Source organism: Xenorhabdus sp. KK7.4, from assembly GCF_963876465.1.
Lineage (GTDB): Bacteria > Pseudomonadota > Gammaproteobacteria > Enterobacterales > Enterobacteriaceae > Xenorhabdus > Xenorhabdus stockiae.
This window is the reverse complement of sequence record NZ_CAWNQF010000089.1, coordinates 104,274-161,944: the sequence shown is the minus strand read 5'-3', so window position 1 is coordinate 161,944 and position 57,671 is coordinate 104,274. Positions and strand designations below refer to the sequence as shown.

49 protein-coding genes (1 of these 49 only partly in view) are annotated in these 57,671 nt (G+C 40.6%); 26 read left to right on the top strand and 23 right to left on the bottom strand.

Going from position 1 to position 57,671, the window contains the following annotated elements; genetic code table 11:
- The 3 genes from sbcD to AACS90_RS16175 all read left to right on the top strand — a co-directional run.
- Positions 1 to 372: the 3' end of an exonuclease subunit SbcD gene (sbcD, locus tag AACS90_RS16185; protein ID WP_099120748.1), read on the top strand. Its footprint begins 855 nt before the window's first position; only the last 372 of its 1,227 coding nucleotides appear in the window; the start codon falls outside the window, past its left edge; it ends in the stop codon at positions 370 to 372.
- 28 nt (positions 373 to 400) lie between these two features.
- The gene (locus AACS90_RS16180; protein ID WP_099120746.1) at positions 401 to 4,096 is read left to right on the top strand and encodes an SbcC/MukB-like Walker B domain-containing protein; all 3,696 of its coding nucleotides are present in this window, start codon (positions 401 to 403) and stop codon (positions 4,094 to 4,096) included.
- 66 nt (positions 4,097 to 4,162) lie between these two features.
- Positions 4,163 to 4,657, top strand: a complete 495-nt coding sequence (locus tag AACS90_RS16175) for a TIGR00645 family protein (RefSeq protein WP_099108879.1) — start codon at positions 4,163 to 4,165, stop codon at positions 4,655 to 4,657.
- 35 nt (positions 4,658 to 4,692) lie between these two features.
- On the opposite strand, the gene AACS90_RS16170 is transcribed toward AACS90_RS16175, so the two are convergent.
- The 5 genes from AACS90_RS16170 to AACS90_RS16150 all read right to left on the bottom strand — a co-directional run bounded on the left by AACS90_RS16170 (position 4,693) and on the right by AACS90_RS16150 (position 9,282).
- A complete protein-coding gene (locus tag AACS90_RS16170; protein WP_099120744.1) occupies positions 4,693 to 5,193 on the bottom strand; it encodes a tellurium resistance protein TerW in 501 nt (166 codons plus the stop codon).
- An 88-nt stretch (positions 5,194 to 5,281) separates the two neighbouring features.
- Complete coding sequence (locus AACS90_RS16165; protein ID WP_099120742.1) at positions 5,282 to 6,232, bottom strand: HpcH/HpaI aldolase/citrate lyase family protein; 951 nt, start codon at positions 6,230 to 6,232, stop codon at positions 5,282 to 5,284.
- A 13-nt stretch (positions 6,233 to 6,245) separates the two neighbouring features.
- Positions 6,246 to 7,325, bottom strand: a complete 1,080-nt coding sequence (locus AACS90_RS16160) for a cysteine protease StiP family protein (protein ID WP_099120740.1) — start codon at positions 7,323 to 7,325, stop codon at positions 6,246 to 6,248.
- Positions 7,326 to 8,120, bottom strand: coding sequence for a hypothetical protein (locus AACS90_RS16155; RefSeq protein WP_099120738.1), 795 nt, complete (start codon positions 8,118 to 8,120; stop codon positions 7,326 to 7,328).
- Positions 8,113 to 9,282 (bottom strand): phosphoribosyltransferase domain-containing protein, encoded by a 1,170-nt coding sequence (locus tag AACS90_RS16150; RefSeq protein ID WP_099120824.1) that lies wholly within the window; start codon positions 9,280 to 9,282, stop codon positions 8,113 to 8,115. Before AACS90_RS16150 ends, AACS90_RS16155 begins: the two co-directional genes overlap by 8 nt.
- 486 nt (positions 9,283 to 9,768) lie before the next feature.
- Between AACS90_RS16150 and AACS90_RS16145 the strand changes: the two genes are divergently transcribed.
- The 6 genes from AACS90_RS16145 (at position 9,769) to AACS90_RS16120 (ending at position 14,195) form a co-directional block, all read left to right on the top strand.
- Complete coding sequence (locus tag AACS90_RS16145) at positions 9,769 to 10,356, top strand: TerD family protein (protein ID WP_099120737.1); 588 nt, start codon at positions 9,769 to 9,771, stop codon at positions 10,354 to 10,356.
- Entirely contained in the window at positions 10,356 to 11,504 is a 1,149-nt protein-coding gene (locus tag AACS90_RS16140) for a TerD family protein (RefSeq protein ID WP_099120735.1), read from the top strand. Before AACS90_RS16145 ends, AACS90_RS16140 begins: the two co-directional genes overlap by 1 nt.
- Before the next feature lie 43 nt (positions 11,505 to 11,547).
- Positions 11,548 to 12,003 (top strand): tellurite resistance TerB family protein, encoded by a 456-nt coding sequence (locus AACS90_RS16135; protein WP_099120733.1) that lies wholly within the window; start codon positions 11,548 to 11,550, stop codon positions 12,001 to 12,003.
- A gap of 26 nt (positions 12,004 to 12,029) precedes the next feature.
- Positions 12,030 to 13,100 carry a TerC/Alx family metal homeostasis membrane protein gene (locus AACS90_RS16130; protein WP_099120731.1) on the top strand — a complete coding sequence of 357 codons (1,071 nt, stop codon included), beginning with the start codon at positions 12,030 to 12,032 and terminating at the stop codon, positions 13,098 to 13,100.
- A 26-nt stretch (positions 13,101 to 13,126) separates the two neighbouring features.
- Entirely contained in the window at positions 13,127 to 13,705 is a 579-nt protein-coding gene (locus AACS90_RS16125) for a TerD family protein (protein ID WP_099120730.1), read from the top strand.
- A gap of 160 nt (positions 13,706 to 13,865) precedes the next feature.
- Positions 13,866 to 14,195 carry a SymE family type I addiction module toxin gene (locus tag AACS90_RS16120; RefSeq protein ID WP_099120728.1) on the top strand — a complete coding sequence of 110 codons (330 nt, stop codon included), beginning with the start codon at positions 13,866 to 13,868 and terminating at the stop codon, positions 14,193 to 14,195.
- Positions 14,196 to 14,288: 93 nt separating this feature from the next.
- Here AACS90_RS16120 and AACS90_RS16115 read toward each other — a convergent pair whose 3' ends face one another.
- The 13 genes from AACS90_RS16115 to mak all read right to left on the bottom strand — a co-directional run bounded on the left by AACS90_RS16115 (position 14,289) and on the right by mak (position 33,561).
- Positions 14,289 to 15,035 (bottom strand): SDR family oxidoreductase, encoded by a 747-nt coding sequence (locus tag AACS90_RS16115; protein WP_099120726.1) that lies wholly within the window; start codon positions 15,033 to 15,035, stop codon positions 14,289 to 14,291.
- Between the two features lie 34 nt (positions 15,036 to 15,069).
- On the bottom strand, positions 15,070 to 16,692 hold the full coding sequence (locus AACS90_RS16110; RefSeq protein WP_099120725.1) for an ABC transporter substrate-binding protein: 1,623 nt from the start codon (positions 16,690 to 16,692) through the stop codon (positions 15,070 to 15,072).
- A 222-nt stretch (positions 16,693 to 16,914) separates the two neighbouring features.
- Positions 16,915 to 18,555, bottom strand: a complete 1,641-nt coding sequence (locus tag AACS90_RS16105) for an ABC transporter substrate-binding protein (RefSeq protein ID WP_241538186.1) — start codon at positions 18,553 to 18,555, stop codon at positions 16,915 to 16,917.
- Positions 18,556 to 18,661: 106 nt separating this feature from the next.
- Complete coding sequence (locus AACS90_RS16100) at positions 18,662 to 19,438, bottom strand: ABC-2 family transporter protein (protein WP_241538185.1); 777 nt, start codon at positions 19,436 to 19,438, stop codon at positions 18,662 to 18,664.
- Positions 19,425 to 20,177: an ABC-2 family transporter protein gene (locus AACS90_RS16095; RefSeq protein ID WP_099120721.1), complete on the bottom strand. Its 753-nt coding sequence runs from the start codon at positions 20,175 to 20,177 to the stop codon at positions 19,425 to 19,427. The genes AACS90_RS16100 and AACS90_RS16095 overlap by 14 nt, the downstream gene beginning before the upstream one ends.
- Entirely contained in the window at positions 20,174 to 20,932 is a 759-nt protein-coding gene (locus AACS90_RS16090) for an ATP-binding cassette domain-containing protein (RefSeq protein WP_099120719.1), read from the bottom strand. The genes AACS90_RS16095 and AACS90_RS16090 overlap by 4 nt, the downstream gene beginning before the upstream one ends.
- Positions 20,933 to 21,536: 604 nt before the next feature.
- Complete coding sequence (locus AACS90_RS16085; protein WP_099120718.1) at positions 21,537 to 23,165, bottom strand: ABC transporter substrate-binding protein; 1,629 nt, start codon at positions 23,163 to 23,165, stop codon at positions 21,537 to 21,539.
- A gap of 53 nt (positions 23,166 to 23,218) precedes the next feature.
- The gene (locus AACS90_RS16080) at positions 23,219 to 24,856 is read right to left on the bottom strand and encodes an ABC transporter substrate-binding protein (RefSeq protein ID WP_099120717.1); all 1,638 of its coding nucleotides are present in this window, start codon (positions 24,854 to 24,856) and stop codon (positions 23,219 to 23,221) included.
- A gap of 108 nt (positions 24,857 to 24,964) precedes the next feature.
- The gene (locus AACS90_RS16075; protein ID WP_241538184.1) at positions 24,965 to 26,599 is read right to left on the bottom strand and encodes an ABC transporter substrate-binding protein; all 1,635 of its coding nucleotides are present in this window, start codon (positions 26,597 to 26,599) and stop codon (positions 24,965 to 24,967) included.
- Between the two features lie 252 nt (positions 26,600 to 26,851).
- The gene (locus AACS90_RS16070) at positions 26,852 to 28,486 is read right to left on the bottom strand and encodes a bifunctional metallophosphatase/5'-nucleotidase (protein WP_099120713.1); all 1,635 of its coding nucleotides are present in this window, start codon (positions 28,484 to 28,486) and stop codon (positions 26,852 to 26,854) included.
- A gap of 100 nt (positions 28,487 to 28,586) precedes the next feature.
- Positions 28,587 to 30,542, bottom strand: a complete 1,956-nt coding sequence (locus AACS90_RS16065) for a bifunctional 2',3'-cyclic-nucleotide 2'-phosphodiesterase/3'-nucleotidase (protein WP_099120712.1) — start codon at positions 30,540 to 30,542, stop codon at positions 28,587 to 28,589.
- A 74-nt stretch (positions 30,543 to 30,616) separates the two neighbouring features.
- Positions 30,617 to 31,792 carry a porin gene (locus tag AACS90_RS16060; protein ID WP_099120711.1) on the bottom strand — a complete coding sequence of 392 codons (1,176 nt, stop codon included), beginning with the start codon at positions 31,790 to 31,792 and terminating at the stop codon, positions 30,617 to 30,619.
- 854 nt (positions 31,793 to 32,646) lie between these two features.
- Positions 32,647 to 33,561 (bottom strand): fructokinase, encoded by a 915-nt coding sequence (mak, locus tag AACS90_RS16055; protein ID WP_099120709.1) that lies wholly within the window; start codon positions 33,559 to 33,561, stop codon positions 32,647 to 32,649.
- Positions 33,562 to 33,856: 295 nt separating this feature from the next.
- On the opposite strand from mak, the gene rdgC reads away from it, so the two are divergent.
- Positions 33,857 to 34,768 (top strand): recombination-associated protein RdgC, encoded by a 912-nt coding sequence (gene rdgC, locus AACS90_RS16050; RefSeq protein ID WP_099120707.1) that lies wholly within the window; start codon positions 33,857 to 33,859, stop codon positions 34,766 to 34,768.
- Positions 34,769 to 34,978: 210 nt separating this feature from the next.
- Here rdgC and AACS90_RS16045 read toward each other — a convergent pair whose 3' ends face one another.
- Complete coding sequence (locus AACS90_RS16045; protein WP_099120705.1) at positions 34,979 to 36,142, bottom strand: porin; 1,164 nt, start codon at positions 36,140 to 36,142, stop codon at positions 34,979 to 34,981.
- 543 nt (positions 36,143 to 36,685) lie between these two features.
- On the opposite strand from AACS90_RS16045, the gene AACS90_RS16040 reads away from it, so the two are divergent.
- Positions 36,686 to 37,324, top strand: coding sequence for a TetR/AcrR family transcriptional regulator (locus tag AACS90_RS16040; RefSeq protein WP_099120704.1), 639 nt, complete (start codon positions 36,686 to 36,688; stop codon positions 37,322 to 37,324).
- A 93-nt stretch (positions 37,325 to 37,417) separates the two neighbouring features.
- On the opposite strand, the gene AACS90_RS16035 is transcribed toward AACS90_RS16040, so the two are convergent.
- On the bottom strand, positions 37,418 to 39,337 hold the full coding sequence (locus AACS90_RS16035) for a BglG family transcription antiterminator (protein ID WP_099120702.1): 1,920 nt from the start codon (positions 39,335 to 39,337) through the stop codon (positions 37,418 to 37,420).
- Positions 39,338 to 39,518: 181 nt separating this feature from the next.
- Here AACS90_RS16035 and AACS90_RS16030 point away from each other — a divergent pair, with 181 nt between their 5' ends.
- From AACS90_RS16030 to AACS90_RS16005, 6 genes are all read left to right on the top strand, one after another.
- Positions 39,519 to 39,833: a PTS sugar transporter subunit IIB gene (locus AACS90_RS16030; protein WP_099120700.1), complete on the top strand. Its 315-nt coding sequence runs from the start codon at positions 39,519 to 39,521 to the stop codon at positions 39,831 to 39,833.
- Positions 39,834 to 39,922: 89 nt separating this feature from the next.
- On the top strand, positions 39,923 to 41,158 hold the full coding sequence (locus AACS90_RS16025; RefSeq protein WP_099120698.1) for a PTS transporter subunit EIIC: 1,236 nt from the start codon (positions 39,923 to 39,925) through the stop codon (positions 41,156 to 41,158).
- 27 nt (positions 41,159 to 41,185) lie between these two features.
- Positions 41,186 to 41,548, top strand: coding sequence for a PTS lactose/cellobiose transporter subunit IIA (locus AACS90_RS16020; protein ID WP_206601831.1), 363 nt, complete (start codon positions 41,186 to 41,188; stop codon positions 41,546 to 41,548).
- Entirely contained in the window at positions 41,535 to 42,971 is a 1,437-nt protein-coding gene (locus AACS90_RS16015) for a glycoside hydrolase family 1 protein (RefSeq protein ID WP_099120697.1), read from the top strand. The genes AACS90_RS16020 and AACS90_RS16015 overlap by 14 nt, the downstream gene beginning before the upstream one ends.
- Before the next feature lie 19 nt (positions 42,972 to 42,990).
- Positions 42,991 to 43,251, top strand: a complete 261-nt coding sequence (locus AACS90_RS16010; protein ID WP_099120696.1) for an HPr family phosphocarrier protein — start codon at positions 42,991 to 42,993, stop codon at positions 43,249 to 43,251.
- A gap of 30 nt (positions 43,252 to 43,281) precedes the next feature.
- Complete coding sequence (locus AACS90_RS16005; protein WP_193757138.1) at positions 43,282 to 43,668, top strand: cytidine deaminase family protein; 387 nt, start codon at positions 43,282 to 43,284, stop codon at positions 43,666 to 43,668.
- 99 nt (positions 43,669 to 43,767) lie between these two features.
- Here AACS90_RS16005 and exbD read toward each other — a convergent pair whose 3' ends face one another.
- Together exbD and exbB are read right to left on the bottom strand one after the other, a co-directional pair.
- Positions 43,768 to 44,193, bottom strand: a complete 426-nt coding sequence (gene exbD, locus AACS90_RS16000) for a TonB system transport protein ExbD (protein WP_099108776.1) — start codon at positions 44,191 to 44,193, stop codon at positions 43,768 to 43,770.
- Between the two features lie 6 nt (positions 44,194 to 44,199).
- Positions 44,200 to 45,246, bottom strand: a complete 1,047-nt coding sequence (gene exbB, locus AACS90_RS15995; protein ID WP_099120694.1) for a tonB-system energizer ExbB — start codon at positions 45,244 to 45,246, stop codon at positions 44,200 to 44,202.
- Between the two features lie 418 nt (positions 45,247 to 45,664).
- Between exbB and metC the strand changes: the two genes are divergently transcribed.
- The 5 genes from metC to AACS90_RS15970 all read left to right on the top strand — a co-directional run bounded on the left by metC (position 45,665) and on the right by AACS90_RS15970 (position 50,606).
- Complete coding sequence (gene metC, locus AACS90_RS15990; protein WP_099120692.1) at positions 45,665 to 46,858, top strand: cystathionine beta-lyase; 1,194 nt, start codon at positions 45,665 to 45,667, stop codon at positions 46,856 to 46,858.
- Positions 46,859 to 47,090: 232 nt separating this feature from the next.
- A complete protein-coding gene (locus tag AACS90_RS15985; protein ID WP_099108779.1) occupies positions 47,091 to 47,762 on the top strand; it encodes a DedA family protein in 672 nt (223 codons plus the stop codon).
- A gap of 244 nt (positions 47,763 to 48,006) precedes the next feature.
- The gene (yqhD, locus tag AACS90_RS15980; RefSeq protein ID WP_099120690.1) at positions 48,007 to 49,167 is read left to right on the top strand and encodes an alcohol dehydrogenase; all 1,161 of its coding nucleotides are present in this window, start codon (positions 48,007 to 48,009) and stop codon (positions 49,165 to 49,167) included.
- 25 nt (positions 49,168 to 49,192) lie between these two features.
- Complete coding sequence (dkgA, locus tag AACS90_RS15975; protein WP_099120688.1) at positions 49,193 to 50,038, top strand: 2,5-didehydrogluconate reductase DkgA; 846 nt, start codon at positions 49,193 to 49,195, stop codon at positions 50,036 to 50,038.
- 208 nt (positions 50,039 to 50,246) lie between these two features.
- Positions 50,247 to 50,606: a DUF2007 domain-containing protein gene (locus tag AACS90_RS15970; protein WP_241538183.1), complete on the top strand. Its 360-nt coding sequence runs from the start codon at positions 50,247 to 50,249 to the stop codon at positions 50,604 to 50,606.
- Positions 50,607 to 51,442: 836 nt separating this feature from the next.
- Here AACS90_RS15970 and AACS90_RS15965 read toward each other — a convergent pair.
- Entirely contained in the window at positions 51,443 to 52,099 is a 657-nt protein-coding gene (locus AACS90_RS15965; protein WP_099120684.1) for a YtjB family periplasmic protein, read from the bottom strand.
- A 119-nt stretch (positions 52,100 to 52,218) separates the two neighbouring features.
- Between AACS90_RS15965 and serB the strand changes: the two genes are divergently transcribed.
- From serB to AACS90_RS15945, 4 genes are all read left to right on the top strand, one after another.
- The gene (gene serB, locus AACS90_RS15960; protein ID WP_099120683.1) at positions 52,219 to 53,196 is read left to right on the top strand and encodes a phosphoserine phosphatase; all 978 of its coding nucleotides are present in this window, start codon (positions 52,219 to 52,221) and stop codon (positions 53,194 to 53,196) included.
- A gap of 32 nt (positions 53,197 to 53,228) precedes the next feature.
- Positions 53,229 to 54,614, top strand: coding sequence for a DNA repair protein RadA (radA, locus tag AACS90_RS15955; RefSeq protein WP_099120682.1), 1,386 nt, complete (start codon positions 53,229 to 53,231; stop codon positions 54,612 to 54,614).
- Positions 54,615 to 54,825: 211 nt separating this feature from the next.
- Positions 54,826 to 56,052 (top strand): multifunctional transcriptional regulator/nicotinamide-nucleotide adenylyltransferase/ribosylnicotinamide kinase NadR, encoded by a 1,227-nt coding sequence (gene nadR, locus AACS90_RS15950; RefSeq protein ID WP_099120681.1) that lies wholly within the window; start codon positions 54,826 to 54,828, stop codon positions 56,050 to 56,052.
- 753 nt (positions 56,053 to 56,805) lie between these two features.
- Positions 56,806 to 57,534, top strand: a complete 729-nt coding sequence (locus AACS90_RS15945) for an ATP-binding cassette domain-containing protein (protein ID WP_099108788.1) — start codon at positions 56,806 to 56,808, stop codon at positions 57,532 to 57,534.
- Positions 57,535 to 57,671: the final 137 nt, after the last annotated feature.

The following is a 57,671-nucleotide window of genomic DNA, read 5'->3' as shown; positions in this document are numbered from 1 at the left end:
CAACTCATTCGGGGTAGCCTGCAACAAATAGAAGCACAATTACAGACTTTCAGTGATTATCAGGGAGAGCGCCCTGTCTGGCTGGATATTGAAGTAGCCACGCAAGATTATCTGCATGACATCCAGAAACGTATTCAAACTATGGCTGCGGATTTGCCTGTAGAAATTATTCTGTTACGACGCAGCAAAACCGCTCGTCAAAACTCATTATCAGAGAAAAATAAAGAGACACTGACTGAATTAAGCGTGTCCGAAGTTTTCGAACGACGACTGGCGATGGCGGAAATTGACGATCAGCCACAAAAACAGCGCCTGACGACTCTGTTCAGGCAAACACTGGATGACATTACTCAGCAACGTACACAGAAATAATAATCAGAAATAACGGTCAGGATGCAGTATGAAAATTCTTAGCTTACGGTTGAAAAATATTAATTCTCTACAGGGTGAATGGAAAATTGATTTCACAGCAGAGCCTTTTGCCAGCAATGGATTATTCGCCATTACCGGCCCAACCGGAGCGGGAAAAACTACGCTGCTGGATGCTATCTGCCTTGCCTTATATCACAGGACTCCCCGGCTGAAAACTATTTCAGAAAATCAGAACGAATTAATGACCCGTCATACCGCAGAATGTCTGTCAGAAGTCGAATTTGAAGTAAAAGGGGTTGCTTATCGGGCATTCTGGAGCCAGCGGCGTGCCCGTAATCAGGCTGATGGAAAACTCCAGCAACCGAAAGGAGAGTTAGCAGATAAAAAAACAGGCAAAATTCTGGCTGACAAAATTCCTGATAAAAAAGAAAAGATTGCTGAAATAACCGGACTTGATTTTGAACGGTTTACTAAGTCCATACTCCTGTCGCAGGGGGATTTTGCCGCATTTTTAAATGCCACCGATAAAGATCGAGCCGATTTATTGGAGGAACTTACCGGTACAGAAATTTATGGCATTCTGTCACAGGAGATTTATCAGCGCCATAAAGAAGCCCAGTCCGAATTGAATATTCAGCAGGCAAAAGCATCTTCAATTGAATTATTAACGCCGGAACAACTGGAAGAGTATCGCAATCAACAGCAACAGCTGATTGCCGCAGAGATTCAGCTTGGTCAGCAGCTAAAAGATTTACAAATTACTGAGCAATGGATTGTACGGCAGCATGAGCTGGAACAGTCACTAACGAACCATAAGTTATCACTGCAACAAACTGAACAGGCGATACAGGATGCTTCCCCACAGTTACAACAATTAACTGCCAGTGAACCGGCTGAAAAAATCCGGTCATTGTGGGATGCGTACAATCGGGCTTTAAGCGAGCAACAGCGCCTTGATGAGCAAAGCAGAAAAATCCAATTCGAACTGCAACGACAGGTTGCTTTACTGCAACCCGCCCAACAAAAACAGATTAATTTGGAAAAGGCTCAAAAAGAATATCAACAGCATCATATACAGCAGGAGAAATTGATCTCAGAGCAGGTTACGCCACTCGATCATAAGATTGCTATTCAGTCTAAGGATCTGCTCACGCTGGAAAAAGAAGCCTCTGTGCAGAATCAGGAACTAGCTGAAATATCATCCCAGTATCAACTGGCTGAAAGCCAGCACACCTTGATGAATAAAGAACAGAAAGTGTTGGAGATATACGATGAAGAACATCCTCATTTCCGCACTCTCGACAAACAGTTACCGAAATGGCAGCAACTCTTTTCCCGTCAGAAAGAAAAACAGGAACAGGTAACCAAGCTCAGACAAAAACAACAACAAATGGCGACTGAGCTTGCCCGTACAGCTGAAAATCTGAATAGTTTAAATACAGTTCTGGAAAAACAGGCAGCACAATGCCAGCCATTACAGGATTCACTTGAATTTGCAGAAAAAAAACTGTTGAGCTTACAAACCCAATATTCATCCGATCAACTACAAAAACAGTTATCAGATTACCAATCACAGCTTAATTCACAAAACCAGCTGGAAATTTTTCTGCCTCAGATCGAGCAAATACAGGCAACGATCTCAACCAATCAGGCGCAATTTGCACAAATCCAATCATTCCTGAAACCTTTACCTGATCAGTTAAATACCCTTGAGATACAGCTGACAGAAACACAACAACACCATCAGGATTTAACCGCCCGAATTCGTCTGGAACAACATATTATCAGCCTGGAACAGGAGCGTAATCAACTCAAAGAGGGGGAAGCCTGCCCGCTTTGTGGGTCGAATAACCACCCTTTGATTAGTGAATATCAGAACATCGTCCTGCCAAAATCAGAAGAACGGCTGAAAGTTCTTAGCCAAAAAATAGAACAGCTACAGGGAGAGCGTTCTGCTTTACAGCAAAAACAGCAATTCCAGCAACAACAGGGTGAACAATTACAGCAATCCATAGAACATTTCACATCTCAGCTGGCAGAAATTACTACACAATGGCAGCACCACTGCCAACAACTGCAAGCACCCGAATTACCAATGGAAGCTGAACCTGTCAGACACTTTATTAACCTGCGCCAGTCAGCCTATACCCAATCTCAGAAACAATATGAAATACTGACGCAGGCTGAAAAACAGTACCAAATTGCAGAAAAAACACTCTTGGCTCATCGTGAACAATCCAAATCAGATGAACAAAAATCAGCATTGGAAAAAGTCAGGCAAGAGTCATATCAGAAGCAATTGAAGGAAAATACGGCTGAACTCCATCAGGCAGAAACAGAATATGCCACAACAACAGAGCAATTAATCAATACATTGCACGATACGCCGTTTACACTGCCAGAATGGCAGGAAGTAGAAAATTGGTTACAACAACGTGAAACTGAATTGAAAAACTATCACAGTTCCCGCGAAAAATGGCAGCAATTGCAGCAGGAACAGGCCGTCTTGCAAAGCAAACTGAATGAACTGGAAAAACAAAAAAGCAGAATAATCAATAAACAACAAATACTGACTGAACAGCAACAACAGCAGAATCAGGTATTGCAGCAAACCCAGCAGGAACGTTACCAATTATTTGGCGAACAATCCGTCAACACTGTACGTCAGGAATTGCAGCAAAAAGCGAGCGAACTGGGTAATGCCTGTACACAAGCCACTGCTGATCTACAACAGTTACAGAATCAGGTAAATCAATTAACGGGTGCTGCGGGTGAAATCACACGAAGCTGCCATATTGCCGAAGCCGCATACAAACAGGCATCCGACACCTTCCAGCAAGGTCTGCAACAACAAGGGTTTCCTAATCAAGCCTCTTTTGAACAGGCTTTACTGATGCCGGAACAACGAGAAAATCTTCAACGGCTGCAAGAACAACTTGCCAAACAGAATCTGCAAGCTAAAACACGGTGCCACGAATCTGAAACTCTGTTACAGCGCCACAGGGAAAAATCACCGTTACTGTTGGAACAGTTTGAACCATCACAACTAGCTGAGTTGTTAAGTAATACCGCCAATGAATTAAAACAAAATAACCAGCAGCAAGGTGAAGTCAAAAACCGGCTCACCAGTGATGCCAACAGTAGAAATCATCAGCAAGAATTGTTAGATCAAATAGCTCTCTCACAACAGAATTATGATGACTGGAGCTATCTCAATAACCTGCTCGGCTCTGCGGATGGTGCTAAATTCCGGCGTTTTGCTCAGGGTCTGACACTGGATCATTTGATGCATCTGGCGAATAGCCGGTTAGAAAAATTACATGGCCGTTACTACCTGCAACGCAAACGACAAAACAAGGATGATGTCGGCCTTGAGTTACAAGTGGTTGATATGTGGCAAGCCGACGCTATTCGGGATACCAAAACGCTTTCCGGCGGTGAAAGCTTTCTTGTCAGTCTGGCACTGGCATTAGCATTATCTGATCTGGTGAGCAACAAAACCCAGATAGAATCCCTGTTTCTTGATGAAGGATTTGGCACACTGGATTCTGAAACTCTCGATATCGCACTGGATGCACTTGATCACCTTAATGCAACCGGGAAAACCATCGGTGTTATCAGCCATGTTGAAGCCATGAAAGAGCGTATCCCTGTACAGATCAAAGTGGAAAAGATGAATGGATTAGGGGTCAGTAAACTAGAATCAGAATTCAGGGTTCGTTGATATGTATTAGCTCACGCACGATCTTGATCTATAATGCAGCTCCTTTTGCAACATATTCAGAACAACATGGAAAGATTTATTGAAAACACAATGTATGCCTCCCGTTGGCTACTTGCACCTGTTTATTTTGGTTTATCACTGGCTTTATTTGCACTGGCTATAAAATTCTTTCAGGAAATCATTCACGTCCTGCCACATATTTTTTCCATTGCTGAATCAGAGCTGATCCTGACTTTGCTTTCTCTGATTGATATGGCTCTGGTTGGCGGGTTGTTAGTGATGGTCATGTTCTCCGGTTATGAAAACTTTGTTTCAACATTAGATATCGAAGAGCACAAAGAGAAATTAAACTGGTTAGGAAAAATGGACGCCACTTCGCTTAAAAACAAAGTTGCGGCTTCCATTGTTGCCATTTCATCCATTCATCTACTGCGTGTTTTTATGGATGCCCGGAATGTGCCGGACAGTAAATTAATGTGGTATGTAATTATCCATCTCACTTTTGTGGTATCAGCATTTGTGATGGGATATCTGGATAAACTCACACGCCATCATCATTAGAAAGAAATCTTACCCGCCCTAATGCCAGCTCAATATTACTTGCTGGCATTAAGGGACTCCGTTCTTTTTCGTGAGTTACCATTAACGGTTTCTTTCTGTAATTCGTCGATAAACCTATCTACGAACATTTCAACTATCTCACTTCTGCTCGTTCCAAGCCGATTGGATAGCCCATCTATTTTTCGGATGACAGACATCCGCAATGACAGGGAAACCGGTTTCTTCTTTTCCTTATCAAGGAAAACGTGGCTGGTAGCTTCCTTTAATTCAAAGTTATTATGCTGAGTGAGCAGCTCTTCAATCCTGCGCACCTCTTTTCTGGTCAATAACCCCTTATCTACTAGTTGGTAAGTATTTCCAATTTTGCTAAACCGGATATCAGCACGATAGTGATCCCTTAGTTCCCTTAAAGTACGAGTCAATGTTGGACCAGAACAACTAAGTGCCTCGATCACTTTTACCTTGCTGACAGGTCTTTCATGAGAAAGCAGCAAAGTTAATTTAAAATTTCTGAGTTGTTTGGGGCTAAGTAACATCGTTTTCAATTACCAAGTCAGGAATACGGTAACTTCCTAATATATAAACACAGCATCCAGCATAGCTTCTCATGCTGGTAAATCAATATTAAAGCGAGTTAAAAACCCCATAATTTTCAGTTTCACTTCCTGAACAGACGCCATTATATTTCGCCCGTTCCAGAATATTTACAGCCCAGCGCCAGTGTGTAGCCGGTTCACACATTGCGCCCTGAAACTTAAATACCGCCTGCTTTGTATTAAGGATTTTTAAGGCATCAGCATAATCATGGTTGTTCACCATCAATGCCTTATGGATATGCTCTATTTGCCGTGGATGAATAGCTGTTTTCCCGACAAACCCATGAGCAATATCCAATACAAGCTCTTTCTCAAGTAACTCCAGATTATCAATATGCTCACAAACGGGAGCCGTTAAATAAAAACCACGTGAACCAAAAACAGCCACCAGCATTTTTATCACATACCCCATTGGGCCATCATATAACGTGAGTTCACGCGAACGACGTATCGAAATAAGATTCATCAGATCATTACCACCAACACGTAGCGCGATGACCCGCTCGCAGAAAGGATGAGATTTTAGCTTATCGGCCAAATAATTCATTTGCTGCACATCAAAAACATCTTCAGTTTCCAGTGTCGGCATCACGCCAAGATGCGTTGAAGCAATAATATCCCACCATTCAGGTAATAATGATTGCGTGAATTTAGGTAATACCAGACCCGTGACAAGGCTAAGATCAATAGTATTGACCAGATATCGTCCCATGGATTCATTCCGTGGACGGATAAAAATCAATGGATAATGATCAGTATTAGCGGCTGAACCCTTAGCCGCAGCCAGTATCTGTAATACAGATACGAGGTTTTCGATAGCGACGGGAATATCCTCTTCAACGACTGAGTCCTCCAGACAAATCACCAAAGAACGTAATCCCACAACTTTATTACACAGGATAATTTCCGGAATATCTGGGCGGGTCGCTGGTATATAAAGTGTCGCGCCAAGCTGGTTTGCGAAAGGGTTCTGTTTCATCGGACCACCTTTTTTATGCTACTTTTTTGATAATCGTGACTGCCCGATATTGGCCAATCAAATTACCTACTTCTGTGATGGCAACATTTTTCTGCTGTGCCAGATAAACCAGCAAAGCCACGTCAGGATCATTTTTAGAACGGACAAGTACCTGTTCAGGAACACGCCTCAGCACAGCACGCGTTGCTTCCGCAATTCCCGGTTTGATACGATTAATGCTATTGACCTCATATAAATCAGCAAGAGTGGAAATAACTTTCTTACTTAATTCCAGCAAAACCATTTTTTCCTGAGGTTGCCAGTCAGCCGCGGGTATGGTCGTCAAATCCAGACGTTCCCGGCATTCAGCAACAGTATCAACCAGCATTCCACTGCATTCAAACTGACTCAGATGATCACATTTCACACATCCATGCAATCCATTTTCACTCCAGATTGAACGCGATATTAACCCTGATACCGGTGCTCCCATGATCCCAAAGGGAATTAACCAATCATCATCACTGGCCGCCAGCCATGAACATCCACACGGATCGGCCAGTACGACCAAACGGGGAATGCCTGAATAGCCCGGCCGTCCCGCTAATGAACGGGATAATTCTGCTGTAATCGCACCTTTACCTGTCCAGCCATCCACAAATACCAGACCAGCCGTCCCATGCTGCTGTTCTATATACGAGAGCGCCGTATCATCAATGCCACGATCCCGTATGATACTGATCCCATAGTGATACGAACGTTGCCCCATATCCCGTAAAACCTGATGTAACATCACACCCAGAGGAACTCCCGCTCTGACTAAGCTCACTAGCACAATAGGTGTGTCGCCAAAGCGTGATATCAGAGCTTTGGCAAGCATAACAACTTCAGTTGCCAGTCTGGTTGCTCCTATTTCTAGCGCTTTATCAAACAATTCAATGTGATAAGAGGTCGGTTCTGGCTCCTGACTCAACATCTCCGAATAATGACGGGCACCAGACTGAATTAACTGTTCTTTAACCTCAACCGGTGTCATTTCAATCTGAACCGGCTTTAGTAAGAAATGAACATCACCGCTGGCGTAAGAGCCAGAAAAAGGAGTAAAACTATTCATTTATGTAGGATTCCGCATACCGAATAAAGAGGCCGTTAATGTGTCAGCAAATTGACTGCGTTGAGGGATCGCAAGCCAGTCACACCATTTCATAAACCGATGATCACTTAAGCTATCCCCCATGCCAATAACAGGAAAAACACCTCTCTCATCGTGAAGCCTTTGCAGAAGATGCTGAGTTGCCAATCCCTTATCGACACATTTAGGTAGAAAAGCGAGATTATTATTGTTGTAGTGAAAATAAAAATCGTCGGCATCAAAAATATCACTCATCACCTGAGTCACTGCTGTAAGCAGCATCTTAAGCTCTTCTGCCCGATTATGCTCATTACACTTAACCGAAATATAAACAGGGACATCACCATATTCATAGTTAATGCGTGACCATACAGAAAAACCACCGGATGCTATCAGTCGATTCCCCAGACATTCCAATTCCAGCAATTTATCCCGGTAAGACCGAAGTTCAGCCAGCATATGTGATTGCCATACCTGATCCGCCTGCCCTTCCGGTGTCAGAAGCACCGCACCGTGAGTGGCAATACGCCATGAAGTGAACGGAAGTTGTACCCGGCTAAGCTGCTCTGTATTTCTGGCTGTCACAGGAATCACTTCCGCATTCGCCAGTAACCAGTCAACCAGCATAGCCTGCTGTTCTGTCATATAACCATGAGGAGCCTGCTGCCTGTCTACAGTAGCTACGCGAAGCGAAGTAATATCCGACAGCTCATTTATTTTCCGGCGGGTTTGAAATAACGTATCGTCCAGATCAGTAAAAAATACGGGCTTAATCATAAGTCACAATCTCTATCACTGGTGCAACCAGAGATAATTGCTCTATCAAATTTGGATCAACTGCGGCTTTAGGTGTTTCAAGGCAGAGTAGGACGCGATCAAACTGCTGGTGCGCTACGTTATAAAGAAAATTGGGGATCCCCAGACCATAATTATCGGTAAATGCCATCACAGACTGAATAGCGTGCCCGCAGGAAATAGGAGAACGGGTTGTCGAACCAAATTTCACGGCAGCCCCTTCTTGTTCAAGGCGTTCTGCCAGCAAAAATGGTTGCCAGACAAACTCGCTGGAGCCTAGCACCAAGACCTTTTCACCAACATTAGCCGGGATCTCAGCACCCAGATCATATTGAATATCGTCCAGCCCCAAGCGCCCCCAGTTCTGTGTGCCGATAATATCGACTTTTCCCCGTGCCGTGACATTCACCGCAGGCATAACGGGCACAGGCGCTGAACTATCCGCATCCCATTGCCACTCACCTTCTATCAGGGAAATAACTGAGACAGGAAGCGGACAGCGTTTTATGATGCTTTGCCCACTCCAGTCCGTCAGAGTCACTGTAATGATATGTTCAATATGTTCCAGCCCGGCACAACGCAATGCCTCAAACAGATTGAGAAAAGTATTGCCAGTCGTTGCTTCATCATCAATCAGAACCAGTGTACGGGCATGGCTGACCCGCTGGCGCAAATGTTCTTCTTGCGGCCAGTAGATCAGGTGGTCTGTTGCATGACTATGATTTTCCTTAAACTCACACAACAACTCACCTTCAACCGGATGGCGTGTTGATGTCAGAAATATCGGAGAAGTGACTTTATGCCGAGTTTCCTGAAAAACCCCCGCCGCCAGCCCAACCGCCGTTTCTGCCATCCCGATATAGAGCACCGGCCCGGGAAGATCAACTGGGAATTTATCTGACAGCTGCTGATAAACTGTACGCATAATAGACGGACTGACCGGAATATGACGCCCTAACACTTTACTGACAAATAAGAATGCCCTTTTCGGATTACGACGTTCAGCAATATCAAACAATGCTTCCAGAGACGTTTCACCACACTCAGCCGTCACAGTTAAGGTTCCGCTGTTTAACTGTTTTTGATAGCTTTGTTTTTTATTAACCGGGAATGAGTGACGCTGAAGATGATTACATGCGGTCATACAGAAGCCTTTTAAAAGAATTTCAGTAATTTCAGGAAGTGAGGCAAAGGCAGTAGTGATTCTTTCATAAAACAAATTTCCCTTTCATAAACCAAATTTTTTTATCCGAACAACGCCTATTGCTAAATAGGCATTAGTCAAATTTGTTACGTCCGTTTTCTAGTTCAAATTCGGTGAAATATGCACCGAAGTCTAGAGCTTAGCCACACTCAATGTCAATCATATTATGATTTTTTAAATAAGAATTTGTTTGACTTTTCTCCATGGAAAAGAAATGATAAAACACGAAGCCAGATTGCTCTCTATCATAAATTTAACAGATAGTTGCAATTTGTGAGGATCATAATATGACAGGATTTCAGCCATATATCTGGTCATATTATGATTTTCTACATAAGTGAAATTATCGCAATTCACTGATAGCGATTCACGATAAAAAACAAATCACTTATAAAACAATTCACCGATAAATAAGAGGTGTTATTAATGGTTTCATTGAGTAAAAATCAGTCCGTTTCGCTGACCAAGCAGAGTACTTCGCTGGCTAAAATTGATTTTGGTCTGGGATGGGATCCAGTAGCTCAAAAAAAAGGCTTCCTGTCACGTTTGTTCGGCGGAGACAGTAATGAAATTGATCTGGATGCCAGCTGCATTCTGCTCGATGCATCCGGCAATTCCATTGACATTGTCTGGTTCGGACAGCTTAAATCCGAATGTGGTTCGGTAAGGCACAGTGGCGACAATCTGACAGGAGAAGGCGACGGGGATGATGAAGTCATCAGCGTCGATTTGGTTAAACTGCCTGCCAATGTTGAATACCTTGCCTTTACCGTTAATAGTTTCCGCGGTCAAACCTTCAACGATGTTGAAAATGCGTTCTGCCGGGTTGTTGATCAAAACGGCAAAGAGCTGGCGCGCTACCAGTTAAACGAACAGGGTGCTCATACCGGCATTATTATCTCTTCCCTGCGCCGTAATAACGGTATGTGGGATTTCACCGCACATGGGGTTCCCTGCCGTGGGCGTACCATTGATGATATGTATCCACAAATCGTTGAAACGGTGGTGCGCTGATGAATCTGACTCCGGGGGGAAATGCCCCCGTTTCCAATCAAATGCTGACCATCAGGGTACTTTCAGGTTCAGCAGTCGATGTCTCCGCTTTCCGTCTGTATGCTGATGGTAAGGTGCAAGGCGATCCGGATATGGTCTTTTATGGGCAGCCGGATAATGACGATAACACCATTCGCCTGTCCGGCGGTAATACCAATACCGCGTTTTCCGTTAACCTGCCGGCTCTTCGGCAAGACGTCCAAAAAGTTGCATTCACCGCGACCTGCGATGGCAGCCAGACTATCTCCAGCCTTCACAGCCTTTCTATTCAGGTCGAACTGAATGGGAATGTGATTTTACAGGGGCAGGTTGAAGTTCAGGGGCGTACAGAAGCCGCGTTGATCCTCGGTGAGCTTTATCGCCGTAACGGTGAATGGAAGTTTCGCTTTATTGCTCAGGGTTTTAATGGTGGTCTGAAGCCTCTGGCAGAACATTTTGGTGTCGATATTGTCGATGATGCGCCAGCACCGCCACCAACTCCTGAACCGAAAAGCGTCAATCTTAGCAAGGTTTCTCTGACGAAAGAAAAACCCGCTATCAGCCTGAGTAAACGTGACAACTTCGGTGAGATCCGCGTCAATCTTAACTGGAATCAGGGAGCAGCTCCTGCCAGCCGTGGAATGTTTCAGAACCTGTTTAATACCAGTAAAGGGGTAGATCTGGATCTCGGTGCTTTCGTCCGGCTCCGCGATGGCACCCGTGACGTTATACAGGCATTAGGGAACGGTTTCGGTGCTTATCATAGCGAGCCTTATGTCCAGCTACAGGGGGATGATCGCACAGGCAGTGTTACTGATGGTGAATGGCTCCATATCAATGGTCTTGAATGGAAAAATATCCGTGAAGTTCTGATCTATGCCTTTATCTACGAAGGTGTACCGAGCTGGAACAATACGGATGGTATTGTCACGATTTACGTCAATGGCCAGCCTCCGATTGAAACCCGTCTGACAGAAGGGCATAACCGCAAAAATATGTGTGCCATTGCCCGTCTTGTTAATGACAACGGTGACATTCAGGTAGAGCGTATCAACCAGTATTTTAGTGGTCATAAAGAGATGGATCAGGCTTTTGGCTGGGGCTTTCGCTGGACATCAGGCAGTAAATAATACGTTTAATACATACTCGTTATACAAACTAACGGAGGGACTTATGTCCTTTTTAAACAAAATCAAATCGGCATTCAGTGCAGGCCGCGAAGAGCTTACCAATCAGGTTGGCCGTTTCAAAAACAAAAAATTCATGGAAGGAACTGTTGCTGTGTGCGCGCATGTCGCAATGGCAAGTAACGGTGTCAGTTCTGAAGAAAAACAGAAAATGGTGGGATTCATCAAAAGTTCCCCTGAACTGAAAGTATTCGATACGACTGAAATTATCAACTTCTTCAACAAGCTGGTCAGCAGCTATGAATTTGATGCTGATATCGGCAAAGGCGAAGCGATGAAATACATTATGGCGCTGAAGCAACAGCCGGAAGCAGCACAGCTCGCTTTACGTGTCGGGATTGCTGTTGCCAAAAGTGATGGCGACTTTGATAACGATGAAAAAAATGCTGCCAGAGAAATATGCACAGCCTTAGGCTTTGTACCGGCAGATTTCGATCTGTAATCGCGGATAATTAAGAGGCTTACTTCATGGTATCCACGCACATTGGTTTTCCGATGGAAACCGTTGCTGTATTTATTATTCTGTCGGTTGGTGCGCTCTTTATCGACCTCTTTATGCATCGTCATGATAAGCCGATTTCGCTGCGCAGTGCCGCTCTTTGGTCTGTCTTCTGGGTTGCTGTTGCTTTTGTTTTCGCGGGATTCCTGTTTGTCCATCACGGTGCTGAAGTCGCAAGCCTGTTTATCACCGGTTATGCACTGGAAAAGGTGCTTTCCGTCGATAACCTGTTTGTCATTATGGCAATTTTTTCCTGGTTCGCTGTCCCGGATCGTTATCGCCACCGCGTTCTTTACTGGGGCATAATCGGTGCCATTGTCTTCCGTGGTATTTTTGTTGCTATCGGGGCAAGCCTACTGACACTGGGGCCGTGGGTTGAAATGGTTTTTGCCGCCATCGTCGGCTGGACAGCAGTTATGATGCTGAAAAGTGGTGACAATGATGATGAAATCGAAGATTACTCACAACACCTAGCCTACCGTTTGGTGAAGCGTTTCTTCCCAATCTGGCCAAAACTGCGCGGTCATGATTTCATGCTTACCCAGAAAGAAGTCGATGCAGAACTGGCAAAACCAGAAAATGCTGATGTAACTATTGGTCGTAGAACCAGCAGTAATAAAACTAATAGTGAAAAAGCAGGGCGTGTCGGTAAAGCAGCTCTTTATGCCACGCCACTGATGCTGTGTCTGGCTGTGGTTGAACTTTCTGACGTCATGTTTGCTTTTGACTCTGTTCCTGCGGTTATTGCTGTCAGCCGTGAGCCATTGATCGTTTACAGTGCCATGATGTTCGCTATTTTAGGTCTGCGTACACTCTACTTTGTACTGGAGGCACTGAAAAAGTATCTCGTTCATCTGGAAAAAGCCGTTATTGTCCTGCTGTTCTTTATTGCTATCAAATTGGGACTTAACGCATCTGAACATATGTTCCACCACGGTTATTCCATTTCGGCGACAGCCAGTCTGTTTGTCGTACTCGGGGTACTGGCGGCCGGTATTATTGCCAGCTTGCTGTTTCCCGAAAAAGAAAAAACAAGCTAAATCCATAAATAAATGAGGAAAAAATAATGGGTGTATCTCTTTCTAAAGGCGGTAACGTTTCTCTGACCAAAGAAGCGCCAACAATGAAAAATGTTCTGATCGGTCTCGGCTGGGATGCCCGCGCGACTGACGGACAGGACTTTGACCTTGATGCTTCAGCGTTCCTGCTGGCAGCAAATGGCAAAGTACGCGGTGATGCTGATTTCATTTTCTACAACAATCTGAAATCTTCCGAAGGCTCTATTATGCACACTGGCGATAACCGCACCGGTGAAGGGGATGGTGATGATGAATCACTGAAAATCAAACTGGATCAGATCCCTGCTGATGTGGATAAAATCGTTTTTGTTGTCACTATTCATGATGCTCAGACTCGTCGTCAGAGTTTCGGACAGGTTTCAGGTGCGTTCATTCGTCTGGTTAACGATGACACACAAGCTGAAGTTGCTCGTTATGACCTGACTGAAGATGCTTCAACTGAAACTGCGATGCTGTTCGGTGAACTGTACCGCCACAATAGTGAGTGGAAATTCCGTGCAGTCGGTCAGGGCTATGCGGGTGGTCTGGCATCTGTTTGTGCTCAGTATGGCATTAACGCAGCCTAATTCGCTTTAATTAAGTGATTTAATGCAAAACCCTGCCTGATAATATCGGCAGGGTTTTTATTTCCTGAATAAGATTAACACTTCTCACAACATAATTTTCTCACCACTTAAAGTACTGCTAAAGTATTACGAAATCTCCAAATGACACAAGGAACGTCAAATGAGTCTTCATGTTTTATTTCGCCACACTGATATCCCCGAGTTAACCCTCAGTGGCAGCAAACTCAGTGATGCCGGGTTTATTTCTGATTCACTCTTTCATATATCCCAGCACTCAGATGGGATAATTCTTTCTTTGCTTGCCCCCGAGACTGATCTTACTAATCTGATCCACCAAATTGAAAACAAGCCAGAACAGGGAATAGATAATATTCGTGAAAATGGAGAACTCTATCTTGCCGGCGACTGGCTAACTGACAGCCAATTGATAGAGCAACCCATTAATATTGAAATAACGTTCGGGAAAATAATTCTTAAACCTAAGCAATAATGTCAAACTTTTTGTCGCAACCTGCCAGATAACTCAACCGGAAAAATACGCCATTTTCTCCGGTTGAGTTCTTAGTTCTAAAAAAGCGAAAGTCTATTTCCCCCCCGCCAAATCCATAAAATTACCCGTTACATACGATGCATCATCAGATAGCAACCATGCAATCGCTGCTGCGACTTCTTCAGGCTGCCCGCCTCTTTTCATCGGCAGGGAATCTTTAATTCTGTCAACCCTGTTCGGTTCACCGCCATCAGCATGGATTTCGGTATAAATTAATCCGGGTCGAACGGTATTTACCCTTATTCCCTGTGCCGCAACTTCCAGAGATAACCCCGTGGTCAATGTATCTACAGCCCCTTTTGAAGCAGCATAATCGATATATTCATAGGGAGCCCCCAACCTTGCCGCTGCTGATGAAACATTAACAATCGCCCCACCCTGCCCCCCATGCCGGAAAGCCATTCTTTTGACAGCCTCTCTGGCACACAGAAAATATCCCGTGATATTGGTAGCAAACATCTCATTCAAACGCTCAGCAGTTAGCTGCTCAATGGTAGTCTGAGCCTTTAAAATGCCCGCATTATTCACCAGCCCGGTAATATACCCCAGTTCCTTTTCCGCCTTCTGAAACAGAGCCATAACCTGTTGTTCATCGGTTACATCCATCTGAACAGCCAGTGCCGATTGCCCCAGGCTTTGGATCATGTCCACAACTTCCTGTGCGCGTTCTCTACGAGAACGATAACTAATGCAAACATGATGCCCTTTCTTTGCCAGATCAAGCGCTGTTGCTTTACCAATACCACGGGAACCACCCGTAATAATAGTGACTTTCTGCATAGGGCTATCTTCCTCATTATTTATGTTGAGTTTATTAATGCTTAATGACAAAAAGATCTTTCGTGGCTGTAAATCCGGATATATTGGCATAATACCCCCCAATATAAGGTTTTACTAATACCGCAGTCACAGCGTAATAAACTGGTGCAATAGGAGCATCTTTTATCAAAATATCAACAGACCTCTGAAAGTCAGCCTGATTATTGGTTTCTCCCGCTTTTTCCACCGAATTATCAAACTCTTTATTTGAATAAAATGAAGTATTATTACTCTGGTTAGTACTGAATATATTTAAAAAGGATACAGGATTATTATAATCTCCAACCCATCCTCCCCTGACAACATCAAACTTACCCTGATGTTCATTATCCAGCATGACTTTCCATTCTTCGGCTTGTAATTTAGCAATAACACCAAGATTCTTTTTCCACATAGAAGCAGCAGCAATTGCAATTTTTTTATGTTGCTCTGAGGTATTATAAACTAGGTTAAATTTAAGCGGATTATTCTTATTAAAACCTGCTTCAGCTAATAATTCCCGTGCTTTTTTATTTCGTTGTTCCTGTGTCCACGCAGCATACTCCGGTAAGTTAAATTTAAACCCGCCAATCCCCGGTGGCAATATGGTATAAGCAGGTAACTGGCCCTGAGCAACAACCCGATTAGCAATAATATCCCGATCCAAAGATAAATTTAACGCCTGTCTGACTCTGGCATCATTAAACGGATATTTTTTATTATTAAAATCATAATAATATGTACTCAGAAGCGATGTAATATGAATCTGTCCTCCTATTGTTCGTTTTAATGAAGCAAAGTCTTCTAACGGGATAGTAAATGTTATATCAATCCCTCCGGCTAAATAACGGTTTAATTCTGATTTATTTGACGAGATGGGTAGATACGTGACTTTATTAATTACTGTATTTTTATCATCCCAATAATAGTGATTTCTGACTCCAACAACCTTTTCATTAACATGCCATTCAGATAGCTTAAATGGCCCACTAGAGACAAAATATTCAGGTTTTACCCATTTATCACCATATTTTATCACTACTTTTTCACTAATCGGGTACAGAATCGGAAAGGCTAACATTTGTAGAAAATAACCAACCGGTTTCTCCAATTTAACCTCAACCGTCCCATCGTCCAGCGCTTTGACACCCAATTCTTCCGCTTTCTTCTGGCCATTAAGAATAGCTTGCGCATTGACAACAAAAGCATCAGCAAGATAGCTACCATAAGGAGAAACTGTAGCTGGCTCAACCAATCGCCGCCAGCTGAAAACAACATCATGGGCGGTTATAGGTGTGCCATCAGACCATTTGATACCTTTTCTTAAATGAAACACCCACGTTTTATTATCTTTTGTTTCCCAGCTTTCAGCCAATCTGGGTTCAATTTTATTGTTTTTATCCGTTCCGACTAATCCTTCAAAAAAATCATTGATAATATTCAGTGAAACATTATCTTCGGCTTTATCAACATCAAGTGATGCAGGTTCTGCACCATTATTACGAATAACCTCCTGTTTTTCATTCAGTTGTATACCGGGTGGAATAACGGCGGCATAGGATGAAGTAACACTAAAAAATATCATAGTCATAGAATAAACTAATATTTCCATTTCTCTATTAATTATTTTATTTAACATGTCATTTTCCTCTATTGCTGTAATATAATTTTTATTATTAATTAGAAATATTGGCGTGTGTTTTAAATAAGGCGTACACATCTATTATTTAATAATAGCACTTAATGAAAATAACAATTTAAAAAATCCAATTAATGATTTCGATGATGAATAGCACAGTAAAAAAAGCCGCAACTGAGACAGATGCAGCTTGAATTCTGATAAGGATAATTTTCTTATACTTTAATGTTCTATAATATAGAGATCTTTAGTAAAGTATTCCCCCCTTGAGTTGATATCAAAACCACCAACATAAGGTTTAACCATATTATGATTAACGTAATAATAAATAGGGATAGAAGGTAAGTCCTTTGTTAATATATCCGATGCCTGCTGATAATAATCTTTAGAGTTAGTCTCACCTGCTTTTTTCACCAAATTATCAAAGATACTATTTTCATACAGAGATGTATTTTTTACTTGATTAGATAAAAATAAAGCTAAAAATGTCATCGGGCTATCATAATCAGCAACCCATGCCCTGCGGATAACATCGAACTTCCCTTGATGCATGTTATCCAACATAACCTTCCATTCTTGGTTTTCCAAAACAGCATTTACACCAAGATTTTTTTTCCACATTGAGGAGACAGCAATAGCAATTTTTTTATGTCCTTCCTGCGTATTATAGAGCAAGTTGAATTTAAGTGGATTGTCTTTATTAAATCCAGCTTCATTTAATAATTTCTTGGCTTTGGCAACGCGCTTCTCCTGAGTCCAGGAAGCATATTCAGGCTGGTCAAAATTAAATTTTCCAATATTAGGAGTAAGCATTGTATAAGCTGGCAACTGCCCTTGCCCTAATATTTTATCAACAATAACATCGCGATCTATGGCTAAACTCAGTGCTTGTCTTACTCTGATATCATTAAAAGGTATTTTTTTATTATTAAAATCATAGAAATATACGGTTGCTTTGGGAGAAATATGTACCTCGTTAGGAAGTGATTTCTTTAATGATGGATAAGAGTCTGCCGGAATAGTAAAGGTAATATCAATTTCTCCCGCCAAATAGCGGTTCAAATCTGCTTTCTCTGAGGACAGAGGAAGGTACGTCACTTTATTAATAACTGTATTTTTATTATCCCAGTATTGGGTATTTCTGACGCCAACTAATTTCTCATTTACAACCCATTCAGAGAGTTTATATGCCCCACTCCCAACAAAAGCTTCCGGTCTAGTCCACTTATCGCCATGTTTTTTTACTGCCCTCTCACTAATAGGAAACATAACCGGATGAATTAACATCTGCAGGAAATCCCCGATAGGTTTCTCTAATTTGACTTCCAGAGTAAAATCATCCAAAGCCTTTACGCCAAGTTCTTCTGCTTTTTTCTTTCCTATCAACACTGCATTTGCATTCACAATAAAAGCATTTTCAAGATAACTGCCATAAGGTGAAACAATATCAGGGTCAATCAAACGTCGCCAACTGAATACCACATCATGAGCGGTAATAGGAGAACCATCTGACCATTTAATATCTTTTTTCAAATGAAAAACCCATGTTTTATTATCACTAGTTTCCCAACGCTCAGCTAATCTTGGTTCAATATTACCCTGTTTATTAATATGAATAAGTCCGTCAAAGAAATCACTGATAATATTAAACTCAACATCACTTGAAACTTTATGGATATCCAGTGAGGCCGGTTCTGAACCATTATTACGTACAATTTCCTGCTTCGAGGCCAGTTTTGTTCCTTCCGGCACAACAGCGGCGTAAGATAATGAAACATTTCCAAATATTGCTGCAATAACACAAGAGAGTATGCTGATTTTTTTCTTTACTGCTAAATTAGTCATCATTTTTTGTATAGCCATAATAAAGCTCTCCATAATTATATTATCACTTAAACATTCATCATTATATTTCTCTATAAAAAACTTGACTTACCTGCCATCTAAAAAAACACTTCAATACTTGTTATTACGTTACATATTTGGCATATCTTCTAACGCCAATATCAAAAAACACTTTCGCTAAAATAATTAAAATTAATGTAATGGCTGACTGAATAAAAAACCATTTCACACTCATTATTCCATTGGCAACTGAAGCCGGAACACCAGTTATAAATAAACAGGGAAGCACAAACATCAGAATAATACGTATCAAGCCGTGAAAAGACTGCTCAGGCCTGACTAACACCTTAAAACAAGGGTTAGAATATTTAATACTCACTAAAGCAGACGTCCAGAATATGCTTGTTCTTATAATCCATGTGATCGCTGTCAGAACTAAAACCCCCTCAAAGACCATGATTAAATGTAAAAACATGTACAAAATATCAGTATTTAAATAAATATGAACAGCAAAAAACAAGATTAAAGATAAAAATGACAATAAAAAGTGTTCAAATGCAATGCCTGTTGCAACATAAAGAAATTGAGTATTTATCGGCAATATCAAATGTGGATCTAACCTCAATGATTTAACTTTATTTGTCAGTAAAAAACTTCCTCTTCCGAATAAAAAAAGATAAAAGTTATCTACCAGACATACAGTAGTAAAAAAGATAAGAACGAAGTCATTAGACAAAATATAATTAGAAGACTTTGAGCCTAAAATGGCATACCAGAAAAAACCCTGCGCCACATAGAAATTAAAATTAATAAAAGCCGCCATCCAAAAATTAAAAGGGCTTTTTTTAGCTTCTGATAAACTATTTTTAAACCCTATAAATATAATATTAAGCATTGCCATTATACCCTTGATTATATTTTATCATATAACGCCAGATGACACTGAAAGTTATCATCAGGAAGAACATTACCAATAAACCACTCAGTATAAAGTAAAGAGAGATTGAATTTGTTGCAATTTTAACAGGGACGTAAGTAATGTATTGAAAAGGAATATAATTAAAAAACATTTTTATGGTGTCATTAAATACATCTAATGGTATTACGGCACCTGATAATGCCCATGATAACGTATCCTTTACCATAATAAAGGAGTAAGCCCCTCTGAACTTAAAAGCCATACAAGATAATATCATTGTTAAATATAAATTTATAAATAAGCCTATACATAATGCAACCAATAACCATAAAAGGTTTGGCAAATTACCCTGATACCAGATGATAAAAATAACTAATGGAGACATAACAAACATTCTGGCTAACATCTGCCCAAAAGCATACTCAGAATAATACAGCAATATTGACTTTGGCATGATGATTAATCTATCAACACTACCATCTTCAATATTGAATGCTAACCTCTCCGGAAATCCTGAAATACTTGTTAACTGAAAAATCATCACTGACCATAATATATAAGTGATTATCTCATTACGTGTGTAATGAGCAAAATCACTTGAACTTGTCATTGTACTCCAAAAAGATAATTCAACAGCATACAGTGTTATTATAAGAAAGTAGTAGCCTAATATAATATTCTTAGCTCTGATAGTTTCTATAAAAGAGAATTTAGCAATCACAAGAATAACCTCTCTAAATATATCGCATTCTTTTCCTTGGAATCACACTCATTCAGGTTTACTCTTGATACTTCACCCTCTTTCAGAAAGATAATATCCTTACAAATATCAGCTATATCTATCATATTATGTGAAGTAATAAGTATTTTACTCTCATTATTATCAGCATAATCTTTTAAAATATTACGTAATAAAATCTGTGATTCGATATCAAGGCCAATTGTTGGCTCATCCAAAATAAGAAGTTTTGGCTTATTCAACATATGTATTAATAAATTAGACTTGACAGACTGGCCTAAAGAACACGTTTTTGCTGGTTTCCTTGCAATATTTCTAAGGTTCATCATCTCTATCATGCTCTCAACATGATCTTTATCATAAATACGTTTATATATTTTTGAAAAAAGTTCTATATTCTCATAAAGAGATAACTCCTCCCAGAGCATTGACCTATTTCCAAAAAGGACACCAAGGTTAGATAAAAGCTTTGCAGGACGCCCATGTGGAGAAGTGCCAAACACGGTAATATCACCAGAGTTTGGTGTTAAAATTCCCGTAATTAACTTTATTAATGTTGTTTTACCTGCTCCATTTTTCCCCAACAATCCAATAATTTTCTCATCATTAAATATTTCAATACTTAGGCTTTCAAATAATTTCACCTCAGTTTCATTTGATTTAAATAAATTCTTAAAAAATCCATTCTGGATTTCCCTGTTTCGATAGCTAAAATATAAATTATTTATTTTTATCATATCAATTTACTAATTGTAGTCAGAAATATACATGCCCACTAAATACGTGTGCTCTCTACCCTTCATAACTCAGTAAAAACTTATAAAAATTTCAGCCCTGCTGGTTGTTTTATAATTCTTGCTAACATCTGATGTCAATGTTTATTTCTTATTGCTATCTGGCCTCATTACATACGTGTGATACTATTCATTACAATATTTTATCGTGACCATTATCACCATAATCACCTGATTTAATAAAGTATTTATTTTATTGATTGAGAGGGAAATAATTCTCCATTGAATAATAATCAACAACATTAATTCATGATAAAAAATAAAATATGACCTTGCAATGAACAAATAAAAATAAATAACACATCTAAAATACAACAAAACAAATCTAAAAAAACATAATATCTGGTATCATACATATAAATTAATGTTAAAATTCAAAACAAAGTTATAATTAAATTCAAAAATAATAATTTCATATAGAGATTATTTTATTAACAAAATTACAACATTAGTTTTCAAAAACACAACACACATCACAATTATCATGTAGTATTAGCTCATATCTCCGTGATCAGAGATATGAGCAATCATTTTATTAGATCCGTATTTAGTGTTTAATCACATACATATCTTTTGTCAGATAATAGCCTCGTGGATCAACATAAACACCACCAAGATAAGGTTTAATCATTTTATGATTTACAGCCGAATAAATAGGGATAATTGGGGTATCCTCAGTAATAATATTTAGTGCCTTTTGATAACCCGATTTATCATTTGTTTTCCCTGATTCCATAACTAATTGATCAAATTGTTTATTTGAATAATATGATGAATTTTGTGTGTGGTCTGTAGTGAATATATTGAAATATGTCATCGGGCTATCATAGTCTGCAATCCAGCCATATCTGACAAGATCATATTTACCCTGATATTTATTATCGAGCACTACTTTCCATTCTTGATTTTGTAGGGTTGCCTCAATGCCCAGATTTTTTTTCCACATTGAGCTGAGGGCAATAGCCACTTTCTTATGAGCTTCAAGCGTGTTATACAACAGAGTAAATTTAAGTGGATTGTTCTGGTTAAATCCGGCTTCCTTTAATAATGCTCTGGCTTTTTCAACCCGCTGTTCCTGCGTCCAATCAGCAAAATCCGGTTGTTTAAAATCAAAACCGCCAATACCGGGAGGTAGGAAAGTATAAATAGGCTTTTGCCCCTGCCCTAACACTTTATCAGCGATAACATCTCTGTCTATTGCCAGATTTAATGCCTGCCTGACCCGAATATCAGTAAACGGTGCTTTTCCGTTATTAATTTCATAATAATAGGCTCCCAGTCTGGGAGAAACATGCACTTGTTCCGGATATTTTTGCTTTAATGATGCAAACGAATCCTGGGGAATTGTCAGAGTAATATCAATTTCACCTGCCAAATAACGGTTCAAATCAGATTTAGCTGATTCTAAAGCAAGATAAGTGACTTTATTAATAACAACATTTTTATTATCCCAATAATAGGGGTTTCTAATACCCACTATTTTTTCATTAACTATCCACTCAGATAATCTAAATGCGCCGCTACTAACAAAGTGTTCAGGCTGTATCCATTTATCACCATATTTTCTGACCACTTTTTCGCTGACAGGAACCATGACAGGGTGAGCCAGTCTCTGTATAAAATCCCCGATAGGTTTATCTAACTTCACTTCGAACGTATAATTATCCAATGCTTTTATGCCTAATTCATTGGCACTCTTTGTGCCTTTAAGCACATCTTTAGCATTCATTACCGCAGCATCAATAAGATAGTTTCCATAAGGTGAGCCGACTGCCGGATCAAGTAAACGCTGCCAGCTAAAAACCACATCATGGGCAGTGATAGAAGAACCATCAGACCATCTAGCATCCTGTCTTAAACGAAAGACCCAGTTTTGATTATCCTGAGTTTCCCAGCTAGTTGCTAATAAGGGAGCAATATTACCTTGTTTGTCGGTATACACCAGATTATCGAAAAAATCATAGATAATATTAAAATCGGTATCACTTTCAACTTTATGTACATCCAATGAAACGGGTTCACCACCATTATTACGTACCACTTCCTGCTTTTCCGCTAATTGTGTTCCGGGGGGAATAATGGCTGCATGGGATACAGTGACTACACCGGCCAATATTATTGCAGACAGACAGGATAATTGTTTTATGGCTCTATTTTTAATATTTTTTATTTTCATTGTTTTAATCCTGCAAATGGGATGAGAGCCTATTAAGACCCTCTATCTATTTATTAATGTTTTATGACATAAAGATCTTTCGTTGAAATATATTCCATGGGAGTAGGATGAAAACCACCAATATAAGGTTTTACCATCTTATTACTCACGTAGTAATAAATAGGAATAACAGGTGTGTCATTGGTTATGATATCCATTGCATTTTGATAATGTTTTATGTCGTTAGTTTCCCCTGATTTAAGAACCATTTGATCAAAATTACTATTTTCATAGAGCTGGATATTATTACTATTGCCTGTTACGAAAATATCCAGAAATGACATCGGGCTATTATAATCTGCTATCCATGCATACCTGACTATATCAAATTTACCCTGATGCATATTATCCAGCATGACTTTCCATTCCTGATTTTGCAATACAGCATTCACATCAAGATTTTTTTTCCACATTGAACTGACTGCTATAGCTATTTTTTTATGAGTTTCTCTTGTGTTATAAAGCAAATCAATTTTTAGTGGATTATTTTTATTGAATCCGGCTTCATTTAATAATTCTCTGGCTTTTTTAATCCGCTGTTCTTGTGTCCACCCTGCATATTCAGGCGGAGTTAAATTTACCCCACCAATATTAGGTGGAAGGACATTATAAGCCGGTAATTGCCCCTGCCCCAAAACCTTATCGGCAATAACATCTCTGTCAATGGCTAAACTTAATGCTAACCTGACCCTAACATCATTGAATGGCGGTTTCTTGTTATTAAAAGCATAATAATAAGTGGATAGCATAGGCGTAATATGCATCTGATCGGGAATTTCTTTTTTTAATGATGCAAAGGCATCTAATGCGATTGTTTTAGTTATATCAATTTCACCCGCCAGATAACGGTTCAGATCGGCTTTTTCAGATACGATGGTGACATAAGTCACTTTATTAATGACTGTGTTTTTATCATCCCAATATTGAGGATTTCTGACCCCAACGACCTTCTCATTCACTGTCCACTCAGACAGTTTAAAAGCACCACTACCAACGAATGTTTCAGGCTGCGTCCACCTATCACCATATTTATTGACTGTTTTTTCACTGATAGGAACCATAACCGGATGAGTTAACATTTGTAAGAAATACGCGACTGGCTTATCCAATTTCACTTCCAATGTAGAATCATCCAGCGCTTTTACCCCAAGCTCTTCGCCTTTTTTCTTACCCAGTAATACATCATTCGCATTTGTCACATGAGCGGTTGCAAGATAACTACCATAAGGCGAACCCATTGTCGGCTCAAGTAAACGCCGCCAGCTGAATACGACATCATGAGCGGTAATTGGTGTACCATCTGACCATTTAATACCTTTTCTTAAATGGAAAACCCATGTCTGGTTATCCTTGGTTTCCCAACGCTCTGCCAGTCTGGGTTCGATATTACCTTTCTTGTCGGTGTAAACCAGACCATCAAACAAATCATGAATGATATCTAACTCAGTATTACTTTCTACTTTATGTACATCTAATGAAGCAGGAAATGAGCCATTATTACGCACGATTTCCTGTTTTTCTGCCAACTCTGTGCCGGGTGGCACAACAGCCGCCTGAGCAGAAAAACTAATACTGCCTAATGCAATGGCTATTGAACAGGTTAATACTTTCGATGTTGTGTTTTTTATCATTCCAGCAATTATTTTCTGCATCGTTTGTTTACCCCTATTATTATATTTTTACTTTCTTTACGTTAACGATTTTAATTAGATCTTTAATTTAGAAATAGCCTGTCATAAGCAGGCTATCTCCATTTAAAATCAATGTTTAATAATATAAAGATCTTTTGTCATAATATGTCCCAATGGACTGATAAACAGGCCACCGACATAGGGCTTAACTAGCTTAACACGAACATAATAATAAACTGGGATGGCTGGTGAATCATGAGTAAGAATATCAAGTGCTTTTTGATAAATCGCTTGATCATTAGATTCATCTGCCTTTAGTACTAACTCATCAAATTTCGGATTATTGTATTTCGTTATATTATTTGTATTTCCTGTCATGAATATTTCCAGAAAGGTAAATGGACTATTATAATCTGCCTGCCAGCCATACCTGCCAACTTCAAAGTTTCCCTGATACAACGATTCAGTCTGTGATTTCGTTTCCTGATTTTCCAAAATAGCATCAACTCCGAGGTTCTTTTTCCACATCGAACTGGCAGCAATAGCAATTCTCTTATGACCATCAGAGGTATTATATAAAAGTTTAAATTTCAGTGGATTAACTTCATTAAAACCCGCTTCATTTAATAACGCTTTGGCTTTTTCAACGCGTTGTTCCTGAGTCCAAGAAGCATAATCAGGTTGTTTTAAATCCATTCCTCCACTACCCTCAGACACAACATAGTAAGCGGGCCTTTGTCCTTGTCCTAATACCTTTCCAGCAATTACATCCCTATCTAGGGCTAAGGTCAATGCCTGCCTGACCCGCACATCATTAAATGGCGGCTTTTGCGTATTGAAAAGATAATAATAAACACTCATTATCGGTTTAATATGGAATTGATCACCCAATTCTTTTTGTAATTTAGAAAAGAAATCTGCTGGTCCACCATTTGATATATCAATTTCCCCTGCCATATAACGATTAAGATCCGCCTTATGATCAGATATTGGCAAGTAAGTGACTTTGTTAATTATAGTATTTTTATTATCCCAATAATGAGGGTTTCTGACACCAACAATTTTCTCATTCACAACCCACTCAGAAAGTGTAAAAGGCCCGTTACTGACAAAGAATTGTGGTTGTGTCCATTTGTTACCATATTTTGTAACAACCTTTTCATTAAGTGGAGACATAACCGCATGTGCCAACATTTGCAAAAGGCCTGCTTTTGGCTTTTCCAGTGTGACTTCTAAGGTTGTATCATTCAGAGCCTTAATGCCAAGCTCTTCCGGTTTTTTCTTACCGGATAATACAGCCTGTGCATTGATAACATTAGCCTGAACCAGATAACTACCATAAGGAGAAACAGTATCCGGTGTCACCAACCGCCGCCAAGTGAACACCACATCATGGGCAGTTACCGGCGAACCATCTGACCACTTAGCCTCTTTTCTTAAATAAAAAAACCACGTTTTATTATCTTTAGTTTCCCAACGTTCGGCTAAAGCCGGGATAATTTTCTCTTCTTTGTCGGTATCCACTAAACGTTCAAAAAGATCCACTAAAATATCAAATTCACTACTCCCATCAGATTTATGTGGATCCAAAGAAGCGGGTTCGGAAAAATTATTGCGGGTGATTTCTTGCTTTTCGGCTAATTGGGTTCCGGCAGGGACTACAGCAGCGTAAGAATATGTGGCACTTCCCAGTATAAGACTTATAGAACAGGTTAATACTCTGGCAATTTTATTTTTTATTAGCCTCGCCATCATTTTTTGCATATTAGCGCTCTCCATAACTGTTTTTATTATTTATTCAATATCTCATTTATTATTACTACCTTAATTATTATTACGTTATAAATATTACGATTATAAGTAATATATTCACTTAATTTGAAAAGATTAAAAATATAAGTGCAATGCATAACAATTAGCATTGCACTTATTATTTAAAACAGCCGAAAGATTACAGTACCTGTTTGCTGGTGATTTTATCTACAGTAATTTTTTGTATTTATAATCACCATCACATTATTGGCTACTTATATCCGTGATCCTGTCTTTTTTCGGGTAAGCAATCGGTGATTTCTCGGCAAAATATTTCACCACCGCGTCCACATCAGGAACACTGTATACCGGATCGGTGCCTTCTTTAAATACGGAGAAATTACTGCCTCCGGTTGCCAGATATTCGTTAGCCGCTACACGGTATTTGGCTTTCATATCAACTGGCTTGCCATTAATCTTCATAGAGCTGGCGATCACACGCTGGCCTGCCGGTTTTGAACTATCCCACGAATATTCAAGGGTATAGGATACCGCCATCACACTTGGGCGCGTGCGATCCCACTGTTGTTCCAACGCACGCTTGATCTGTTCACCGGTCAGCGTCTTAGTCACCATCACATTAGAGAAAGGCTGCACGGTGTAAATCGCGTTATAAGTGACATCCCCTGCATCCATTGGCGCACGGATACCGCCATTATTTACAAAAGCAATCACGGCACCGCCACTCTCTTTTGCCGTAGTGGCATACAGGTGTGCATCTGCGATCACTTTACCCAACGCAGATTCACCACCGGATGTCGGTTTCTTATTCAGATCACTTTCCAGTTTCCCGATCACGCGATTTGCCAGAGGCGTCGCTATTTTTTCGTAAGAAGATAATAGTTCCGTCACTTTCGGGTCTTTGCCATATTTATAGTTATCAACCCAAATATTTTTCGCTTTGAAATCGACAACGTCTCTGGTGGTTTTATCCAGTTTCAGATCCAGCTTAGTGATCAAGGCACCATTAGCCTGAGCAGAAGTGACCGATTTACCATTAATCACGCAGTTATAAGCCTGATGAGTATGGCCGCTGATCACGAAATCCACTTCTTGATCCAACTGATTGACGATATCGATGATTTTTCCGGTTATACCATTGCAGGCATTAACATCAACACCACCAGCGTCACGTCTTTGCATTGCACCTTCGTGGATCAATACCCCAATGGCTTTTACACCCTTTTTCTGCAATTCTGGCACCAGCGCATTGATGGTTTTAACTTCATTGGAAAAGCTCAGACCTGCCGTTCCCTGAGGCGTTACAATTGCCGGTGTGCCTTCCAGTGTCAGGCCAATAAAGGCCACAGGAATCCCTTCAAATTCTTTAATGACATATTCCGGGAATAAGGTTTTACCTGTTTCATCAACTGTGACGTTAGCCGACAGATACTGAAACCCAGCGCCTTTAAATGGTGCTGGCCCCTGACAACCTGTTACCGGATGACAGCCACCATTCTGTTTACGCAACAGCTCAGTTTTACCTTTATCAAATTCGTGATTCCCCACCGAAGTGGCTTCCAGACCAGCAAGGGTCAGAGCTTCAATACTGGGTTCATCGTGGAACATTGAGGAGAGCAACGGACTGGCACCAATTAAATCACCTGCGGCAACCACGATATTATTCGGGTTATCCTGTTTCAGCTCTTTAATCAGCGTTGCCATATGTTCAATACCGCCGGACTGATTTTTAGGTGCCTTCAACGCGCCATGAAAATCATTCAGACCCAGAACTCGTACATCCACGATATTTGATGATTCATTAGCTGGCTTGGTTGCACACCCTGCCAGCAATGCTGCGCCAATCACAATCGGAAGTAATTTATATTTATAATTCATCTCATTATCTCTTTAAATCAGCTATCAAAATGTAATCGTCATCCTTCAGATTGCAGCTCTTGGGCTGCAATCTGAAATTTATAGGAAGTACAATTAAGCGTTATTTTTTATCGGTCAGATCAATTTGATAAATGGCAAACCCAACATCATCATTTTTCAAGTATTTCACCGGATATTGGGCATGTTCTTTAATAAATTTCGCTGCTTTTTCTGATGGAGATGTTTCAAAACGGATATCCAGTTGCTTATCTGTTTTGATTGGCAGGAATGACCAGTTATTTTCTGCCTGTGTCGATACCACACCCTGCTCTTTGGTTGTTCTGGAAATATAAGCTGCCAGAACGGAGCGGTTTTCATCCGGTGAAGCAAATGCGATATGAGCTTCTCCGGTTCCGGCAAATTTACCGCCGTAACCACGGTAGTTATTGGTGGCAATCAGGAAGGTGGCTTTTGGATCGATAGGTTTACCCTGATAAGTAACATCCTTGATACGGTTCGCATCTTTATTGATCAGCTGGCAATCCGTATCGTATTTCGCGGGTTGAGTCAGCTCTACCTTATAATTGACGCCACTAATAGTATCGAAATTATAAGTACGGAAACCATCCCAGTTCAGTAATTCCTGTGGCTGAGTCGAGTTCGGATCGATTTGGTTATACATACCCACTGAGCATTCCAGCCATTCAGTAACATCAGCACCACTCGCTTTGACTACAACTAACGTGTTCGGGTAGAGATACAAGTCTGCGGCATTACGGAATGTCAGATCGCCTTTTTCTACTTCAACGAAATCAGCAGGAGCATTTTTACGTCCACCCGCTTTGAATGGTGCAGCAGCCCCCAGAACCGGTAAATCAGCCAGATCAGGATCGCCTTTGATAAAGCGTTTGGTGTAATCAACCTGCGCATCATTGACGATCTGAACCGTCGGATCACTCTGGATCAGGGCAAGGTAACTGTACATATTGGCAGAGGCTTTACCGATGTGCTTACCGACAAAATCACGGGTTCCCTGATTAGCTTTATCGATAATAGCCGCCAGCTTGTCATCACGCTCAACCAGTGCTTTCTTATGGGCTTTATCGTAGATAGGACGCGCTTCTGCTTTGGCAGATTCCACTTTCCACTCACCACCGTCGTTATTGATAACCATATCAACAACGCCCAGATGATCTCCCCATTGGCCCGGCATTACAGCAGGAATACCATTAACTGTGCCGTCAGCAACATCGACACCTTTAATTCCGGCATATTCTTTATTTGGGAAAACGCCGTGAGAATGACCGAACATAATGGCATTAATGCCGGGAACTTCGCTCAGGTAGTAAACCGAGTTTTCCGCCATCGCTTTATAGGGTTCCTGCGAGAAGCCGGAGTGCGGAATGGCAATAATCAGATCTGCACCTGCTTTTTTCATTTCAGGTACGAATTTCTTCGCCGTTTCGGTGATATCGTTGACAACAACTTTGCCATCCAGATTCGCTTTATCCCAGATACTGATCTGTGGCGGCACAAAACCGATATAACCGATCTTAATCGTGTGCTCTTTACCTTCCCGATCTTTAACCGGAGTATCGACAATAATATAAGGGGTAAAGTAGTTTTTACCGGTTTTGGCATCCATAATATTGGCGTTGACATAAGGGAACTCAGCTCCCGCTATCGCCTGTTTCAGGTAATCCAGACCAAAGTTGAACTCATGGTTACCGAAGTTACCTACGGTATAACCCATGGTGTTCATAAGCTGGTGAGCCGGGTGAACTTCACCCTGTTTCAGCCCTTTCGCCGCCATATAATCTGCCATCGGGCTACCCTGAATCAGGTCACCGTTATCAACCAGAATGGCATTGGTCACTTCAGATTTGGCTGCTTTAATCAGGCTGGCAGTACGAACCAGACCAAACTGCTCGGTCGGTTTATCCTTAAAGTAATCGAAATCCATCAGGTTGCTATGAACATCTGATGTTTCCATAACCCGTAAATCAACGGTCGCTGCATTGACATTAAATGCCACCAACATTGCCAGTGCTGAAATTTTCAACCCATGCTTCAACATGTTATACCCCTTTGTAGAGAGGAGAACCGGTAAAAGTTCTCCCATAACATTTTTCTTAGAAAGAATTTATTCACTTAAAAAAACAAACGTGCGCCGGTTTCCAGAATGGTCTGTTTTTTATCTCTGTAAACCGGGTTGTCACTGCGGGCATCATCGTAAGCCGCTTCAACAAACAGACGTATGCTATTGTACTGAGAAACTGAAAAACGTTTATCTAAACCAACGGTGTAAGTCTGTTTTTTATAGTTGAATGTGTTGGAATCACCGTCACGCAGGTAATAACCGGCATACATGCCACTTTCAATTTTATCCCAGTGCCATTTCGCACCCAGACCATACAGATTTGCCTTCCAGTTTCCTTTGACGGAATTGGAACTGAGTTTATTATTTCTGCCTTCCTGATAAATCATGCCTGAATTGCGGGAACGTGCCTGACCGTAATCCACACCAACAGAGAATTGACGTCCGGGGAAGTAATATTCCATACCAAAAGCCAGTAAACTGTCTTGCGGAGAGACGTCAGAAACTTTACGCTCGCCACCCGCTATTTTTCGGTGTGCTTCTCCCGTTGCCGCGGAGTAACCAGCATCAAATTTCAGGCCAAACTTTGATTCATAGAAACCAACAACAGAATAGGCGTGGCGCAAATCACCATGCTGGCGATCTTTATCTGAACCGGATTTACCACTGTAAGTAGCAGCAAGCTTAAAACCTTCATAACTGTTGGTCTGAATAAAAATTGTTTGCGGTAGGCGGGTCACGAAATTGTTTTTACCCACCCCGTCATTACTGTAGCCTGTTGCACGGCTGAGAACATCACTGAAATAAAATACGCCTGTGTTGCCATAGCCGTAGCTGGATTTTTTTACCCAATCAATAGGAATATAAGTCCGGCCTAATTGAATCTGGCCATAATCACGATGGGATGCGCCGATATAACCAAGGCGATTGTACATTTCAAAACTGGTTTTAGAATTATCGCTATTTGATCTTTGAGTATCTGAACCCCATTCCATTTTACCAAATACGCGAATATCTCTGGTTAATTGATGACTACCACCAATACCAATGCGGCTGCCATCATCGCGAATATTGATATCACGATCCTGACTGGTGGTTTTTGCCTTCAGACGAAACTGCCCAATCAAATCGACTTTAGTTCCCTTGTCATTGTAAACCGTAACGGCACCAGCGCTGCCAGAAATAACCAATAATCCAATTAATGCAGCCAATGGCTTCATGCTTTTCATAATAAGACACCCACAAAGATTAATTTTTAGGTAATACGTCCCGCTATCACGAACTGTGCGCAATATATTCAGGGCAATAAAAACCCGTCACTATTTTCGTGAAAATAAAAGACGCGTTTAAAAAATGACAGAACCAGTATTATTGATTATTATTTCTAATGAAATTTCCTCGTTAGAATATTTATAACATGCCATATTGAACCAGCAATAAGATTAAAAAATGAAAGTGAAAAATAAAAAAACAGGAGAATTAAATCTCCAATATCATGTTGTGCTACATTGATGTATTACGTTCGTGTGCTGTATTCATCCCATTACACGTATTTATAATAACTAAAGAAAACAATGTTTTTCGTGAAGAGGTGCACACTAATTAAAATAGGCTAGAAAAAATTTACACTAATGTGTGAAATGAATCATAAAAAAACCTTTTATCGTTTAAATATCATCATCACAGACTATTTTTGCTGCAGCACAAAAAATATATTCTTTATATTAATTTTTATTATTCACAATTTAATAAATCGATTTTTTTATAATCTATAAAAACTCATTAAATTAAAGTCAATGAATATATTTAATCAACATCAGGCGAAATATATTCCTATTATTATAAAAAACATATGATTAATAATACGCATTGATTGCACTTTTATTTTTGTTATTACCCGTAACATAGAAATACAACTCATGCATTAAATTGAAAATTTAACTTAAGTCAGGTTAAGGTAAAATTTATTTTTCAAGACGCAGGCAGCCAAAGACAAAAAAGAAATGTCTTATACATTATGTTTATTCATCGGTCTAAATGGTATGCCCTTCATCTTTCAGAAAAAATAAAGGGCAATATGCAGTTACTTATGAGAATGAGGCCATAGCCACGCAGCTCCGCGCACTCCACTGGAATCACCATGCAGCGCTTTTTTGATAGGTGTTGCACACTCGCCACCAAACACCCACTCGCTGACTAAGCCGGGCAGAGTCTGATAAAGACGATCAACGTTACTCATACCACCGCCCAAGACAATAACATCGGGATCAAGTAAGTTAACGACCTGTGCCAGTGCCCTCGCCAGACGTCTTTCATAACGCTGGATAGCCAGTTCTGCGATTTTATCCCCTTGTGCCACGGCCTCCATGATTTCATGGCCTTTTTTATGTATACCACTGGCGCGGAAATAATCTCTCATAAAGCCGGTTCCCGATACAAACATCTCAGTACAACCGGGTTTACCACAGAAACAGCGCACCTCTTCCTGATATGCACGGTCTTCATCGTTCATCCACGGCAATGGGTTATGACCCCACTCTCCAGCCAGACCATTGCCACCTGCATGAACTCTGCCATCAAATGCCAGACCCGAGCCACAACCCGTCCCGACAATAACCGCAAATACCATTTGCTTACCTGCCGCCGCCCCATCAGTCGCTTCTGATACAGCCAGACAGTTCGCATCATTGGCAACCCGGACTTCACGACCCAACAGGGCAGAAATATCTCTGTCCAGTACCTGATCATTCAGCCAGACAGAATTGGCATTTTTAACTTTTCCGGTAAAAGGTGAAATTGCACCCGGAATACCAATACCAATTGTTCCTCTCTGGCCAGTTGCCTGTTCTGCGTCTGCTATCAAACCAGCAATCGCAGCCAAAGTCTGCGGGTAGTCATTGCGGGGAGTATCTACCCGCTTACGAAACAGCTCTTGTCCCTGATCGCCCAATGCGATCACTTCAATCTTGGTTCCACCAAGATCAATACCTATACGCATAGCTTACCTTTTTCTCTGTGGTTAACCGTTAGCTGAATTTTTCAGCCTAACTGGATCGTGTTGTTACAGGATCATTGCCTGAGCAGCATTAACAATCAAGAACTATAACGTCACTTTGTTTTAGGAATTGGACGTTTGTTTTCAGAATTGTGCATAACCAACAAAAAGAAAACCTACAAAACGACGAGTATGAATTTCTAGGGCTTCACCACATGATTCGTTATCATGCACAGCTACGCTTTTCAAATAACGTTTATATGACGTTCGTCACAATGCATAAATATGGGGTAACCGCATGTTATGGTTCAAAAATTTAATGATTTACCGTTTAAACCGAGAAATATCGCTTTCTGCGGATGAACTGGAAAAACAATTAAGCCCATTGGCATTCACCCCATGTGGCAGTCAGGATATGATGAAAACAGGCTGGGTTCCGCCAATGGGTGCTCATGGTGAAGCACTAACGCATGCAGCAGGTAATCAGATCCTGATCTGTGCACGCAAAGAAGAAAAAATGTTGCCTTCTCCGGTCATTAAACAGGAACTTCAGGCCAAAATTGCCCGTCTGGAAGGAGAGCAACACCGGAAATTAAAAAAAACCGAGAAAGACTCACTGAAAGATGAAGTGATTCATACTTTATTACCAAGGGCATTCAGCCGTTTCAGCCAGACTTATATCTGGATAGATACTGTTAACCATCTGATTATTGTCGACTCCGCCAGTGCCAAACGCGCTGAAGATAATCTGGCATTACTCAGAAAAACGCTGGGTTCATTGCCTGTCGTTCCTCTGACGTTTGCTGATCCGATTGAGTTAACATTAACTGAATGGGTTCGTTCAGGAGACCTGCCTGCGGGTTATGCTCTGATGGATGAAGCAGAATTGAAAGCCATTCTGGAAGAAGGCGGAGTTATCCGTTGTAAAAAACAGGAGTTGGTATCTGACGAAATAGCAACGCACATTGAATCCGGGAAATATGTCACCAAACTGGCGCTGGACTGGGAAGAGCGGATTCAGTTCATGCTGTCAGATGATGGCTCTTACAAGCGTATAAAGTTCAGCGAAACATTACGTGACCAGAATGACGATATTGATCGTGAAGATATCGCCCAGCGATTTGATGCCGATTTTACGCTGATGACGGGTGAGTTAAGTGCACTGATAAAAAATACGATTGATGCTCTGGGTGGTGAAGCAGAAAGATAATATACACTTCGTCTTTCAAGCTGCCTCTTTGTTGGCCACACTCGCTCACCCCAGTCGCATAGTTATCTATGCTCAGGGGATTTGCTCCTTTGCCGCCGCGATGCATCTTAAAATCCATTGTGTATAGACGGATCTAACTGATTAAAGTCTAATTAATATTGGGTAGAGCCTCAATGACAGCACCATTGAGGCTCATTACTTCAGCTATTATCAGAAACGATATACTAGGCCAACACCCATTACGTTATCAGTATTAAGCTTAGTTGCTTTTGTGAAAGCATTATCTTTCAGAAGATTAATCTGATATTCAGCATAGGTACCCAGATTTTTGTTGAAATTATAAGATGCACCGACAGAAATATACTTCACCAAATCTTCAGAATTTTTGTTTGTTAACAAATTATTCTCACCCAGATCCTTACCTAAATCCTTACCTTTGGAGTAAACATAAGCAATCCCCGGGCGCAGACCAAAATCAAATTGATACTGAGCGGTTAACTCAATGTTTTCAGTTTTGTTTGCGAACATCACGCGGTTATCCACTGAGCTGCCGAATCGGGTCAGGTTACGAGCTTCTCCATACATAGCGGCCAGATAAACGTTATTTTTATCGTATTTTGCTGATACCAGCCAGGCTTCTGCTTTGTTCCCTTTTGCCAGCACCTTAGCTGATGCAGTACCGTTTTTCTGATCTGTAGTACGGTTAGAATTGCCATAAGAAGCCGCTACAGTAAAACCATGTCCCAAATTATAGGAGCTGGAAAGACCAACACCATCACCATTTTGCCGCGCAATATCATTACGGGTATTTAGGGTTCCGCCATCATTCTTAGCCTGATATTGCAGGGCGAAATTCAAACCGTTTACTAACCCGAAAAAGTCAGTATTACGATAAGTTAACAGCCCTGTTGCACGACCCATCATGAAGTTCTCAGTGGCGGCCATACTATCCCCACCAAACACAGACATCATATCTGTCAGAGCGTTAGCATCATAGACAACACCAAAGTTACGCCCATAATCCAGTGTGCCGTACTCACCCAGTTTAAAACCGACAAAAGCCAGACGCGTTCTTGCAAATTGGCTGCTTTCAACTTCAGTTCTACTGGCACCCATATTGAATTCCCAGCGCCCGTACCCGGAAATAGAATCTGTAAGCTGGGTAGTTCCTCTAATACCAATACGACCAAAGGAATTATCCCCTGCTTCTTTGCTTTTTGATTTAGCAAAATAACGTTGAACTTCAGCTTTGCCATATAAATCTATTTTATTACCATCCTTATTATAAATTTCAGCCGCATTTGCAGTCCCAGTTATAAAACCAGCCGGAATTGCCATTGCTATTGCCATTGCTATTACGTTGTGTTTTGTCATTATTATGGTCCTCACTTGTATTGTTATTTTACCTTTTGCCACCGCCATGAAATACACTTTCTAAGAAACACTTATTCAATAAAGAAATTTCCCAAAAGATTAATTAGGCGGATTAACATTTAGCAATCTTTGTTACTTTATGGTTAATTTTGTAATTAGCAATAGCGATACTAAGATCCAATTTAACCTTTTGCTAACAAAATTTATCCAAAAGTGCTATCCTGTGAAGCAGGTCACGTAATGAGCAGAGATTCAAGACTCTAATAGCATCAATTATGTCAATTAATTATTAAAAACAGTAAGTTATAAAAAATCAGACCAGTGATGAAAAAGAGACGATATAACCCTAAACAGCATTTTTCACTGTTAAGTATTATGGGCCACATGATAATCACTTATTGTAAATATTGACAACTGCCGGAGAGTTCTGTATTTCGTGGAAATTAGGATATTTCTTTTTATTTCGAGGGAGCATTCCTTATATTTTTAAATGAACAACGCCAATCCAGTACAATAAATATTAACAACCTATAAGGTGCTAAAATGGCAGAAAATTACCCGCGAGCACGAGGCAGACCAGCAATTCCGGAATCAGAAATACGCCAAAAAATTCATGACATTACTCTTTCTCTCTTGCTAAATCAGGGTTATAACAAAACAACCATGGATGTTATTGCCCAAAAAGCTAAAATCGCCAAAAAAACACTCTACCGTTTTTTTAAAAACAGAGAAGAACTAATTGAGCAAGTTGTATTAGACTGGCAAGATAATTCCCCTCCATCTCTAACCAAAAATGCCAGTACTTCCCATCAAGTGATAATATTATTAGAAAAATATTTAAAGGATATTTCTGATAAGTATTTGTCTGAAAATGAAGTGGGATTATTTAAATTATTACAGTCTGATTTCCCTCATCGCAATACATTACTGGAAAAGTATCAAAAAAGCGGTATCGAAAACAGTAAGGTTATTTTGGAAAACTGGTTGAACAATCAACATGAACGAGGAGTATTGAATAAGTTTAATTATAATACTTTCAGCGAGCTGGCTATTTCTATGGTCATTGCAGAGCCATTAAGGAAAATGGCATTAGGGCTGGTTCCGCCTTTACCAGAAACAGATGTTTCACCACAGATTACGGCAATAATAAAATTAATATCTGTTGAGTCAGATAAAAAATAAACCTTTCCATTCTAATTTTATTTCACAGCAAAAGAATTGGCGTTGAGGTTATAATAAAACTCAACGCCTGCTTTTTAATAATTAACAAAATCCTCATCTTTCAATATCAACATTATCACCTGATCTGATGAAGATTCTCCGAAACTGTTCAAAGCAAGTTATTTTATTTAGCTGATTAATCATTTCATCCTGACTGAAAATATCCAATAACGCATCATAACACTCCGCAAAACACGCCCTGTCGATTCTGTTTATCGCAATTAAAAAAACAACATGTACACGCTCACTTTCTCCCCAGAGAATACCTTTTGGGCTGATAGCGACTGCAACACCAGTCTTTATCGCATCCATCTTTGCTGAATGTGGTAATGCCAGAATACCAAACGCAGTTGAAGACGCACTTTCCCGCTGATAAACATATCTGACAAAATCGGCCTCAGTATAGCCCTTTGCAAACATAGTCTGGCAGAGCACACCAATAAGTTCATCCCTATGCTGAAAACCGGGTTCAAACCAGAACAATCCCGGTTCAAAAAACAGGTCAAAATTACGTTGTAGCGCCCTTCTTTTCCTGTTCGCATTAGCGATATCAATTTTACCAAGCAACTGTGCACGCCTATCTCGCATCTGAAAAGGAGATATACACACTGTTTCATATTTATGACTGAAAGGAATATTTATAGTTGTAATCAATAACTCAAATTCAAAACACGCCAGTTCAGAAGGCTGTGATATTATTTTAATAATATTTATTTCATCACCAAAATCACGTAATAACTGTTGGTATATTTTGTTTTCAATTCCCTTATAGCCCGGACATAAAAGTACTGTCTGTACTTTGTGACCTTTAGTTTTTTGTCGTTCAAATTCAGCACCAACATGTAAAGCAAGAAAAGAAATCTCATCTTCATTCAGTTTCTTGCCAAAAAACTCATTTAATTGTAAGGAAATAAAAACAGCAATATCAAAAACAGTACGACACTCTTTTTTTATCATATCCAACATAGGGTTTCTGGTATGAACATTGTGCTGCAAGCGTGTTTTCAGACCTGAAATGTGCAAAAAGAATAATGAAATAAAATCATCTGTTGCTAAATTAATCAGATAATGCTCCGCCACCGATTCAGCGACCTGTCTGGAAAGCTGATATAAACCCGATTTATCTGATTCAATTAATTTACTGTTTCCTGTCTGAGTAATATTGGTATTGATTTTCAGTAAGGTGTAACAAAAGTTTCTCTCATTCTCTGCTATAGGAATATTAAAAGTATATTGTAACCTGTCACACAGCTCTTCTGTTATTAACCTCAATCCCTGATTTTCTTCTATAAAGGACAATTGATTTTTTAAATACTTGCCATAACTTAATCGCTTGAGCAGTATCAAAAAACGCAGCACAAGATTTGTATATGAGAGTTCATAAATGGAGTAGCCTTGATTATTAAAGGCCTGCGTAATAATATCAGATATAGTTTTAACCTGCTGTTCCCCGAATAATATTACCAGTTTTTTCAAATCCAGCGTTCTGTAGTCTGCCTGCTCCATGATGGTATGATAGACTAACTCCCTTAAGTCCAGCTCAGAGCCTATAATTTCAAAGCGATTATTTTTGCATAAAAACCTGACATTGAATTTTTCAAAAGAGCCATTCATTTTATATATCACTGATTTTAAAGTTGAATCACTGATATATAAACCGGCACTGAGATCATAAATTTTATTACTTTGTCTGGATAACAGAAAAGACTTAATCAGATAACACGCTCTTTCCTGATAGGTTCTCGGAAAGTCACTGAGTTTTTGCCTCAATTTAAGATTTGAATCAGATGATAAAACATACCCTGAACGACTGGAGATAATGATTTTACTCCTGTAGGATTCATTAATTTCCATCACATAACTTTTGACGGTTCTGATTGAAACATTTAAGACCTGAGATAATTTAACTGCTAAAGTCGGGTTATTTTGTTCCATTAAATAATTCAATAATTCTTTCTGCTTAGGCCTTAGCATTATAACCCCCTATTAAATAAAAAAGTAAAACGTCAAACTTACAAATTCAGTCAATTAAAAAAACAGAAAATTGCCCTCCTGAAGTGAAAACAGATAATTGAATATAAAATCAAAATTGAAGATAGTAGTTTATATATCCGAAAACAAAAATCAATTAGCGACAAAATAATGAGGAGTTTATATGAAAAACGTTTTTATTATGTTGTGTTGTGGCGCAGGTATTTCCAGTGGAATGCTGGCTACAAAAACCAGAAATTCTGCCAGAAAAAAAGAATTATCCGTTACTGTTGAAGCCAGAAGCGAAAGCGAAGTTACTGAGTATTTTTCAGTAATTGATATTTTATTTCTTGGACCTCATTACGCCTCCCAACAAGAAGAGTTCCAAAAACATGCTGATATTTATAATATTCCCGTCATTGTTGTACCACAAAATATCTATGGAAAACTGGATGGTGAGGCATTGCTGGAATTAGCCATATCCACACTAAACAAATAAATTGAATCATTAACCTTATTATTTACAGCACCGGGGTTTTTTATTTACATCCAATTAATGGAAGAGAAAATAATAAAGAGAGATGCAAAATGAAAGCATTTATGTCGTGGTTATCTGATTCATTTGCACCAGCGATGCAAAATTTCACTAAACGACCATGGGTTGCTGCTATTTCTGGTTCCATGCAGAAAAATATCCCGTTTATTTTAGCGGGTTCACTGATATTTTTTTATAATGTATTTCGTTCTTATCTTCCCTTTTTACCCAATCTTGGTCGAATAGCTGAATATTCTTTTGGCATGCTCGGCTTAATCACAGCGTTTATGATTGCCAATCAGATGATGGAAAAACTTCATCATTTTCGGTATACCCTGATTGCCGGCCTGACATCCATTTGTGTTTATATGATGTTCATTAAGCCAGAGTTTTCTGACGGTAATATGATTGTCAGTTTTGAACGATTCGGCCCTGCGGGAATTTTACTGGGGATTGTCACCGGCCTGTTTGTTTCCTATCTTTTCCACTTATACACAAAAATAGGTTTTCTGAAAGACAGCACTCTACCTGATTTTGTCACTGGCTGGATACACGCCATTATTCCGATTCTGCTTTCTATCGGAATCGGAACATTATTAGTATTTACCCTTGAGATTGATATTTTCTCCCGTCTGCTTTACCTCTTTTCACCTATTGCTGCATTCGGTCAGACACTGCCGGGCTTTATACTGATGGCATTAATTCCGGCTATTGCATTCTCTATGGGGATTTCCGTCTGGACATTTACTGGCCTGCAAATGCCTATTTTTATGCTTGGTATCAGCACCAATATTACTTTGGCAGCAGCAGGTCAGGCCCCGACCAATATTGTGACTTATGAAACCATGTATACAGCGGCGTTGATCACAATGGGTGGAACCGGTGCCACTCTCGCACTGAATCTTTTAATGCTGTTTTCAAAATCCAGAGATCTTAAGGCAACAGGTTATATCTGTATCGGGCCTTCGTTCTTCAATATCAATGAGCCACTGGTGTTTGGTACACCAATTGTGCTCAACCCACTGCTCATGCTGCCGATGTGGATTAATGCGATCACCAGCCCGATCATTATCTGGGTGTTTATGCGCTCCGACTGGCTGAATATCCCTGCCAAAATGATTCAGGTCGGTCAAATACCCGCTCCGTTTTCCAGCGTCATGATTACTGAGGACTGGCGGGCGATCATCTGTTATTTGGTGCTAATGGCCGTGTTCCTCGTGACCTGGTATCCCTTCTTTAAAGTGTATGAGAAAAAACGTATTGAAGAAGAAAATCTCAACGCAGCATAAGCGACTCTACTACAAGGAAAAACAATCATGAATAGTGAGGAAAATATCTTAATTGCTATTTCTATGGAAATTATTCTCGATGCAGGTAATGCCAGAGAAAAAAGTGAAAAAGCAATGAAATTCGCTCGTAATGGCGATTTTGAAAATGCTCGCATATATATGGAAAAAGCACGAAAAATGATGTTATCAGCTCATCAAACACAAACTGATGTTATTCAAAAAGAGACTCAGGGCGATGATATTAAATTGAGTCTGCTATTTATTCATGCTCAGGATACGTTAATGACGATACGTAGCGAGTTACTCCTGAGAGAAGAAATAATTGATTTATATAAACACATTAAAAATATGAACGATAATAAAGGAAAAAATCATCATGACGAAAGATAACGCGCTATTTCCTGAAACTTTTCTTTGGGGTGCAGCAACCAGTGCTTATCAGGTTGAAGGTGCGGCAGAAAAATATGGTAAAAAATTATCCCAGCAAGATATTCTCAATAATAAACCCGGGTTAGCTGATTCCCATATTACCAGTGATCATTATCATCGCTATAAAGAAGATGTTACATTAATGAAAGAACTGGGATTAAAAGCCTATCGGTTTTCTATCGCATGGTCGCGTATTTTCCCTGATGGTATCGGGAAACCGAATAATGAAGGTGTACAGTTTTACCATAATCTTATCGATGAATTATTAGAAAATGGTATTACACCAATCCCAACACTTTATCATTATGATATGCCAATGGCTTTGGTGGAAAAATATCATGGCTGGATTGACAGGCAAAGTGTCAATGATTTTGCCTACTACGCTGAATTTGTTATCAGAGAATATGGTAAGAAAGTCAAGTACTGGCTGACGATTAATGAACAAAGCATTATCGTACAATTCTGGACGAAAAAATGTTTTATCCCTGAACAGTATCTCGATAATGAACAGATTAAATATCAGATAAATCATCATATGAATCTGGCTCATGCCATCGCCTGCAAATTAGTCCATCAATGGGTGCCGGAAGGTCAGGTTGGGGCGGCATTGGGATATTCAGCTATTTATCCGCTGACCAGCAAACCGGAAGATAATCTGGCAGCCCAGAATGCCAATGATCTGCGTAATTACTATTTCACCGATATTTACCTGAAGGGGGAATATAATCAATCCGCTTTGATTTACCTGAAAAATCAGGGGCTGGCACCTAATATCGAAGACGGAGATATGGCGTTAATCAAAGAAGGGTACTCTGATTTTCTGGCCATCAATTACTATTGCAGCCATGCAGCCGCCGCCGCACCAGAAGGCGCTCAGAGGCGTATGGATGGCTTTAATCCGACAGGTATCAAAGGGCAAATGGACGGTTATGAGATCCAGCCTGATTACTATCAAATCCACAAAAATCCACAGCTTGATACTACCGACTGGGATTGGGCGATTGATCCGCATGGGCTTGAGTATCTGCTACGCGATTTATATACCCGTTATCAAAAGCCATTAATGATCACTGAAAATGGATTTGGTGCTGATGATATTCTGGCATCTGACGGCACTATTCATGATAGCTATCGCATTGATTATTTAAAGCAGCACCTACAGGCGATTAAACGGGCAATGGATTCCGGTGTCATTGTTCTTTCCTATAATCCGTGGAGTTTTATTGATCTACTTTCCACCAGCAATGGCTACAAAAAGCGGTATGGTTTTGTGTACGTCAACCGCACTGATGACGACCTCAAAGATCTCGCCCGTTATAAGAAAGATTCATTTTATTGGTATCAGAACGTTATCCAAACACGTGGTGGTTCATTAACTGAATGACGAAGGGATAGATAAAGTCATGATCGAATATTCCGTAATAGTAACAGCCCCTTCGGGGCTACATACCCGGCCTTCGGCACAACTCTGTAATTTAGCCAAGACTTATAGTGGCACAGTAGAAATTATCAGAGGAGATAAAGTCGCTAATTTAAAAAGCATGTTCAAAATTATGTCGATGGGAATTAAAAATGGCATGGAAATTATTGTTCGGGTAGAAGGAGAGAACGAAGAGGAAATGGCTAAATCCGTTGTTGACCTTATTCGTAGTATTAAAGAGTAAACTTCATTGTTTATTTATTGGAAATAAATTATGGTCTCTTTTGATGAAATGGAAAGTATTGCACACCAGCTTATTTCTCCGACGCAATTAAATAAATATATTAAATATGGTCACGTCGCTGCGGTCATTCAGTGTGATTCCGGCCATATTTATACCGGAGTGAGTATTGATACTTCATGCTCTATGGGATTTTGTGCAGAACATGGTGCCATTGCCGATATGATAAAAAATGGAGAAAATCGGATAATTAAAGTTATCGCAGTTAATAAATCCGGCGATATTATTCCTCCCTGTGGTCGCTGTCGGGAATTTATCAGCCAGATAAATCGGGAGAATATACACACCGAAGTGAAAGTAAATAAAGAGGTGGTTTTACCATTAGGTGAGTTATTGCCGTTTGATTGGAAAAATAAGTAAAAAAAGTTTTATTTTTAATTGACATCAGATAGAAAAAACCCGCCCGAATTTATTATTCGGGCAGGTTTTTTTATTCATACAGAATTAATTTTGTAGCGTTTATTTCGCCTCTACCGCTTCCATTCCGACCAGTCCTACTTTGAGGTAACCCGCTTTACGCAGAGAGTCCATGACACTCATCAGAGTTTCATAATCCACGCTTTTATCCGCCTGGAAGAAAATCGTGGTTTCTTTATTAGACTGAGTTGTCTGATCCAATACTGAAGAGAGCGAATCACGATCAACCTGTTGATCACCAACAAATAACTGGCTGTCTGCTTTTACCGTCAGAAAGACCGGTTTCTCCGGCCGTGGCTGTGGTTTGGCTGTTGATGCCGGTAAATCAACCTTGATATCAACGGTTGCCAGTGGTGCGGCCACCATAAAGATGATCAGCAGCACTAACATGACATCAATAAAGGGTGTGACGTTAATCTCGTGTAATTCACCGCTATCGTCCAAATCTTCATTAAGACGTATTGCCATAATTAATTACCTTGCTTCTGCTTTATCAGTTTTTCTGTCAGCCAAATCAAGATCACGACCAAGCAACAAAATTGCCTGTGCCGCAGTATCACCAACCTGCCCACGGTATGATGAAATAACACGGGCAAAAATGTTATAGATAACGACCGCAGGAATTGCAGCGACCAGACCCAGCGCGGTTGCCAGCAGTGCTTCTGCAATACCCGGTGCAACAACGGCAAGGTTAGTGGTTTGTGAATGGGCAATACCAATGAAGCTGTTCATGATCCCCCAGACGGTTCCGAACAGGCCGACAAACGGTGAAATTGCACCGATAGTTGCCAGATAACCGTTTCCACGCCCCATATGACGGCTGATTGCAGCAACTGCGCGCTCCATACGGAATGAGGTGCGCTCTTTTGTGCCGTCTTTATCGGTACTTTCAGCAGATAAGCTACGCTCAGTCTGTGCTTCACTCAGTAACAGGCGGCTAATGCTGTTCTTAGCGAAATCCGAGGAAATTTTTACTGCCTCATCCAGACTGGCAACATTAGCTAAAGCCAGTTGTTCTTTACGTAAGCGGCGACGCGCTATTAACAGCTCCGATCCTTTAGAGAAAAAGAGTGCCCATGTAATAATAGAGGCAATCACCAGACCAATCATGACGCTTTTTACGACCGCATCAGCATTCTGATACATACCAAAAACGGAAAGATCCGTCGCAAAACCGCTGGACAGGCTTTCTGTTTCTGCCGCCACTGTGGTTTCTACTGCACCAGCTTCTGTTATTTCAGTAACTTCTGTAGTGACTGTTGGCTGTTCTGCCGTCGCTGCCTCGTCCGTTTTCTGCGCTTCACCTTGCTGTGTCTCTGTTTTCACTTCACTTGCCTGTGGAGCCACGGAAGATACCGGTGTTACCGGAGCTGCTACCTGAGTGGCAGCCTGATTTTCTGGCGCGGTAACCGCTGTAGTTGGTGCAGTATTAGCTGGTGCGGTATTAGCTGGTGTAGTATCAGCCCATGCTGAACCTGTTAACCCGAGTGCCAATAGAATAGAAGCTGTCAAATTACGCATCAGTTAGCCTTACTCTCTTTTTTATAGATTCTGTTACTTAGCAGTGAATCGCTACTCATCTTGCTAATCCTGATATATCTGTCGTCTTTCAAGCCGCCTCTTTGTTGGCTGAATCTCGAAATCGATTAGGTATATGTTTTATCACTTTTTGCCCAGTTTCATGTTTTTCATCACATAAGGGAAAAAGTCCGTTCCAAATGATATCAGACATTGCGCGATTTGATAGTAATTATCATTACTATTTAATAAAAAAAGTGGTAATAAAAAGGGGTTATCCCATCCATTTTTTCTTTTTTACCGTTCTCACTCACCTTGAATTTTTGTCAAGTTGTAAGAATCCCTTTGTAAAAAACCTGACTATTCTTTTAACTTGCTAATGATTATTTAAGCAATCGTGATGAGTCAGGGGGAGGGTTATATGTCAGAAAAAAAATTAGAAACCAGACTGGTAGACGTCGGAAGAAAGCATAAATACACACAGGGAGCGGTTAATCCTATTATCCAGCGCACTTCATCCGTCATTTTCAAAACGGTTGAGGATATGAGGCATGCGATAAAAAATCGGGCTAACGGTGAGCTGTTTTACGGGCGCCGTGGCACTCTGACGCATTTTGCTTTTCAGGAAGCAATGGCTGAACTGGAGGGTGGAGTGGGCTGTGCTTTGTATCCTTCGGGTACTGCCGCTATTACCAACAGCATTCTGGCATTTGTAGAAACAGGTGACCATGTTCTGCTAACCGGTACAGCTTATGAACCGACTCAGGAATTTTGCAAAAATATTCTTAAAAAGATGCAAGTCTCCACTGATTATTTTGATCCTCGGCTCGGTGAAGAGATTGCCTCACTCATTCAGCCAAACACAAAAGTCATCTTTCTTGAATCCCCCGGCTCCCTCACTATGGAGGTTCAGAATATTCCCGCTATTGTACAGGCGGCCCGGCGGGTTAATCCCGATATTGTTATTATGATCGATAATACCTGGGCTGCGGGTGTTCTTTTCAGGGCACTGGATTTTGGTGTCGATATTTCTATTCAGTCCGCGACAAAATATATTATCGGCCATTCAGATGGCATGCTTGGTACGGCTGTCGCCAATCAACGCTGTTGGGATCAATTACGGGAAAGCTCTTATTTGATGGGGCAGATTGCTGATCCTGACACCGTTTATTCTGCAAATCGGGGATTACATACTCTGGCTGTCCGCCTAAAACAGCATGAAGAAAGCAGCCTGATCGTTGCTAAATGGCTCTCCCAACGCCCCGAAGTCGCTGAGGTTTATCACCCTGCGCTACCTTCCTGTCCCGGTCATAACTATTTCCAACGCGATTTTACGGGTTCCTGCGGGCTGTTTTCTTTTATGCTGAATGTCAGCCTGACTCCCGGACAGCTCTCTGACTATCTGGATCATATGCATTATTTTAAAATGGCATTTTCCTGGGGAGGGTTTGAATCACTCATTCTGGGCATTTCTCCTGAGTCACTGGCAATCCTGCGTAATTATGATTTTCCCCAAAAAACGGGAACGTTAATTCGTGTGCATATCGGGCTGGAAGACCCCCAGGATTTAATAGATGATCTGGATGCTGGCTTCTCCCGCATTGCGTTGAGTTAACTGTATTTATTTTTATACTCTTCATTTTACAGGTGCCTCTTTGCTGGCTGCTCCCCTCGCCGCCACAACGCATCCGGTAATCCATGATGTGTATATGCTGAATCAAATCAACTATCCTGCTGTCGTTTTGCGGTACACTGGAACACATGGACTTGTATGATTAATTCGATTGTATGACACTGGTTGTACAAAAATTGTCATAAAGATATTGTACCGAAATTACAGGATAAATATGGAAACGTTAAGCGGGATCGTGCAAGCGCTTTGGCAGCATGACTTTACCCTACTCGCCAATCCCGATGTCATCTGGATTATTTATGGTGTTATCTTCGTCACACTGGTATTGGAAAACGGTTTATTGCCTGCCGCATTTCTGCCCGGTGATACTCTTTTGATCCTCACCGGAGCTTTAATTGCCAAAGGTGTCATGGGATTTGTTCCGACTGTCATATTATTGACGATTGCAGCCAGTCTCGGGTGCTGGCTGGGGTATTTACAGGGGCGCTGGCTGGGACATACCCGAATGATCAAAAACTGGCTAGCCCAGCTTCCGGCAGAGCAGCGCCAACGGGCGAATGTCTTATTTGCCAAACACGGTTTAACGGCATTGTTAATTGGCCGTTTCCTCGCTTTTATCCGTACACTTCTACCCACCTTCGCAGGTATTTCCGGTCTGAACAGCAAACGCTTTCAATTTTTTAATTGGTTAAGCGGCTTCTTATGGGTCATCATAATTGTGAGTTTTGGCTATGCCCTGAATCAGATACCCTTTGTTAAAGCGCATCAGGATTTGGTCATGAATATTTTGATGATCTTACCTGTTATTCTGTTAATCAGCGGACTAGGTGCTTCGCTATTGATGTACTGGCGTCATAAAAAAGCATCATCACACAAAAATAAATGAGCATATCGGTTATTGACCGCTGTTCCCAAAATCACACTATTTTTTCTAGCTATTAACTTATCAACAAAAAAATTAAACAATCCGAGTCCACTCAGACAAGCATCATACAGCCAATAATCTGGCATTAAGATACATGATCCTGCATAGAGTGGACTCTATCACTGCAATAAACCAACATAACTCAATAACCGAATGTTAAGACATGGGAAAAGTTTTTGTTATTCAGTTAGTAAGGATTGTTGTTATGCAAAACTTCACACTACACACTCCAACCAAAGTCATTTTCGGTAAAGGGCAGATAGCCCAGTTACGCAATGAAATACCTCAGGATGCCAGAATATTGCTACTTTATGGTGGTGGCAGTATTAAGAGTAATGGCGTTCTTGCTCAGGTTTATGCTGCACTGGAAGGTTATTCCGTTGAAGAGTTCGGCGGAATTGAACCAAACCCTGCCTATGAAACACTTATCAAAGCGGTGGAATATATACGCCATCACGATATCAATTATTTACTGGCTGTGGGTGGCGGCTCAGTCATCGATGGCACAAAATTCGTTGCTGCTGCGGTTAATTATCCCCATGAAGATTTATGGGAAATTTTGACAACTGGCGGTGCAAACATTACCTCTGCACTTCCGTTCTCATGCGTTCTGACGCTACCCGCCACAGGCTCTGAAACAAATAATATTTCGGTGGTCAGCCGCCTGAAAACACACGATAAGCAACATTTTGTATCACCTTTTATTTATCCTAAAGTCGCTATTCTCGATCCTGAAGTCACTTATTCCCTGCCTCCCCGCCAAACCGCAAATGGTATTGTTGACGCATTTATACACACACTGGAGCAATACCTGACTTACCCTGTTAATGCAAAAGTACAGGATCGCTACGCCGAAAGTTTGCTTCTCACATTACTGGAAGAAGGGCCAAAGGTTCTCAAAAACCCCAGGGATTATGATGCGCGGGCCAATATTATGTGGACGGCAACTCAGGCCCTCAACGGACTTGTCGGTGCAGGCGTTCCACAGGACTGGGCAACCCACATGCTGGCACATCAGTTAACAGCTTTTCACAATTTAGATCACGCTCAGACACTGGCGATTATTTTGCCGCATCTCTTACAGGAAAAGCGGGATACTAAACACGCAAAACTTCTGCAATATGCTGAACGTATCTGGCATTTCACGGAAGGAACGGAAGAACAGCGCATTAATCAGGCAATCCATGCCACTCGTGAATTTTTTGAAAGTCTCGGTGTAAAAACCCATTTCTCTGATTATCAGCTTGATGGCAGTTCTATACCGGGAATGATCCAAAAACTAGAACAGCAGGGTTTGGTTGCTTTAGGTGAACACCAGGATATTACGCTTGAAGTTAGCAAGCGGATTTACGAGGCGTCCATCTGATATTCCAAATCTGGAGGAGGTAAGAATGGGTCAGCAGACAATTATTAAACTCGTTGACGGAAATCTCATGCCGCAATTAGGAATTGGAGTCTGGCAGGCGAGTAATGAACAGGTTGTTAAAGCCATCGGTACCGCGCTGAATGTGGGTTATCGCTCTATTGATACAGCCGCGATTTATCACAATGAAACAGGCGTCGGAAAAGCGCTGCGGGAAAGCTGTATCCCACGCGAGGAAGTTTTTATCACAACTAAGCTGTGGAATGATCGCCATCAGGATGCCAAAACCGCACTGCAAGAGAGTCTGGATAGATTACAGCTGGAGTATATTGATCTCTTTCTAATTCACTGGCCGGTTCCCCAGCAGGATAAGTATGTTGAAACATGGAAACAATTTATTGAGTTAAAAGAATCGGGGCTCGTCCGCAGTATCGGGGTATGTAACTTTCATATTGAACATTTGCAGAAACTATTTTCAGAAACAGGTATTGTGCCTGCTATCAATCAAATCGAACTGCATCCCCTGATGCAACAGAGGCAACTGCATTCATGGAATGCCACGCACCACATTATCACCGAGTCCTGGAGCCCGTTATCCCGGGGCGGTAAAGGTGTTTTTGATCATCCATTAGTTGAAAGTCTGGCAATTAAATATGATAAAACACCTGCTCAGATTGTTATCCGCTGGCACCTCGACAGTGGCATGATTGCTATTCCTAAATCAGTAACGCCTTCACGTATTAAAGAAAACTTTGATGTTTTTGATTTCAAGCTGGAGAAAGAGGATCTGACTATCATGGCTGGATTGGATATTGGTAAACGCCTTGGTCCCAATCCCGATACTTATAATCTGACAGTCCTCAATTTAGGATGATACTCATATAAAACCACCGAATGATCTGCCTTAATAAACGACGAAATCGTTCCTCCAATCAGGCCTGAATTCTGTTTTATACAGAGTTCAGGCTGTTTAAATATGCTCATATCTGATGTTAAATTATACTTTGGTTAATGGACACGAATATTGCCTACGGTTTGATTAAGGGGTGCTTATGTGGAACATATCTCCGCAAAGAGGGTATATGCAGTATCTGGCAACGTTTATGTCGCCGATAGAAGCGCATATTATTCGGGGCAGAATGCTATCAGAAGGTATCTATGCCCAAATACTAGATGAAGGAGTGGTATGGAATACTTATATGTGCTCCCATGCCTTTGGTGGTGTGAAGCTGCTGGTTCATTATTCGGAGCATCAACGTGCTGAAAAAATACTTTCGGGTATTTATGATAATCAATATTTATTAGACGAAAAAAATGCAGAAATTAAAGACCCGGTTCTAACCCAATCAATTCCCCCCTCATATGAATTAATAAACACGACATTAGTTATATTATTATTTCTGATATTTGGTGTTGCATTACCCTTAAAATTTAATCACTGAATACTAATATTGGATAAAAAAGCAGAATACTCCTATATTCTCGCAGTGAGAGTAATAATTAAAAAACTCATTAACATTATAGGAAATATAAATAATAACTATATTTAGTATCTATATATAAAGTTAGGTCTATCTTTACCCCATCACTTTAGATAAAGCAAAAATAGATTGCACAGCAGAAAAGGAAAACAAGAGTAATAAAAGGAGAAGCGTTTATTTATAGTGATACTCAGAAAACATTTTCATGGTGAAATTTTATAATACCGGAGTAAATGATAATGACTTACATAATAATTTCTTTATTCATGCTTATCCCTTTTTTCTTTTTAATAAAGCACCTTTTATTATCACATCATATTTATCACAATGTTTCAGGAATTATACTGACAATTCTGGCTATTTCTTTTCATATGTATGTTTTTCGTTTTGATCACATTCCGCTGCTCAGTTCAGCCCTACCACATCACACCATCATTTTTTACGGTTCAATAGCGGCAGCACTGTTACATTGTGTAATTTATTCCATTTGCGTCAAGTTGTATCACGATAAATAGCGGTAAGGAACAGCGCTGTGTTTGGCCTCATTTTGGTCAGCAGACCATTTTGATCAATACAGCACCGTTTCTTTTCTGCCCGAAAAACTATTTTTCAAAGCACTTTTTATTTAAATAGCCTTTATACACAATGGATTTCAAGATGCATCGCGGCGGCAAGAGAGTGAATTCCCGGGAGCATAGATAACTATGTGACCGGGGTGAGCGAGCGCAGCCAACAAAGAAGCAACTTGAAAGACGAAGTGTATATTTAAATAAAGGGAGTTCTGGCACCAATACCAGTTAACGGGTAGATTCATCTTCTTTATTATTTTCATCCGGTGATTTGGTTTTGGCAGTCAATAAATAAGGGGATTGCTGCCAACGGCTGGGAGCTAGCTGTAATAAATTATGAGCAAGAATAAAGCCGATCGCCAGAGCTAGTAACAACATAACTCTGAGCAGATTAGTTGTATTATCCACTTGCTTGGCTTCTGTTGCCAATCTGTGTGTATCCAGAGTCAGGCGCAGAAAACCTTTCGGTTTATTTTTCCCCGGTATAGGAACCACAATTTGCTGATTGAAATAACTACCCGCTTTTTTTCCATCCAAAGATAACCGCTCCCGAACAGAAACCAATTCACCACTCCGCGCAACCAGTATTCCGTTCTCCAGATAAACACTGGCATCGAGAATACGACTTTTGTTGGTTAAATAGTTCAGGTTATCCATGATTTTTTGATTATTGGCTTCCTTGCTGCCATTCTCCATATCAGCAGACAGGCTGAATGCAACCTGTTTTGCCAGTGTCTTTGCCAGATCTTCAAACTGATCCATATGGGCCTGTTGTTGTGAACGGCTAAAATAGGATACCCCCTGCATCAGCAAGACCAATAATGCTATACATATTAAGATAATTGCGGTTTTGTGCAGTCGAAATTTTAGTTTTGCTTTACTCATAGTTATCCCACCTAATGCTCGTTACATTCCATGTTGCCAGATGCAGTAGTGATAGGATAGTTTGAAAAGCATTTTTTGCCTGCCCTATTTATTACATGGAATTACAGGAGTCGATATTCATGTCTAACAATCTGGCCTATCGTTACTTACCCGATGAAATCCATAAATGGCCGGGATTACCACTATCTCTCAGTGGAGATGAAGTCATGCCACTGGATTACCGAGCTGGGGACAGAGGCTGGCTGTTGTATGGCCGCAATCTGGATAAACAGCGGATCAGTGATTTTCAGCATCGTCTGGGAGTGGCTATTGTTGTTGTTTCCTCATGGCGCATTGATGATTATCAGGTTGTTCGCATTGCCGGCAGCTTGTCGCCGCGTATCAAACGACTGGCAGATGAGTGCTGCCTGGATGTTGTTCCGTTAGGACAGATCCCGCGTCTGCGTTCACCCGGTTTATTAGTCATGGATATGGATTCAACTGCCATTCAGATTGAGTGTATTGATGAAATTGCACAACTGGCTGGTGTAGGTGATAAAGTTGCTGAAATTACAGAGCGGGCCATGCAGGGAGAGTTAGATTTCTCAGAAAGCCTGCATCAACGGGTTGCCCAACTGGCTGGTGCTGATGCCGCAATATTGCAGCAAGTCATGGATACTCTGCCTCTTACATCCGGTTTAACCAGCCTTGTCCGCAAACTGCAATCCCTCGACTGGCATGTTGCCATTGCCTCCGGCGGCTTTACTTTCTTCGCTGATACTCTGCGCAAGCAATTACGTCTTTTTGCCTCCGTTGCCAACCAACTAGAAATAAAGGACGGCAAATTAACCGGCAAAATTAAAGGGCCAATCGTTGATGCGAAATACAAAGCCACTACATTAATACGGCTGGCAAAAGAGCTGGATATTCCCCTTAGCCAGACTGTCGCCATAGGCGATGGTGCCAACGATTTAAAAATGATCCGCAAGGCAGGTCTGGGCATTGCCTATCACGCAAAACCAAAAGTGTACACCCACGCTAAAGTAGGTATTCGCCATGCGGATTTAATGGGCGTCCTGTGTGTTTTGAGCGGTGGCCTGAAACACGAAGAACGTTAAAATTATTTTAGTGGAAGTATAGGGAGAATAGAGTGGCAAAAGCAGCAAAACGGGCATTTGTCTGTAACGAATGTGGGGCAGATTATCCCCGCTGGCAGGGGCAGTGTACTGCATGTCAGGCATGGAATACCATCACGGAAATCCGTTTAGCCGCGGCGTCCTCTCCCCGCAATGAACGTTTCAGCGGTTATGCAGGGGATACCGGAGTCAGCAAAGTACAAAAACTTTCTGAAATCAGTCTGGAAGAATTGCCCCGATTTTCTACCGGATTTAAAGAGTTTGACCGAGTGCTGGGTGGAGGCGTCGTTCCCGGTAGCGCTATTTTGATCGGTGGTAATCCTGGAGCGGGGAAAAGTACCCTGTTACTGCAAACCATGTGCCTGCTATCTGAACAAATGAAAACCTTATATGTCACCGGTGAGGAATCGTTACAGCAGGTCGCCATGAGAGCACACCGGCTAGGCTTGCCGACAGATAAACTGAACATGCTGTCAGAAACAAGTATTGAGCAGATTTGCCTGATTGCCGAGCAAGAGCAGCCTAAGCTGATGGTTATTGACTCCATTCAGGTTATGCATATGGCTGATATTCAGTCTTCTCCCGGCAGTGTGGCACAGGTCAGAGAGACAGCAGCTTATCTGACCCGATTTGCCAAAACCCGGGGAGTTGCCATCATTATGGTCGGCCATGTGACTAAAGATGGCTCTCTGGCAGGCCCGAAAGTACTGGAACACTGTATTGACTGTTCAGTGATGCTCGATGGTGAAGCCGATTCCCGTTTCCGAACTCTCCGCAGCCATAAAAACCGTTTCGGTGCAGTTAATGAGCTGGGTGTATTCGCTATGACTGAACAGGGGCTACGGGAAGTCAATAACCCTTCTGCTATCTTTTTAAGTCGTGGTGATGAAATTACTTCCGGCAGTTCTGTCATGATTGTCTGGGAGGGAACTCGTCCCCTGCTGGTGGAAATTCAGGCACTGGTCGATCACTCTATGATGCCTAATCCACGCCGGGTCGCTGTGGGTCTTGAGCAGAACCGGCTGGCTATTCTGCTGGCAATATTGCACAAACATGGTGGTTTGCAAATGGCTGATCAGGATGTCTTTGTTAACGTCGTGGGTGGTGTGAAAGTGACAGAAACCAGCGCCGACCTTGCTTTACTGCTCTCTTTAGTGTCCAGTTTCCGTGACCGTCCTCTGCCCCGTGATTTGGTTGTCTTTGGTGAAGTCGGGCTGGCAGGAGAAATCCGCCCTGTTCCCAGCGGTCAGGAGCGTATTTCAGAAGCAGCTAAGCATGGCTTTAAACGGGCAATTGTGCCCTATGCCAATATGTCCAAAAAATCATTACCTGACATGAAAGTATTCGGCGTTAAAAAATTGTCAGATGCTCTGTCTGTTCTTGATGATCTGGATGATTAATATACACCTCATCTTTCAAGTTGCCTCTTTGTTGGCTGCACTCGTTCACCCCAGTTACATAGTTATCTATGTTCCTGGGGATATACTCCTTTGCCGCCGCGACGCCCCTTGAAATCCATTATGTATAGCCCGATAAAAGGCCAGTTTTGTTTTTACCTTTCCCTGTTGGCATGCTATGTTGTTTAGTATACTAAACAACATAGGGGGTTATATGGTGCAGTTTGACTATTTAAAAGAGGCAATTAAACAGGCGAATCACACTTTACAACAAGTTGCTGATGCAAGTGGCATGACGAAAGGCTATTTAAGCCAGCTCATTAACGGCAAGATAAAAAGCCCGAGTGCACAGAAATTAGCATCTCTTCATCAACATTTAGGATTGGCGTACCCTATGGAAAAGAAAACTATCGGTGTTGTGTTTGGTAAATTTTATCCGTTACATACTGGGCATATCTATTTGATCCAGCGAGCATCCAGCCAGGTCGATGAATTGCACGTTTTTCTCTGTTACGATGAATTACGGGATCGGGAGTTGTTTATCAACAGTTCCATGTCTCAGCAACCTACCGTCAGTGATCGCCTAAGATGGTTGTTACAAACATTCAAATATCAGAAAAATATTCATATCCATTCTTTTGATGAACAAGGTATCGAACCCTACCCAAACGGCTGGGAAAAATGGAGTCAGAGCGCAAAACAATTTATGTCTGCAAAAGGCATTAACCCTCAGTATATCTATTCCAGCGAAGCACAAGACGTTCCTCTCTATAAAGAGCATTTTGGCATTGAAACCATTCTTGTCGATCCACAACGTTCATTTATGAATATCAGTGGCAGCCAGATACGGCAGGCGCCTTTCCGCTATTGGGAATATATTCCAACAGAAGTAAAACCTTTCTTTGTGCGTACGGTTGCCATTCTCGGAGGCGAATCCAGCGGGAAATCCACACTGGTCAATAAACTGGCCAATATGTTTAACACAACCAGTGCGTGGGAATATGGGCGTGAGTATGTATTTTCCCATTTAGGGGGAGATGAGATGGCGCTGCAATACTCTGATTACGATAAAATAGCTTTAGGTCACGCTCAATATATTGATTTTTGTGTAAAATACGCAAACAAAGTTGCTTTTATTGATACTGATTTTGTCACAACACAGGCATTTTGTAAGCGCTATGAAGGGAAAGAGCACCCCTTCGTTCAGGCTCTGATTGATGAATATCGATTTGACTTGGTCATCCTGTTAGAAAATAACACCCCTTGGGTCGCTGATGGGTTAAGAAGCCTGGGAAGTGAGCAGGATCGTAAAGCGTTTCAGCAATTGCTTGAAAGTATGTTGAAGAAAAATAATATTGATTATGTATGTGTTAACTCACCTGATTATGATCAACGTTTTCTTCAGTGTGTAGAACTGGTTCAGGAAATGTTAGCGTCTTAACAATTGTTCATATTCTCCAAAATAAATTTCAAGTTGCAGCAACCGAAAATAAACAATTATACCGGGCGGCAACTTGAAAGATTAAAGTATATATACTATTAGCCTAAACTGTTATTAGCGTAATGATTAATTAAAATGATTTATTTTCTATAGCAATTTTCGTTATTTTATGTTTTATTCTCGATTGCACTCTAATTAAATGTTTCATTTAGTTATTTTTACAATAGTAACAAAATAGATTCTGTTAATAATATTTTTTGATGCTTAGGTTTCTCCGTTTAGGCTTGAATTGTCAGGAGATAAGTCATTTAATGGACGGACCTGTTGATTTATCTATATAAAATTCTTTTATTATCAATGATAACCACACATTTTACATGTGATTTCTATTAAAGGATGGAGGTGATGTAAAAAAAACATTATATTTTTTATATGAGTAAAATGACTTTTTTCCTTATTATAAAATTGGAATAAAAACAGAATAATTTATACCTTTTTTATGTATGTTGTCTTTTTCTTAGTAACGACGAAAATCATTAACATTTTACTCTAAGACTAAGAAATATCTCATTTATCATATAATAATTGTAAATAATAATTGACATAAGTTTAGTATATTATTACCGAGATATTTCACAAATGAACTATTTAAATTCATATTATGTCTTATTGATATTAATAATACTGTAAATAGATTTAGATAACATATTTAAGGAAAAAGCTTTAACTTTTTAACCTAATTGTGTTGAGAATATGAACTTAAATCAATTTAAATCGATTGAAGTTATCAATATTTCATATGGTTTAACTGGTAATACAGTTAATTATGAAATGATTTCAGACATCACATTTTCTATTATACCAGGTGAAATTACTTTGATAACAGGGCCGAAAGCATCCACAAACAGCACATTGCTATCGATTGCTTCGGGTATGTTACAACCAGATCAAGGAGATGTATTCATTAATAATAACAAGCTAAAACTAATGAGTGATTCCGAGTTAGGTCAGTTTCATTCACAAAGTAGTGGGTTCATTTTCCAGAGTTTTAATTTATCCAGTGAACTTACGCTGTTAGATAACTTGTTATTGTCTAATTCTTACGGATTATCCCTTTCCCGGGAGCTGGCAGTAAAAATTGCACAGAAGTCGTTAGATATTGTGAAATTAGGTGATAAGAGCCGTTACTATCCAGGTGAGCTTTCTGAAAATGAAAGACAGCGAGCCGCTATGGCAAAAGCCATCGTGAAAAGACCTGAATACTTGTTTGCTGATGAACCGACTCGTCACCTGAACCATCAGGAATTAAAGATGTTTATTGATATCTTTAAATTTATCGCTCATGAGCAGAAAGGCACCGTCGTTATCGCCTCTCAGGATAAGCGCCTGATTCAATATGCTGACAGCATGATTACTCTGGAAAGCGGTAAAATTGTTAAGACATATGAGTCCTTTCAGGAACGAAGAGTAATGGTATCCTGATTGTTATTTCCTTAAAAAAACGGCCTGATATCAGGCCGTCAGACTGCTGACAAACCGCGTTGAAAATAACGCGGTTTGTTGCCTTCATTATAAATCCTTATCTTTCGATTTTTCCTGCCTCATCCCTAAACAATCCT

Coding starts and splice junctions, on each gene's coding strand:
- AACS90_RS16100 (WP_241538185.1), bottom strand. CDS start 19,438: ATGGCAATGCTTAATATTATATTTATAGGGTTTAAAAATAGTTTATCA.
- AACS90_RS16075 (WP_241538184.1), bottom strand. CDS start 26,599: ATGCAAAAAATGATGGCGAGGCTAATAAAAAATAAAATTGCCAGAGTA.
- AACS90_RS16025 (WP_099120698.1), top strand. CDS start 39,923: ATGAAAGCATTTATGTCGTGGTTATCTGATTCATTTGCACCAGCGATG.
- AACS90_RS16130 (WP_099120731.1), top strand. CDS start 12,030: ATGGTATCCACGCACATTGGTTTTCCGATGGAAACCGTTGCTGTATTT.
- exbD (WP_099108776.1), bottom strand. CDS start 44,193: ATGGCAATACGTCTTAATGAAGATTTGGACGATAGCGGTGAATTACAC.
- AACS90_RS16040 (WP_099120704.1), top strand. CDS start 36,686: ATGGCAGAAAATTACCCGCGAGCACGAGGCAGACCAGCAATTCCGGAA.
- AACS90_RS16150 (WP_099120824.1), bottom strand. CDS start 9,282: ATGACCGCATGTAATCATCTTCAGCGTCACTCATTCCCGGTTAATAAA.
- AACS90_RS16085 (WP_099120718.1), bottom strand. CDS start 23,165: ATGAAAATAAAAAATATTAAAAATAGAGCCATAAAACAATTATCCTGT.
- AACS90_RS16135 (WP_099120733.1), top strand. CDS start 11,548: ATGTCCTTTTTAAACAAAATCAAATCGGCATTCAGTGCAGGCCGCGAA.
- exbB (WP_099120694.1), bottom strand. CDS start 45,246: ATGCGTAATTTGACAGCTTCTATTCTATTGGCACTCGGGTTAACAGGT.
- dkgA (WP_099120688.1), top strand. CDS start 49,193: ATGGGTCAGCAGACAATTATTAAACTCGTTGACGGAAATCTCATGCCG.
- AACS90_RS16180 (WP_099120746.1), top strand. CDS start 401: ATGAAAATTCTTAGCTTACGGTTGAAAAATATTAATTCTCTACAGGGT.
- AACS90_RS16155 (WP_099120738.1), bottom strand. CDS start 8,120: ATGATTAAGCCCGTATTTTTTACTGATCTGGACGATACGTTATTTCAA.
- AACS90_RS16015 (WP_099120697.1), top strand. CDS start 41,535: ATGACGAAAGATAACGCGCTATTTCCTGAAACTTTTCTTTGGGGTGCA.
- AACS90_RS16165 (WP_099120742.1), bottom strand. CDS start 6,232: ATGAAACAGAACCCTTTCGCAAACCAGCTTGGCGCGACACTTTATATA.
- AACS90_RS15945 (WP_099108788.1), top strand. CDS start 56,806: ATGAACTTAAATCAATTTAAATCGATTGAAGTTATCAATATTTCATAT.
- serB (WP_099120683.1), top strand. CDS start 52,219: ATGTCTAACAATCTGGCCTATCGTTACTTACCCGATGAAATCCATAAA.
- AACS90_RS16170 (WP_099120744.1), bottom strand. CDS start 5,193: ATGTTACTTAGCCCCAAACAACTCAGAAATTTTAAATTAACTTTGCTG.
- AACS90_RS16080 (WP_099120717.1), bottom strand. CDS start 24,856: ATGCAGAAAATAATTGCTGGAATGATAAAAAACACAACATCGAAAGTA.
- AACS90_RS16145 (WP_099120737.1), top strand. CDS start 9,769: ATGGTTTCATTGAGTAAAAATCAGTCCGTTTCGCTGACCAAGCAGAGT.
- AACS90_RS16045 (WP_099120705.1), bottom strand. CDS start 36,142: ATGACAAAACACAACGTAATAGCAATGGCAATAGCAATGGCAATTCCG.
- AACS90_RS16140 (WP_099120735.1), top strand. CDS start 10,356: ATGAATCTGACTCCGGGGGGAAATGCCCCCGTTTCCAATCAAATGCTG.
- AACS90_RS16010 (WP_099120696.1), top strand. CDS start 42,991: ATGATCGAATATTCCGTAATAGTAACAGCCCCTTCGGGGCTACATACC.
- AACS90_RS16175 (WP_099108879.1), top strand. CDS start 4,163: ATGGAAAGATTTATTGAAAACACAATGTATGCCTCCCGTTGGCTACTT.
- AACS90_RS16030 (WP_099120700.1), top strand. CDS start 39,519: ATGAAAAACGTTTTTATTATGTTGTGTTGTGGCGCAGGTATTTCCAGT.
- AACS90_RS16060 (WP_099120711.1), bottom strand. CDS start 31,792: ATGAAAAGCATGAAGCCATTGGCTGCATTAATTGGATTATTGGTTATT.
- AACS90_RS16120 (WP_099120728.1), top strand. CDS start 13,866: ATGAGTCTTCATGTTTTATTTCGCCACACTGATATCCCCGAGTTAACC.
- AACS90_RS16115 (WP_099120726.1), bottom strand. CDS start 15,035: ATGCAGAAAGTCACTATTATTACGGGTGGTTCCCGTGGTATTGGTAAA.
- nadR (WP_099120681.1), top strand. CDS start 54,826: ATGGTGCAGTTTGACTATTTAAAAGAGGCAATTAAACAGGCGAATCAC.
- AACS90_RS15965 (WP_099120684.1), bottom strand. CDS start 52,099: ATGAGTAAAGCAAAACTAAAATTTCGACTGCACAAAACCGCAATTATC.
- AACS90_RS16070 (WP_099120713.1), bottom strand. CDS start 28,486: ATGAATTATAAATATAAATTACTTCCGATTGTGATTGGCGCAGCATTG.
- AACS90_RS15985 (WP_099108779.1), top strand. CDS start 47,091: ATGGAAACGTTAAGCGGGATCGTGCAAGCGCTTTGGCAGCATGACTTT.
- yqhD (WP_099120690.1), top strand. CDS start 48,007: ATGCAAAACTTCACACTACACACTCCAACCAAAGTCATTTTCGGTAAA.
- metC (WP_099120692.1), top strand. CDS start 45,665: ATGTCAGAAAAAAAATTAGAAACCAGACTGGTAGACGTCGGAAGAAAG.
- AACS90_RS16020 (WP_206601831.1), top strand. CDS start 41,186: ATGAATAGTGAGGAAAATATCTTAATTGCTATTTCTATGGAAATTATT.
- AACS90_RS15970 (WP_241538183.1), top strand. CDS start 50,247: ATGCAGTATCTGGCAACGTTTATGTCGCCGATAGAAGCGCATATTATT.
- AACS90_RS16065 (WP_099120712.1), bottom strand. CDS start 30,542: ATGTTGAAGCATGGGTTGAAAATTTCAGCACTGGCAATGTTGGTGGCA.
- rdgC (WP_099120707.1), top strand. CDS start 33,857: ATGTTATGGTTCAAAAATTTAATGATTTACCGTTTAAACCGAGAAATA.
- AACS90_RS16105 (WP_241538186.1), bottom strand. CDS start 18,555: ATGGCTATACAAAAAATGATGACTAATTTAGCAGTAAAGAAAAAAATC.
- AACS90_RS16035 (WP_099120702.1), bottom strand. CDS start 39,337: ATGCTAAGGCCTAAGCAGAAAGAATTATTGAATTATTTAATGGAACAA.
- AACS90_RS16110 (WP_099120725.1), bottom strand. CDS start 16,692: ATGTTAAATAAAATAATTAATAGAGAAATGGAAATATTAGTTTATTCT.
- AACS90_RS16160 (WP_099120740.1), bottom strand. CDS start 7,325: ATGAATAGTTTTACTCCTTTTTCTGGCTCTTACGCCAGCGGTGATGTT.
- AACS90_RS16125 (WP_099120730.1), top strand. CDS start 13,127: ATGGGTGTATCTCTTTCTAAAGGCGGTAACGTTTCTCTGACCAAAGAA.
- AACS90_RS16090 (WP_099120719.1), bottom strand. CDS start 20,932: ATGATAAAAATAAATAATTTATATTTTAGCTATCGAAACAGGGAAATC.
- mak (WP_099120709.1), bottom strand. CDS start 33,561: ATGCGTATAGGTATTGATCTTGGTGGAACCAAGATTGAAGTGATCGCA.
- AACS90_RS16005 (WP_193757138.1), top strand. CDS start 43,282: ATGGTCTCTTTTGATGAAATGGAAAGTATTGCACACCAGCTTATTTCT.